Genomic DNA, 57,671 nt, shown 5'->3' on the forward strand with positions numbered 1-57,671 from the left:
GTGATCGAAGGTGGCAAGTTCACTGTCAGCACCGCATTGTTCGACGTCGCATTAGGCGTTGCTAACCCGCTTGCAACTACCCGATAAAGGTAACCGTTCATAGCTCCCGTTGCTCCGGTAATTACCAGGGTCGGCGTGGTCGCTCCGCTGTACGACGCTCCATTAGAAATATTCGAGAAGCCCAATCCTTGATCTACTTGCCACTGATAGCTCGTCGCATTAGACGCTGTCACTGAAAAAGTTGTGTTACCTCCTGCGCTTACTGTAGCATTAACAGGCTGAGCTGTGATCGAAGGTGGCAAGTTCACTGTCAGCACCGCATTGTTCGACGTCGCATTAGGCGTTGCTAACCCGCTTGCAACTACCCGATAAAGGTAACCGCCCATGTCTGCCGTTGCTCCAGTAATCGTCAGAGTCGCCGTTGTTGCTCCACTGTACGGCCCTGCATTGGCTATATTCGTGAAGCCGGCTCCTTGATCCACCTGCCACTGGTAGCCCGTCGCATTAGACGCTGTCACTGAAAAAGTTGTGTTACCTCCTACACTTATTGTCGAACTGCTAGGTTGAGCTGTGATCGAAGGTGGCAAGTTCACTGTCAGCACCGCATTGTTCGACGTCGCAGCAGGCATTGCTGCTCCACTGGCAATTACCCGATAAAGGTAACCGTTCATAGCTCCCGTTGCTCCGGTAATTGTCAGGGTCTGCGTGGTCGCTCCACTGTACGGTGCTCCATTGGAAATATTCGTGAAGCCCGCTCCTTGATTCACCTGCCACTGATAGCCCGTCGCGTTAGACGCAGCTGCCGTAAAGGTTGCGTTCCCTCCCGCGCTTATTGTCGAATTGCTCGGTTGAGCTGTGATCGCAGGTGGCAAGTTCACTGTCAGCGTCGCACTGTTCGACGTCGCAGCAGGCGATGCTGCTCCAGTGGCAATTACCCTATAAGTGTAACCGCTCATAGCTGCCGTTGCTCCGGTAATTGTCAGGGTCTGCGTGGTCGCTCCGCTGTACGGCGCTCCATTGGAAATATTCGAGAAGCCCGCTCCTTGATCCACCTGCCACTGATAGCCTGTCGCATTAGACGCTGTCACCGTAAAGCTTGTGTTCGCTCCTGCGCTTATTGTTGAACTGCTCGGTTGAGCTGTAATCGCAGGCGGCAAGTTCACTGTCAGCGTCGCACTGTTCGACGTCGCAGCAGGCAATGCTGCTCCACTGGCAATTACCCTATAAGCGTAACCGTTCATAGCTGCCGTTGCTCCGGTAATTACCAGAGTTTGCGTGTTCGCTCCGTTGTATGGCGCTCCATTGGCTATATTCGCAAAACCTGATCCTGTATTTACCTGCCACTGATAGCTCGTCGCATTAGTCGCTGTCACTGAAAAAGTTGTGTTCCCTCCTGCGTTTACTACCGCATTAGCAGGTTGAGCTGTGATCGCAGGAGCAGGCACAACTATAGGACTCCCTATTTCAATATCATTGAGAGCAATCCACAATGTATCTGGATTTTGGGGCGTAATGCGCACCTCATCAACGTTTTGGAATATAGAAGCCGTTAATCCGTTGCTTTGAGAAAATGTATTCTCCCAATTATTTTGCTGCGTATCCAAATCTACTGAACCCGTAAAATGACCATTATCAAATCCAGTTACAGTGATCGGATCTTGTCCGCCATAATCAGAAACAAAAAAGGATTGAAAATTAAAATTCACCGCAGGATCGCTGCTTTTTATTATAATCAGATTGGATCCCGCGCTGTCGTCATAAGACGCAGCAATAGCACGCTTTACCGAATTATCTATCTCATAAGGCCATTCAAAGCTCCAGTCAAATCCGTCGCCGCTAATAATTTGTAACGTCATGCCTGGTATCGGAGATGAGCCCCCCTGCCCCGCAGTCACTATCCTCCCGTTGAAACTATCTGCAGAAGTAAAAGTAACCGTCCCCAGTGTTGCTGCCTTCGCAGGAGATACTGGTAAATAGAAGGACAAAATAACGAATACCATGATGGCAGGTATCATACTCCGCCCCTTTAGCCTATTCAATATATGCATTGAATTCACTCCGTTCTCATATGTAGCATCATTAGAAATGGATCTTTCAAATGACGAATCACACAATTATTCGACATTTTTAGGCAAAATCCTTTACGCCCAGCCAAACCCTGGCAAATAATCTTTCCTTTTTTTGTCGAATTTTCTGATAGAAACAGATTCTAGGCAGAAATATTCACATTTAAGGTGAGCTTGGTTGCTATCGAGATCGTGAAATCGATGAGGCTTAACGCATCCCTCATAAAACAGCGCGTTGTCGTTTCCGCTTGCCCGCGCATTGCCGCGCGCATCCTGCACCGCTTCCGGAACTCCATTCCCCGCATTTCCTTAGCATAAGGAGCTAGCCACAAGCCGATCGTATCTAGAAATTACAGGATAGAGAAAAATCATAAATGGACACATGACAAACGGCGAAGGAGAAAGTTTACTGGGGACTACTGTTCGACAAAGAAAAAGGCGAGTTCTGCGCCCCAACGCAAACCCGCCGATGATTATCCTTGGAAAACCGTAATAAAAAAACGCAAATGGCGCATAAAAAGGGCCTGGAAGACCGCCCCTTATTCCTCAGACAGCCTGCTCGCTTCTCCTGGCGATAAGCGCATGATCCTCCTTGCGGGTAACACATTTAAACTCCATGTAACCAGCAGTAATAGAATCGTAATTGGCAGCAATATCTCCCATGAAAAATGGTAAGGAACAGTAAGATCGGTTGGTTTCTTGTCTGCTTCCATCAGCGTATATATGAGATAGCTTCCGCTTGTGCCAAACACGAGTCCGTTTACTATACCTGTCCAGCCAATCATAGTGCCTTCTAACAGCACCATCTGCCTGATCATATTTCTGCCAAGGCCGATACAGCGCAGCATGGCCATTACTTTGGATCTCTCCTGTACGGCACGAAGCTGAACAATAGCCAGCCCAGTAAGTCCTATGCACATCGTTATCACCATAAAGCCGTTAAAAACCCAGAACATCTGTACAAACCCTAGCTGCGAACCTCCTTCAGCGATAGCAGGCGCGTAAAAGGTCGAAATACCTGCCAAGGCTAAACGCTGCTCCAGCTCGCGTAATGCGCCAAGCCCCTTCTCGGGATAGGATACAAACAAATACCCCTTCTCGGAAGCCGTCTCCCAGCGGTAACCATTGGGTGCGAGATGCTGATGCAGCTGCTCGTTAACCCATATACCGTTATAAAAAGCGATTCCCGCATTGCTCTCCACAAATCCCGCAACCGTAACCTCGACTCTCGCAGCCATTTTCGGCTCAACTTCGGAGCCAGGCACATACAGCCCTGCCGCCTTTTCATAAAACTGAAGGGTAAGCTTATCGCCCGGCTGAACAGCTCTAGCCAGCATACTATCTACCCCATATATTTTGGGCCACAGCTCGGGAGCATAGCTGTACTTATGATCCAGCATAATATATTGCGGCGATTGCAGAACGGCCTGCCACGCCTCCTGATCCGTCGCAAATTGCGAAGCTCTCCCCTCTAGCGCTATATCACTCCCTCTTAAAAAAGCGCTGTTCGTCGGAATCATATTGAATTGCTCCGAATCCAGTGTCCATCCTTCTGATGAGGCCTTTATCATATAGGGTTCTAGTGCTGCAGATTCGTCGACGAGTGCAGCCAGCCCCTTATCCGCGTGCAGCAGCTTGGTGATACGTTGCTTGGCAGTGTCATTCTCGTAAGCAATATACCCCGGATAGCCAAGTATCTCATAGCTTGTCTGCTTCATAGTGGCTTGAATATGGGAAGCAAGCTGGAGCACGATAACAAGCAGCATAAAGCAGCAGCTAAAAATAATCATCGTAAAAAATGATCGGCGTGTATGACGGGCCGGGTAACGAAAAGCTAACAATTGAGCCACTTCATCTACTCCTATTCGATGAAGAAGCGGTCTAATCATACGCTGAATGACAGGCAGCAGCCTAGTAACGATATATAAGGAGCAAACGGAAGCCAGCAGCCAAGAGACAAAGAGCAAGCCACTGCCGCCTTGACTAGTTGTGCCCGAAGTTGGCTGGAATGAAGCGTAGCTGTTAACCAGCAGACCGATATGCAGCAAGACGACCGCAATGCAGACTATCATCAGCAATGCACCTGCAAATCGTATCTTTGACGCCGATATAGCCGAATCTGCTGCTGAATGTTCTCTCAATGATGGCACAATACGCATTTTCCGCAGTTTAATGCTAGCCAAAACAGCCGTAATCATAAATAAGCCAAATACGATAGCACCTGCCAGAGCAATTCCTGATGCGGAGACATACGGTGTAATAGTAATAACCTTGCCGCTATAAGCCTGCATCATACTGCCGTTCATAGCTTGAAACAATCCAATCGTTCCATAGCCGATCGGTATGCCGATAGCCAGTCCTACCAATAAGCTTACTCCTTGAATAAGCAGCGCTTCTATTAGAAAAATACGCTGTATATGCGTGCGCTGGTAGCCAATCGCTCGCAGCACGGCAAGCATTTTTTTACGAGAATCAGCTAGCATTAACAATACCTGCAGCATCAGTATGGCTCCCGCTATAACAGCGGTCACGCTGCAAAATACAAACGTAAGGCCAAAGCGCAGCTTCATCTGATTCACCAAATCAGCGTCCTGCCGCTTTTGATCCACAATTCTAACAAGCGGATCAGGAATCGGAAACGGCGTAGGGGCCGTGCTTATCATGACATGCTCACGCCGGCTCAAATATGAAGTATACGTACCCTCGGACAAGCCGGATAGCAACCGAGCCGTGTCCATCGTCACAATCATCGTGCCTTCCGTCTTCATATATCCCCGGTAGCCGATCATACCTTCCTCTGGCAAAATCTTCTTCACCGTAAAATAATGCTTACTGCCAGAAGCGGAAGGCAGCATGACAACATCGCCTTCGTTAAGCATCAGCTGCGAAGCAACCGCCTTGGATGCCACAAGTTCGTCCGGTGCAAGGCTGAATGGCCATGCCGGATTTTCAGGATCAAAGGAAGCAGTTTGCTGCTCATCAAGCCCCATGACCAAAAACCTTGCTCCTGCGCTGACGGTATTTAGAGCACCATCCACCTTTTCTGCCCTGGATTCTAGGCTAATAACAGGAAGAATCCGCACGCCTGCTTGCTGGAGCAGGGCCTCAATCTGCCTGTTCTCCTCTCCCGGCTCGAAATACGGGCCCTCTTGGGGAAGAAGCTCCCACTCAATAGGGCCATAATGCTGCTTCAGCCACTTTTCACCGCTTGCATCAAAGGATTGAAAAAAGATAACCGACGCCATAATCAGCGCCGCTCCTATACAGCTTCCCGCAATAGTCAGGAAGGTTTGCCGCTTCTGTGACTTCAAATGACGCCAAGCCAAATTCCAGTACACCTTTGCAGATAAGAGCGACCTCATAGCGTCACCCTTTGCGCGCCAGAGATGATCCGTCCATTTTCCATGCGTATAATCCGGTCACACTCAGAAGCTACAGCGGCATCGTGAGTGACAACCACAATCGTTGTACCCATTGTGCGGTTAATATGACGCAAAAGCCCTACGATTTGATGGGAGGTATCTGTATCAAGCGCTCCTGTCGGCTCGTCCGCCCATATGACGGATGGCCTCGTAACAATCGCACGGGCAATGGCAACACGCTGATTTTGTCCTCCTGACAGCTCTGAAGGAAATGCGTTCAGCTTCTGTCCCAGACCAACCTGCTCCAGCGCTTGACGCGCCTGCACATTTGCCTTTCGGGAAGAAACACCAAGCCCGATCAATGGTAATGCAACATTTTCTAGCGCCGACAGCACAGGAATTAAATGAAAGGCCTGAAACACAAAGCCAGTATGCTGTAGACGGAAAGCAGAGCGCTCCCGGTCCTTCACCTCATATACCGAAAATCCGTTAATCGTCACGATTCCCGAATCAGGCTCTTCAATCCCTGAAAGAACTTGCAGCAACGTGGTTTTGCCACAGCCAGACGGCCCTACTATACTTACCATTTCCCCTTGATCAATAACCAAATCCACTTCCTTGAGCGCACGAACGATCGACTCACCTGTACCATACGTTTTTACGAGTCTCTCGGCTAAAATCATGAAACTTCCTCCCTAGTAAAACGAATATAAGAGGAATGTAACAGCTGTTTATCCATTTCTAATGAAGAAAATGTGCAGAAGCTGTGCAGTTTACGACGGCTCGTACATAATGGGTAGAACAATAAAAAAGCTTGTTCCTTCACCCCAGTTGCTAGATACAGTAATCGATCCGTTATGTGCTTCCACCAGGCTTTTGACAATAGCCAGCCCCAGTCCAAGCCCCTGCCTCGTTCCGTGATCGCGCCGCTTGGCGCTTCCTTGATAGAACCGCTCAAATACATGCGGCAGCTCGTCCTCCTCCATACCTGGTCCGTCATCGGCAATATGCAGACTACACTGATGCTGCTCCGCCGCCAGCTTAACTGTAACAGTGGATCGTGCATAACGAAGCGCATTGCCAAGCACGTTTAACATGACCTGCTTGATGCGATCCTCATCAGCGTATATATGAACAGCCGCCTTGCTATTCACTTGCATAGAGATCCCCTGTTCCTGGGCCTCTCCCTCAAGCAGCATCACTAACTTGCCTGCCAGTTCGTCCAAGGAAAACCAGCGTGGCGACAGCCGCAAATGCCCCGATTCCGCCAGCGCCAGCTGCTGCAGGTCGCCTAGCAATTGGCTCATACGGTAAACCTCATCCTGCAGCAGCAGTACGTCCTGTACAGCCAACTGCTGCTCATGCTGCAGCGCGGACTCTAGCTTCACTCGCAGTACGCTTAGCGGCGTCCGCAGCTCATGGGCGATATCCGCAACCATAGATTTGCGTACCGTTTCAAGACGTTTAACCCGTTCCTCAACTTGTGTAAGCAATTGCGAGCAATAAGTCAATTCGGACAACTCAGATGCTTCCATCACCGCATAGGGCGGCTTTAGAGCTAAGGTCTCCAATTGCTGGCGAAGCTGGGTGACTTGACGCTGCGCTCCTTTGTCTCTTCTGGACAGCATAATAAATACTATGGCACCAACTGCAGCAGAGCTGACGCCGGCAATGCCTAACGGAGCGGATGCGAGCAGTTTGCCCAGCGAGAAGCCACCGCTAAAGCTGCCTATTACTTCCCCTTGCAGAACGATCGGTCTTCTCTCTAAAGCAGGAATGCTATCTGCCATAGAGAGAGCATGCTTGTCCTGTGGATCAGGCCATACGAGCCGATGCTCCGCTGACCATACATAGAGCTTCCACTGCTTTACAGCCGGCAACTCCGACAATGCTTCACCGGTATTCTCCCAGCCCTCATGCATGGCATATAAGCTGCTCAGCAGATAGGTTGCCTGTACAGCTTGCTGCTGCTCGTACTGACGATTAATCATTCCAAACAGAATGGATGTGCTTGCCATAACCGTTACAAAGGTCAATGCAGCCGCTAAACCGCTTTTAAGCAGTTGATATACCCGCATGCGCTTCATCGCGCTAGCTCCCCTCCTGGTTCAGCTTATAGCCGACCCCATATACGGTGAGCACCATTTGGGGCTGTGCGGGATCATCCTCAATCTTATTGCGCAAATTACGAATATGAGAATCAACTGTCCGCTCGAACCCTCCAAAGCTTTCTCCAAACGTATCATTCATCAGCTGCAATCGGCTGAACACACGCCCCGGCTGCCTTGCCAGCGTCACCAGCAAATCAAATTCAGTAGGCGTTAACGCGAGCAACCGGCCGTCTTTTGTCACTTCATGCCGAGACAAGTGGATAACAAGTGAGTGCCTAGTAAGTACGTCCTCTTCCTGCTGACCGCCAGCCATCGTTCTTCTAAGCACTGCCTTCATACGTGCCAACAGCTCTCGTATGCCAAAGGGTTTGATCAAATAATCATCCGCACCAATTTCCAGCGCGATCACCTTATGCCATTCATCCGACTTTGCCGTCAGCATTATAATTGCAACGTCGCTTTTCCGCCTAATCTCCTTGCAAAGCGCCACTCCATCCATCCCGGGCAGCATCCAATCGATCAGCAGCACATCAAAAGTGTTTGTCTGCAAACGGTTGAGTGCTTGTGAGGCATCCGTCACGTGTGAAACCGTGCAGCCCTCCTGCTCCAAAAACGGTATGACATCCGCTACTATCTTCGGTTCATCCTCTACCCATAAAATGCGCAAACGATCCCTCCTATTTACTCATAGCAGTAGACAAAGCGGCGGAGGCTACCGGTATCGAATTTAGTCTTCGAAAACGGTCAGCCGCCCCACTCCAATGGTTAACCTCTATAAATGGGTACTACCAGTATAGCCTCCCTATTTGGTTTTTGAATGCTTTTTTGAATAATATAGCAAGATTTCGAAACTACCTTTCTTGTTTGATATGGTAAAGCCAACATAACTGCCCGCAGCTCTCATTTCGATTTCACCCCTCACCCCGTATTTCCTCTCATATAATAGAAAAGCCGCCGAACGAATTCGGCGACTTTCTGTCAGCTATTCTTCTTTATAGCGAGGAAAGCAGCACAGCCGCTTCCGCTCTCGTCAATGCGGTGGTCGCGCCAAACGACCGCGCCGATCCCGCTTCTGTTCCCGCCGATTTCTCCGCAGGCTGGAAGAACGGCACTCCCGCATCGCCTAACGCTCTCACGGACGGCTTCGCCCATTCTGGAATTGAAGCATCGTCGGCAAAGCCAGTAGTGATACCGACTTCCCCTAACTCAAGCTTCTTCGCATTCGCGAGCAGAACGGCGGCTTCGCCTCTACTAATGGACTCCGCAGGCCTGAAGCTGCTCGGCGCAGAAGCGTCGCCATACACGCTATCGAGCACACCGACCTGCTCAAGCCGGGAAACCGCCCCTAGCGCCCAAGGCTTAATAGCATCCGCGTCAGAGTACGGCAATTGGGTTGTGCCCGCCCCTTCCAACTTCAATGCTTTATCCAGCGCAACGGCAAATTCCGCACGGCTGATCGCCGCATCCGGCTTGAAAGCGCCGTTCGGGTAACCGTTGAATATCCCTTTCAACAAGCTGTCCACTATCGCTTTTTCAGCTTCATGTCCGGCGATGTCAGCAGAAGCAACTCCCGTCGGCGACCACCAATTGCCGGATACAACAATCATGCTAAGCAGCCGGATTGAATTTCCGTAGTAGTAGCTCCATTCAACTGCCGTAGGATTGGCGGCGTCGGTATGGTAGTCCCACAGATCGTTCAGCCATTGCTGGTTGCTGCTGTCGATCATCGCACTGACCATCATCGGAGCGGTAAAATCAAGTCCTCCGTCCCATTCGCTTAGCTTCGTCTTGCCATCAAGCGAGTAACCGGACCAGATTTGTCCCGGTTCGTCATGCTTGCCTTTTACGAAACCATTTAATGCGGTCAATTGCCCCTGCGCGCTTTTATCGCCAGTCAGCAAATAATCAGTTCCGATGCGCCATGGCGTCCGGCAAGAATTGTAGTTATAGGCGCCGTCAAATTCGGATTCCAGGAAATAGCCGCTTTCCGTATTCCATTTGAATTCCGAGACAGGCTTATATGCTCCGTCCTTGTCCCGATACAGGAAATCGGGCAGCAAACCAATCGCTGGGCTATAAGTCTTGAACACATCGTTCACGATGCCGTACGTCGTCTCGATTACGTTCAACCAACGCTCGTCGCCCGTCGCTTTATAAAACTCCTTCATATGCTGAAGCATAAAATCTGAGGGACGAGTCGCGCCTTTAAAGTCAGGATCGCCTTCCGAGCCTGGCACCCAGTCGCCCAATTGCAAATGGAAATGCTCGGGGTGAACCTCGCTCTCAATAATCGCATTGATCACCTTCAACGCTTCCGCACGATAATTGATCGATCCTCCGCTACCCCACTGCTTATCGGCAAGCAGCAGCGAATACGCGATATCCATATCGCCGTCTATCGCCGAGTCTGTGCCGTTGACGTCGACGATTGCACCGTCCCGGTCGGCCTGCTGCCAGGCCATCAGATCGGGATGCAGCGTGCTCGGATGAGCGCGGAAAAAACGGTACATTCCGTCGTACAGCTTCTTCGCTTCTTTATCGTGGCCGGCCATTAAGGCAGTAATCATCATGCCGTAGCCATGTGCCTCGGATACCGTGATCGCGTCCCCGTTCCAACCCCCGTCGTTATACCAGATGTAATATTGACTCTTATCGTAAGGATTCGCCTTAATGTACTTTTTTTTATATTGATCATAGAGCAGCTTGACCTCTTTATCCATTTGCTTCTGCGAAACGTGGCTCGGTTTGATCGAACCGGCCGCATAGGACATATGCTGCGGAAAAGGCCGCAGCGCTTTGTCTGTGCTGGAACCCGTTGCTGCCGCGCGGGCATGGGCGGGAAACAGACTGACCAGCAGCGCGGCAAGCACGAGCAGTGTTACTCCATAATGATGTTTAGAACCATAACGGAATTCCATAATGACGATCACTGCCTCTCTTAGAATGGGCTATTGTTCTTTGCTGACTAAAAGTTTAAGCGCTTTAACTTTTGGACTAAAAAAAAGCGCTCTCAAAATTCTTCCTCCTTCCTAGCAAGAATAAAAGTCTCGGTGTCTATCCCCTTATTTTCTACTATCCAAACATTTCCTTGTTTACACCTGTATTGTAGTAGGGTCACTACGTTCCTGTCAATATAAATTAAAGCGCTTTAATTTACAGTCAAGAAGAGGTTGCCATAGGAGTCTCTACAGACTGGCTGTGAGCCGAATATGTACGAAATATCATATATAATTTTTCGAAAATCGGAATTTCGGACGATTATATTCGAAAAATCATACATAATCGACGATTTTGAACAAATTTGGCAAAATATATACTAAAAATCATACATATTGAGCACACAAACACCGCACCGATCATTCATGGACAGCTCCCATCCATCGTTTCAATTTCGAGACTCGATGATTATTCCTGCTGTCCTACACTAACTTCTTAACGCTACCCACACGAATCAAAATGACAAGAACTAAACCATCATTATTGTAATCAACGAGAGTTTCTCCACAATTTGAAGAGGCTCCCGAAGGAGCCTCTCACTGCAATTATCCCACGTTGTTATTGCGAATACACTTCAAACTCCCAAAGCGAATAGCCCCACTCCAGCGCTCGAGCTGTTCCATTCATCCGGACGTATCTTGCACTTGCTGGAGTAAACGTAATGTCGTCGATCGCGCCATTACCATTCGTTGTCGTATAGGCATCAGTCCAAGTCGTTCCATTAGTGGAAAGCTGGATCTTATAAGCGGTCGCATAAGCGTCTTCCCAATTCAGCTTGACGCGTCCAACGGTTTGGGCCGTGCCTAGATCGACAGTGATCCAAGATGGATCGATAGCGTACTGGCTCGCCCAGCGCGTTGCGGCGTTTCCGTCAAACGCTTTGTCCGCTTCGTAGCCGGTGCCTTCAATCGAGCTGGCCGTTGCCGTTTTGTTCAACGCCAAGTTCGTCCCGCCAGGCGACGGTGTCGGTGTTGGTGTTGGTGTTGGTGTTGGTGTTGGTGTTGGTGTCGGTGTCGGTGTCGGTGTCGGTGTCGGTGTCGGTGTCGGTGTCGGTGTTGGTGTCGGCGTTGGAGTCGGTGTAGTCGACACCGGCACGTCATCGAGAATCGAGGTGACGGCCAGCATGTACCATGCGGCATGTGGAATCCACTGCTCAATGCTGCGCCACTTGTCGTCCCCGCTCGTAATAAGGCCGATGCCAGAGCCGTCCGCGCTGCCCGAATGGATTCCGTTGCTGATGCCTCCGATAAAATCCTTATGCCCGTATTTCGGAATGTTGTAATCGGGATGAAACTTCGAGCCATGCCCTTTGAGCATCGACACGCCAAACGGATTTTTGCCCAAGATCCAGTCCAACTGGTCTGCATAATACGTTTTGTACGAAGCCGGGATGTTTGCCCCGCCTCCCCAAGCGTAACGGCCGCCGATGATGGAGAGCGAGGAGAGCGAGCTCAACCGTGCGTTCTCGCCTTGCCACCAATAGCCGGATTCGTTGACGCGCGGGATAAAGAAATCTTTTTTGATCGTGCTGTTGTACTTCGTCACTTGTCTGGACAAGCCGAAAGCATTGTTCACTTCACCGGTAATCGTAATCAGATTGCCGACATAATTTTTAATCGAATTGCCTTTGGCTGTCTGGCTGATCCCTGTATCGGCGGCGGCGTAAAGCGCCAGCGCAATACCTGGCAACCCCGCTTCCGCGGCGTGATAATAAGGTCTTGAAGCATTCTGATCCGCATAATACCAGCCCTCCGCATGCTGCCGGTTTACGATGCTGTTGGCCCGGGCGCGTGCATCCGTCAAGTAGGTTGCTTGGTTGGTCGTCTTATAGAGCTCGACCGCGGCAATCAGCGCGCAGTAATCGTCGAGCATATTTTCGATACCGTCGTTGACGTACGTCGTATTGTTGGTCTTCAAATGCGCGTAGGCGGAAGTGGCCGCGTTCAAATAGTCGGTGCTCGTGAACTGCCCCGAAATGCCTTGCCGCGCCGCCGCTGCGAGAGAGGCGATCGCCATGCCTCCGCCTTCGCGGAAAGCGGCTTGGTAGTCCGTCGTTTTCGTTCCTGCGCTGCCTGTGTATGCCGTAATGTAGCGCTGACTCAAATTGCCTGACCAGTTGTCGAAGACAGTAGAATAGAAGTAGGGGTTGTTCGATTTCATCCGCACGAGGAAATCCGCGCCGAAAGCCGCTTCCTCCCGAAGCTTCGTCTTCAAGCCGACTGCATCGAGCTGCGAAGGATATTTCTCGTGAATGTAAGCCATAATCCAGACGACCAACGGCGTCTGCTGTGGAACCATGTAGTTCGTATACTGCAAATGGCTTAAGTATTTGGAAATATCGCCGGATGCGTCATACCAGCCGCCCCGAACGTCCTTCGTAACGGTCGGATTGCTGCCGTAAACGGGCACATTCGCGTCTGCGTTCCATACCGCGCCGGAGTTGCGGCTGAGCGTGAAATAGTTCAGCGCCGAGCCGAACGTATTTTTGAATAAAACAGCGTCGTCGATCTTGAACGCGTACGAGTAATACGCGCTGCTGCCGCTGACAATCTTCACCTTGTAATTGCCCGCCGTTTGAAAGCCGCTGAAATCCAGCTTCGCAAATACGCGGTCGCTGTACCACGAGGACATGGCGACCCAGGCTGAAGCCGGAATCGTTCCCGTATGAACCGTTAAGTTCGAGGAAGCGTCCACGAGCTCGAAGGCGGTCGGCTTCGTGCCGCTGCTTGGCCACTCCGCCACCGCGCTTTTCGGATACGTCCGTTCGTACCCGACCTGATTCACATGAATGTCGTAGTTGGCTGCCGACGTTTCCGAGGGCGGCAATGCGAATAAACCGATCAAAAGAACTGCAGCAAGGCAAATGCAAATGGCTTTTTTCATTTTCTTTAACCTCCCATGCTTGATCTGTTTCCTGCGATTAACGTTTCAAGCTAAACCTGCTCAATCGGCTATTTCGCATCACCTCCCCTGTCACCCCTCCCCTTATTCCTTGACACCGCCCGCTGTCATGCCCCGAACAAGCGCACGCTGAAATACGATAGCGATAAATAACGGCGGAAGGGAAGCGATCACCCCTCCGGTAGCGACCATGCCGACATCGACCGCGTGCTTGCCGCTGAACTCGGAGATCGCCACGGAAATCGTCTTCGCATCCAGCGTCGAAGTAAACAACAGCGAGAAGAAGAACTCGTCCCAAGACAGCAGAAAAGCAAAGATAATCGTCGCCAAAATGCCGGGCCGTATAATCGGAACGACCACTAGCCTCAGCAGTTGCAGCCTGCCGCAGCCATCCAGCAGAGCAGCCTCATAGAAATCTTGCGCTACCTGCCGGAAGAAGCCTTGCATAATCCAAATAACGAACGGAATCGCAAAAGTTAAATGAAGCAGAACAAGCGTCAGCTTCTGATCCAGCATGCCCAGCTTCTGCAGCGTCACGTAAAGCGGAATCACAATGACGATAGACGGAATCATGTAGGTGAACAGAAAGACGTACACCAATTGAGGGCTAAATCTGAACTTGTACTTCACGAACGCATGCGCGGCCAAACCGCCGATCACTAAGGCAAGCACCGTCACGGTCACGGCTACCGCCAAACTATTCATCATCGAGATACGGAACGCGTAGGCAATATCGTTATGCGCATCTTGAAAAATCGCCGCGTACCGCTCAAAGGTAACCCGCTCCGGTATCCAGTGAATCGGCACGCTGAGCAAATCCACTTGATACGAAATGCTCGTAATAAACAGCCACAAGAAGGGACTAACTGTCCACACCAGCAGTCCGGCAGCGAACACATACTGTGTAATAACGAGCCACTTAGGCTTTCTCACGGGCGCTCTCCTCCCTTCCCAGCGCTCTCACGTACAGAACGGTGAGCAATCCAATCAAGCCGGCGATCAGGAAGGACAACGTCGCGCCCGCCGAGAAATCTAGATGCACAAACGACTTCACATAGGTCAAATAATTGATCACCATCGTGCCGTTCATCGGTCCGCCCTGCGTCAGCGCAAAGATCAGATCAAACACTTTGAACGCCTCCATCGTCCGAATGACGATCAGAATGAGCAGCGTCCCCTTCAAATGAGGCAGCGTCAGCGTGAAAAACCGGCGGAACAGCCCTGCTCCGTCAATGCTCGCCGCCTCGTAGATGCCCTTGTTCGTCATCTGCAGCGCGGCCAGCACAAAGATCGCGACAAACGGCGTCATCTTCCACACGTCCGCGAGAATGACCATATTCAGCGCCCGCACCGGACTTCCGAGCCATGACTGGTACGTATCGATCAAGCCGAGCCCGCTGAGCAGCCCGTTAAGCGCGCCGAACTCCGGATGATAAATCCATTTCCACAACACCCCGTTGACGATTGTCGGAATCGCCCAAGGCAGTATAATAACCGAGCGAAGCAGCCCTGCGCCGACGAATTTCTCGTTCAGCAGCAGCGCGATCAGCACGCCGAGTATGATTTCAATGCCGATGGAAAAGACGGTAAAATAAGCGGTCTTGCCGATTGCCGACCAAATTTCGGCGTCGCCCAAAGCGCTCGCGTAATTGCGCAAGCCTACGAATGCGCCCGCGGAAGACGATGTCAGACTCATATTTTTCAAGCTGTAGATAAAGGTTTGAATTAATGGATACAACACGATGCCGAATACGGCGACGATCGCAGGCACCGTGCTCCAAAAGCCGAATTTCCGGTCCGTTATTTTTCTGCCCATGTCCCTTCTCTCCCTTGCTGCAAATAAGAAGGGGGAACCTGACTGCCGCCGCGATTCCCCCTTGCCGCTTTCTTTACTGGACGATTTCCAACATGGCCGCGTTCAGTTCGCCAAGCGCTTCCTGCGGCGATTTCTTATCGAATAACGCCTCATGAATGGAGACTTGCAGCTTCGTCGAGAAATGGCCGTACCAAGGAACCTGAGCCCGGTTGGCAATGCTCTCGTACTGAACCTTCGACACTTCGAGCAGCTCTGGATTGGCGGAGACGGCCTCCTGATCCTCGAACAGCGACTTCCACACCGGCGGCGCATCAGCCGTATGCTTCTTCTGGAACTCCTTCGAGCTCAAATATTGAATGTACTGCCATGCCTCATCGGCATGCTTGCTTTCCTTCGAAATCGCCAGACCCATTCCTCCGTTGACCGTCGCGCCTTTCGCGCCTGCCGTGCCCGGAATCGGTGCGATGCCAACTTTGCCCACGACCTTCGATTCGCGCGGGTCCTCGTTCGCAAGCCCGAGCATATACGCCCAGTTGAGTGCGAACGCCGCTTTGCCGCTTGAAAATATCGCTCTGACATCCTCCTCCAAATATTCAGCGGAGCTCGGATTCGTCAGCCCGTCCTTCATCGTCGCTTTCATAAATTCAAGCGCTTTCACATTGGCCGGATCATCGATCGTTACTTTTTCCCCGTCTACGAACTTGCCGCCAAAGGAAGCGGTCAGCAGCGTAAAGTCGCAGATCAACGCCTCTGCTTGCTTCCACGACCAGACGAGCGGATACTCGACGATGCCTTTTTCCTTCAACGTCTTGGATGCGGCCGCCACTTCTTCCCAAGTGCCCGGCACCTTCGTTATGCCCGCCTGCTCCAGCATTTCTTTGTTGTAGAACAAATACTTCACATCATTCAGCCAAGGCATACCGTACAGCTTGCCGTCGTATTCCATCGCGCTCAGCGCGCCGCCGAAAATATCTTTGCGGTCTTCATCCTTCAGCTTACTCGTCACGTCGTACAGCATGTTGACGTTGGCCAGCTTCGCCGTCCAAGGCGCATCGACGAGCATCACGTCATAATTGCCGTTGCCGACGACGATTTTCTGCTCCAGTACTTCATAAGGCACGAAGGTCGTTTCGACTTTGATATGCGGGTTTTCTTTCGTAAACGCGTCCGTCGCTTCTTTGATGGCGTCCTCGCTGTAGCCTGCCTGCTTCATGAAAATGGCGTTCAGCGTCACATTCGCCTTCTTGTCCGAAGTCGGCGCTTCCTTCCCCGTACATCCCGCGACTAAGGCCATAGCCAATATCGCCAAAAAAAGCACATAACCCTTTTTTCTCAATCCCATTCGCAACCTTCCCCCTTATTCGAATAAAAAAATAAAATCAGCATTAGCTGCTGATTTCATCTTAATTCGACCCGCTTCTTGCGAGAATTGACGATCTTTACTTCGATATGGACGATTCTGACTTTTTGGCCAGCCCGCTGCGAAATGCCGTCGGACTTCTGCCACAGCTCTTCTTGAACAGCCGGTTAAAGTAGAACGGATCGGGAATGCCGACCAGCTCCGATATCTCCTTGATATTGAGGTCCGGGTTCTTCAGCAGCGTCATTGCCCGCTCCATTCGGATTTCATTCATAAACTGCACCACCGTGCTGCCTGTCTCGCTCTTAAACAATCTGCAAAAATAGCTTTCGTTCATATTGACCCGTCCAGCCATTTGCTTGAGCGACAGCTTCGTATCCAGATTGCGGCTTAAAAAATCGATCGTTTCTCGAATCTCCTTCCGGTAAGCTCCTTGCAGCAGCGGATGGACGCTTCTGTTCATCCGCTCCAGCCAGTCGGCGAGCACCGCGCGAAACGAATCGATATCGTCCGCCGCCTCCAGCCGTTCCCGATAACGGCCGTCATCCGTATAATCGTGGATGCCGGAAGCGAGCGCTTCCCGTACCTCGACGGCCTTGCAGACGCAGCCGCAAAGTAAAGAGGGAGCGAGACGGGCATGCTCCGCCTCTCGAACAAACGCATCCAAACCGGCCGATAGCCGTTCCACCTCTCCCGTCCGAGCATGGCGCAGCAGCTCCTCCAACCGCTCGGCAAAATCCAGCGGCAGCTCCGCCTCGCTTTGCCTCCTGCCCTCGCTGGAAACCGCCTCCAGCACGACCGTCTCCCTGCTGTAGAAACGGACCTCCGCCGTCCGCCTGCAAGCTTCAAAAACAGCTTTTGCTCCGGCCATCCCCTTGAACGGCATGCCGACCACAATTGTCACTCGTACGTTCAGGTACAAGGAGAGCAGTTCCGCCAATCGTCTGCCCAGCTGGCTTCTCTTCATTTCCGAATTGTATTTGCCGGAGGACGCCAGCCACAGCACATACTCGCCGTTCGTTACCGCTGCCAGCTCCGACGGTTCGCTCGCCAGCTGATCCTCCAGAATCGGACGCAGCGCGCGAAGCATTTCTCTGCGGCTGCCCGACTGCCCGGCGCCGCCCTCCGGTCGGCCGATGTGAAGATACAGCATGAATCCTTCAGCTTCAGCTTCAGTTTCACCGTTTTCTTCGTTCACGCCTCTATCCAGGCCGAACGCCCGCAACCCATATTCCCGAATTTGCGGTGCAATCTCTTCGCCGCTCAGCCCGTCCTCGATCAGAATATCCCGGAGCAGCTGTGCCTTGGCGATCTCATAGCTTTCCCGCAAGCCCGCTGAACGCTTGCGGTTTTCTTCCTGCTGCGCCCGCTCCTCGGTCAGCTGTCCGGCGGCCTGATGCAGCGCAGCGAGCAGCTCGTCCGGCTTCATCGTCAGCTTCAGCAAATAATCGACGGCGCCAAGCTTCAGCGCTTCGCGCACCATGCCGTAATCGCCGTAATTGCTAAGCGCAATAATTTTGCCGGTGAAGGACGGATCGCTGCGCAGCGCCCCGATTAGTTCAAGCCCGTCCATGCGGGGCATAACCAGATCGGTAATGACAATGTCGGGCTGCACCTTGCCGATCAGCTCCAATGCAGCGATGCCATCCTCCGCCCCACCATGCCATTCGAAGCCATGCTCCTCCCAAGGGATCATCATGTGCAAGCCAATACGCATAATTTTCTCGTCATCGGCCGCTACGACCTTCATCATTCCGCAATCGCCTCCATCCATGGCAATAATAATTCGACCTTCGTGCCTTCCCCGATCTCGCTCGTAACCGTTAACCCGTATCGATCACCGAAGTGCAGCTGCAGCCTTTCCTGAACATTCGTCAGGCCGATGCCGGAAAGTCGCTGATTCGCCCGGTAGGTCGGATCGAACAGCCGCTTCAGCCGCTCGCCGTCCATCCCCCGCCCGTTGTCACGCACCGCTATTCGCAAATCGCCGCCTTCCCTCACGGCGGAAATGACAATAAATCCGTTATCCTGCGATTCCTCTAGCCCATGGATCAGCGCATTCTCTATGATCGGTTGCAGCATAAATTTCAGCACCGACGAGCCGGACAATTCGTCCCCGATTTCGTATATGACCGTGAAGGAAACACCGTAGCGCAGCCTCTGAATAACGACATAGTTCTCAATATTGTCCAGTTCGCGGCGAAGCGGTACGAATTCTTCCTTGTCGACGATCGTATTGCGCAGCAGTTCCGCCAGCGCATTCAAGCCATCCGCTACTGTATCCGCTCGGCTAAGCGTCGCCGTCCACTTGATGCTGTTCAGCGTATTGAAGAGAAAATGCGGATTGATCTGGGCTTGCAGCATTTGCAGCTCCGTTTCCCTTTTCAGCCGCTGTTCGTTTTGCATTTGGCGGATCAATCCGCTGATTTCCTCGATCATGCTGTCGAACTTGACGCTCAAGTAACCGAGCTCGTCCGGGCTGCTGTCGCTGTCCTGTATGCGAAAGTTGCCTAAGGACACCTGCTTCATCCGGTGCACGAGACGATTCAGCGGCTTCGATATGCTGCGGGAAAGCAGAAAGGTAATCAAGATGGAGAAGAACAGGCTTAAGCAGACGACAATAATCAAATACGGCATAATCTGCTGACTCTCCCGAGCGAGATGCTTCCGCGGAATAACGCCGACGAGATACCATCTTGCGTTGGAATCGTAAGAGTAGGCGACAAGCTGCTGCCGATCCTGCAGCTGCGTCTCGAAGGTTCTCTCGCCAAGCTGCTCGTGAAGGGCGATTTTTCGCATTAAGCTGCCATCCGGGTAAGGGCGCCCGACAGCATAACCCGCATTGCGGGACGAAAGCACAACGCCGTTCTGATCGATAAGGAAAACGTCAGCCCCTTCTCCGAGGTCGATCGTCTCGAATATGTCACGGGAATAATGGCTCTCCTTCATAGCAAGAAAAACGGAGCCTAGTTCCTCATTCCAGTTGTTCTGCGAACGGATCGTCCGGGCGAGCACAATGCAATCGACCCCATATTGCGTGACGGTATACGTCCATAGATCGTTGCCGTCCCTTCTGCGCATCATCTCGGTGAACGTGACGATTTCCGTCCGGTCCAGCTTGTCGTACCCAAGATCGTAGATAAGCTCATTGGAGGAATTATAGATTTGAAGAGATTTAATCTGATCCAGCAGCTTTCGTCCGCTGAACGCTTGATTGATATCATAGTAGGTGCTCTTTAACAATTCCGGATCGGAATTGGCGTTCGCGCTGCGGAGGCTTGTCTGAACCAAGTTATGCGTCATAATCTGGTCGCTGAGGTACTCCAGCTTCTTGTTTTCCCGCTGGATTTGAAACTTCAATTGATCGAGCACTTGCAGCGAATAGCCGCTAATGTTGGAACTGACGGCGTCAACCGATTTTGAATAAAAAATCCACGCAGACGCAAATAAGGGGACGATCGATAAGAGGAGCAGCGATACGATCAGCCTGTTTTTTATTTTGGATTTCCGCAAATACGTTTGCAGCGGAAGCTCCCAGCCCGGAAACGGTTTGCTCAAGTGGCATTCCCTCGCTCTGCACCGTAATGTCGCGCTGGATCTAGGCTGATCGAATCGCATTGTTAGTTTAAGCGCTTTAACTTTACAAAAGAATAATATTATTATAAGCAAGCGCCGTTTGAAAATCTATCGTTTTATTTAGGTGAAAAAAAAAGATTAACGCTCCCCCTCCAGCTTCAGCAAGACCGTTTTCATCGGCAAGCCTCCCCGGTAACCGGTAAGCGAGCCGTTCTTGCCGACGACCCGGTGGCAAGGCACCGCGACAAGCACTGGATTGGCGCCGATAGCTGCTCCAACCGCGCGGACGGCGGCAGGCTTGCGAATCGCCTCGGCAATGTCCGAGTAGCTTCTCGTCTCTCCATACGGGATGTCGAGCAGCGCCCGCCAAACGGCAAGCTGAAACGGCGTGCCGGACAGATCGGATGGCATCGCAAACGTCCTCCGTTCACCTCGCGCATACTCGCCAAGCTGCTCGGCGTAAGGCTGCAGCCTTGCCGAATCCTCTATCCACTCGCAGTCAGGAAAGCTGCGCCGCGCCCAGTTCACCATCTCGTCGAACGTCCCGTCCGGCGAGCCTACATAACATAATCCTTTCTCCGTCGCCGCCAAGTACAGCCGCCACTCTCCTAGTTCCCAAGCAGACCAATATAACGTTGTCGCCTTTGTGGTCTTTATAGTCTTTGTCGTTTTCATCGATTCGTCACCTCGTTATCGTTACTTGACCGCTCTGCGGCAAAATTCTTGCGATATTCAGCGGGCGTCACGCCCGTCGCCGATTTGAACAGGGTAATGAAATAAGCAGTGTTCGGCAATCCCGCCTCCTGCCCGATCTCGGCAATCGGCCAGTCCGTCTTCTGCAGCAGCCGTTCGGCCGCTTGAAGCCTCGCCTGCTGCAAGTAAACGGTCGGCGTCACGCCCGTCAGTCGTTTAAACGTGCGCTGAAGATGGTACGGGCTGCCGTGGCACGCATCAGCGATGGTCTGCAATTGAAGCGGCTCCACATAATGAGCGTCAATATACTCGGCGATTAGCCGCACCCATTCTTCATCCGGCAGCCGCTCACCCGCCGGCTTGCATCTTTTGCAGGAGCGGTAGCCCGCTTCTGCCGCCTGTCCGGCATTGTCGAACACCGTGACGTTGGAGCGGTTCGGCAGCCTCGACTTGCAAGAGGGCTTGCAATAGATGCCGGTCGTCCGGATCGCATACAGAAAACGTCCATTTGCTTCTTCGTCATTCGCCGCAATCGCTGCCCATTCCTCGTCCGTCGGCACTCTACCGCTTGCTCTCTCGTTCATCTGCGACCGCCTCGCTTTCGTTTAATCTCTGTTTTCAGTATAGCCCGGCTAAGCCGTTTGCGGTCGCTTTTCCGAATAAAAGAGCAAGATTTTGAAATCGCGATGCCGCCGGTTATGGTAAAACTAATAATAGACAACATTTCAACCGCAAGGAGGCGGCTTTTTAAGATGCAATCCCCTTATCCTTACCCATACACCGCGTCGAATGACGGCAAGGAGATCCGGCTGGAAGCGCCTGTCCCTTTCTCATTCGATCAAAACCTCAGCTACCTGTCCCGCGCCGCGGGAGAGAGCATGCACCGCGTACTAAACGGATGCGTAAGAAAAGCGATACTGGTGCCGAACGAAACGGAGGCGGCGCTTATTGAAGTAGATGGCCAAGAGGATGGGCTGACCATTCGCTTTCTCTCGCCGGATCGGCCGCAGGCGCCCGAAGCGCTGCAGGCGGCAGCCGATTACATCGCGGAATGGTTTGATCTACGCAACGACTTGAAGCCGTTTTACAAACTGGCGGAACATGACCCGCTGCTTCAACCGACCATAGAGTCGTATTGGGGACTGCGAACAATCGGCATTCCCGATCTGTTCGAGGCGCTTTGCTGGGGCATCATCGGCCAGCAGATCAATCTGCCTTTCGCCTACACACTGAAGAGAAGATTTGTGGAGCGGTACGGAGAAGCCGTCGTCTACGACGGGGAATCTTACTGGCTGTTCCCTGAACCAGAGACGGTCGCCACATTGACAGTGGAGCAACTAACCGAGCTGCAATTAACTTCGAGGAAGAGCGAGTATTTGATCGGAGTAGCCGGATTAATAGCGGAAGGAACGCTAACGAAGGAGAAGCTGCTTGCCGCCGGGGGACTGAAAGCGGCGGAGCGCATGCTTGTCGGCATACGAGGCATTGGCCCTTGGACGGCCAACTACGTGCTGATGCGCTGCCTGCGCAGCCCCGATGCCTTTCCGATCGACGATGTCGGGCTGCATAATGCAATTAAGCATGTCGCCGAGATGGACCGGAAGCCGACGAAGGACGAAATCACAGCAATGTCAGCCGAATGGAGCGGCTGGGAGGCCTACGCCACCTTTTATTTATGGAGACTGCTGTATTAGGAAGGCCGAAGGGCGGACAGCGGCTGCAAATAAGAAAGCCACCGCGTCGGTACGTTGTCCGCAGTATCGGCATAAACGACCTGCAAATAGCGGGTTAGATCGGACACCCGCCGCTCAATCAACACTTCTTTAATCTCCGATGTCCGGGTCGGAACTATACTTTCCTTTACCTTTCCGAATTGGTTCAGGGGCAGAAAGATCGCCAGGCTCTTCTTGTAGGAGCAGGCTTTCGGATAGCGGGGAGCGCTGCCCGAATCATATTTGCACAATTTCACCTTTTCGGCGTGTGCGGTTAGAAGCGGTGCGGCATCGAATGCCAGCAGCGCGAACGCCTCGTCCGGCTCTCTTCTCCGGTAGGTATCCAGCATGACCAAAGCGTCTCGCAGCGTGGGCCAGAAGAAGACATGACTATCTAAAAACAACCGAAACTGCTCCTGTGTAATGGAGTCATCCATTACCGATTCGGGGATACGCAGATGGGCGTTAAGGGTCGCCGAATGACCGCCGTGCATCAGCCGCACAGGAGAAGTCCTGCGTTCACCGTTTGTCTGCGGCTGCGGCTGCAAAGAGACGCTTGCCAGCAGTTCGTCGCCAAACGCGATCGCCTGTAAATTGCTTGCTCTGGTGAAATGATAGAGCGTTCCTCGCTTCGCTGTCCTAGTCATTACGGCAATGGGATCTATCTCATTGTTGCGCTTGGGAATGCCCGCCCTTTCTGTCTCTTCCTCCATCGTCCTTCCGCCTTTCGAATCGTTCGCGTTACACATACTTGCTCGGCAGCATGCCGTAATGCTCCTTGAACAGCTTGACGAAATAGCTTTTATTTTCATACCCGAGCTGCTGCGCAACAAGCTCCATCGTCCGGTCGGAGCCGTTCAGCAGCTCACGCGCCTTCTCCATTTTGCTGCGGGTGACGTATTCAATGAAGTTTTGTCCGGTCTCTTTTTTGAACAGCCGGCTGAAGTAGCTCGGATTCAAATGGAGATGGGCGGCCACTTCCTCCAGCGATATTTTGCGGTCGAGATTTTGCCGGACATATTTTTGCGCGTCAACGATTTCGACCTTCTTGCTCTGCTTCGCTATTTCCTCCATCAGGCCGACCGCTTCTCGCACGAAGCCGATCAGCCAGACGCGCAGCTCGCCAATGTTGCCGATCTGTTCCAGCTCTCGCTGCACCTTCTCGTTCGTATAGTGGCGCGTATCCTTCAGCTTCATCATCGTATCCAGTACGAGCTTGAACACGAAGCGCTTGACGCCCTGCGGCTCGAACTTGCGGATCGAAACAAACTGAATGAACGGCTCGACCGCTTCGGGAACGTCGATGCTCGCCTCCACAATTGCCCGGTTGATTCGTTCCGCGTAATCGTAGTAGAAAGCGAGCGGCTCCTCGTCGTTGAACGTCAGCTTATTCGCTTCCTCCATCGTCACAAATTGCGGCTCCCGCAAGTAGAAGAAGCGTTCCGTCGCCTGCAGCATATGGAGCAGCTGCTTCCTCATGCCCGCGCTTTCGACTTCCAGCTCACCGATTAGCATCGAGTAGCGCAGCTTGGCAATCTGCTCCAGTTTTTGCTGAACGAGCCGGGCCAGCGTGCGCGCCTGCTCGTAGGGGCTGTTTTTCAATTCCTTCTTGCAATTGAAGAGCAGGCAAAACTCCCGGGAAGAGACGCTGATGAAGATCACCTGCGATTCCTGGCCAAGCAGCTCTTCCGCTATGTTCTCGACGATAAATTTAACGGTATCCTCATTCTCATAACGTTTCCACGCCGCATTCACCTCATGCAGTCTTCCGATGACTGGAATAAAGGAAGGCAGCATCGACTGCAATCCGAATCCTCTCAGCTGGCAAAGCCAAGCGGCATTGTCCGATATAGGGGAGACGAGCCAATCACGCAGCCACTGCTCCTTGAGCATCGATTTGCTACGGCTAGCCCGGCTGTGGAGCGTCCGCATTTCGTTCTGCAACCGTTCATCCGCGTCGATTTTCGCTTTCACATCCGCCAGCAGCTCCGTTAACGCCTCCAGTTCCATCGTTTCCTTCAGCATATAATCCTGTACGCCAAGCTGAACGGCCTTTTGTGCATAGCGAAAATCGTCATGGCACGATAAAATAACGAATCGCGGACGGTCGCTGATCGCCTTCACTTCCTTGATGAGAGTGACGCCATCCATCGCAGGCATGCCGATATCGGTCACGATCAAATCCGGCGGCCCTTCCATTCTGCATACGTCCAACGCCTCCAGTCCGTTCGTGCAAACGCCGGCTACACGGAAGCCGTATTCATCCCAAGGCAGCATTTTCTCTAAAAACTCAAGCACGGCCACATCATCATCGACCAGCAATACGGTATGCATCCTCTTCCTCCTCCTGTCTTAACGTGATCGGGAGTCGCAGCAGCAGCTTCAAGCCTGCCGTATAAGCAGCATCGATCTCAATGCCATAAGCATCGCCATAAATCATGCGCAGGCGCTCGTGCACATTTTTCAAACCAATGCCGCTCACCTGATCCCGTTCGCCAGTTCCTCCGCCGGCTGCTTCTGCCGGGGCCTCCGCTTCTTCCGTGCGATCGTTCAGTCGCTCCATCACTGCTACCTTCTGCTCCTCGTTCATTCCGATACCGTCGTCCTGAATCGATATCAGCAGCAAGTGGCCTTGCTTCCAGGAGTGCACCTCAATGCTTCCTTCCTTGTGCCGCAAGCCATGTATATAGGCGTTCTCGATCAGCGGCTGCAGCGTGAACCGGGGAACCGCGGCCAGCAGCGTATCCGAAGCAAGGTTAGTCGTGAATCGGATATTTTCCACATGCCGGAAATTCATAAGCCGCATATATTCTTTAACCGTTCCGACCTCTTCATACAGCGAAATGAATTCGTTGTTGCGGTTGATCGTCATGCGCAGCAGCGTCGACAGCGAGCCGACGATTTCGGCGATTTCCTTCTCGCCCTTCATCAACACGCGCAGCCGAATCGAGTTCAGCGTATTGAACAGAAAATGCGGGTTGATTTGCGCCTGCAGTAGTTCCAGCTCGGCCATCCGTTTCCGGTCCTGCTCGCGCTTGATCTGATGAATCATTTCCTTGATCCGATCCAGCATCCGATCAAACGATAGGCCAAGCCTCCCGATCTCGTCCGCGCCGCGAAACTTGGAACGGGCGTCCAGGTTTCCGGCATCGACGCGCTCGGCGATTTTCGCCAGCTGCACGATCGGCAGCGTTAACTGGCGAAGCAGATAGAACAGCACAACCGAGAAGAGGACGAAGAACAGCACTTGCAGCATAATAAGATCGTTCAGGAAGCCGTTAATATTGCCCGCCGCTTCCTTATAAGGCGTTAAGCTGACGATGCTCCAGCTGCCAATCGACAGCGGATGCTCGACGCGAATATAGTCGCTCAAGTTAGCAGAGAACGCTTCCCCTTTCCCCTCCGCCGGAGCGAGCTCCAGCGAAGATATCAGGCTTCCCCCGATCGCGCGCGGGTCGGTATGGGAAATAATCGTCCCTTTCTCATCCAGCAGCAGCATCGTCTGGTCCGACGCGTACTTGCCGAATATCTCGTGGAATTGCTCCTCCGGCTTGCTGAGAACAATGTACGCTTTACCTGTATTGGCGAAAAGCTGAAAGCTGCGGACGACCGTAACCACCTTCGGGTGGTCTGCGGCGTCCGCTTTCACGTAATTCGGCTGCGTGCCGAGCCACAGCGTCGTATTCAGCGGCTCCTTCTCCATCTGATCGACCCAGAGCTCGCTGTACATATATTTGAGATCGTTCCGATACGTCGAATAGTTTGTAAAATAAAGTCCACCCGGCAGCAAAATCGTCACGTAGGTTTTCCCGCCGAAAAACGGCAGCTGATCCAGCTTTTCTGCTACTGGCTTATATGCGAAAAAATCGAGCTTGCCTTCCGGGCTTTTCCGAAAACCGCTCCAGGCGGTGCGCATCGCCGTCATCATCTCGCTGTCATACTGCACTGTATTGGACGCTTTGAGCATGTCGGAGACGAGGTTGGACACGTACAAATCCGCGACCTCCAGCGACTGCTCCGCTTTGGCGACCGCCTTTTCCTTCAGCTCCGCCCTTGTGTTCAAGCCGGTAATAAGCAGCGTCAGCATGGAGGGAATAAACAGGCAAAGCAAGGCGGTCGTAATCAGTTTTTTGCGCCAGCTCATCGACGAGAGACCCATAGCGGCAAGCTCCATTCGTAGAAAAGGTGAAAGGGATGCCCCAGGGGAGCATCCTCTTTTTGATTCATTATAAAGGGACTACTTTTTGTTTGCATCGATAATTTTTTGCAGGTTCACTTTGATGTTCGCAAGCGTCGAATCGATGTCCGCTGTGCCCAAAATGTATTTTTCCGCTTCAGCAATGTATGCTTTCTCGATGTCTGCAGCATAGGAAGGCGCGTTCGCCGGATTCGGCAGTGCAGAAACGTTCAGCGTGTTGAGCAAGGACGCCTTGTCGATCATTTCCGGCGACTTCGTCGCGCCTACGATGGCGTCGACTTCGCTTGCGACGTCTGCCTTCTTCCAAGCACTCAACTGTTTGGTCAACGCCATGCCTTCGGTGGAGAGGAACCGAATGAACTGATAAGCCGCTTCTTTGTTTTTTGACTTCGACGAAATGACGAGCGAGTCCGCGCCGCCGAAGGAATAGTTCGTGTCGCCCTTGTTGTTCGTCGGCCACGGTGCGAATGCGGATACGAACGTTGCCGGAATTTTATCGGTGCCGCCCGCTTCCGAGATCATCCATGGACCGGTCGGCAGCATCGTCGCTTTGCCTTGGAAGTACTCATCGCGGTAAGGAATTTTTTGCGTCACGATATCTTGGTATGGCGTTGCGCTCTTATCCTCTTGCTCCATGGCGTAACGAAGCTCGAGCGAAGCCTTCATGAGCGGATTGTCGGCATTCAGCGTGATGCCGTCGTCCTTCATAATGCCTTGATCTTGTGCGGAGCTGTATTGACGCAGCAGGAGGTAATCCTTCCACGTGTGGAAAAAGACGCCGTACTGCTTGCTCGGGCCTTCGCCCTTCGTCAGCTTTTTCGCAAAATCGCGGAACTCATCCCACGTCCAGCTTTCCGGCACTTGCAGGTTCGCTTCGTCAAGCTGCGTTTTGTTCATCAGAATGAACCATGGACCGAATTTGCCAGGCAGCGAGTAGCGCTTGCCGTCCAGCTTCATTTGCTCCGCTTTGTATTCGTCCTCGAACTTGACGCCTTCTTTAGCCAAGTACTCATCGAGCGGTTCCAGCATGCCGTTAGCCGACCGCTGACTGAAGTTCGGCACCGAGTTCAGCGAGAAAACATCGAACGCCTCGCCGGAAGCGTACATAACATCGATCTTCTTGATCGTTTCATTCGAATCGTTTTCGACGACCGGCACGTATTCGACCTTGATGTTCGGATATTTTTTCTCGAACGCGTCGATTGCCGGCTGGTAGACCTCGGGCTTTTCCCAGTTCAAAAACTTGATCTTCACTTGCGGAGCGTTCGTTGCCGCCGGTGCCTGGTTTTCCGGCTTCGACGCGCCCTCTCCGTTGTTCCCCCCGTTGCTTCCGCCGCTGGAACAGCCTGCGAGCATTGCCGTCGCCAAGACCGCTGATACGGTCATGGACATCCATCTCTTCTTCATCATTAAGCCTCCCTTTTATAAATAAAGCGGTTTCATTGCTTCTTAAACGTACCATTCGGGTTTCGGGCTTCAAAGCGACGATTTTTACCAATTCCAAACTATTTTTACCCTTTCACGCCGCCAAGCGCGATGCCTTCAATGACCTGCTTTTGTCCAATAACGAATATAATAAGCAGCGGTAAAATCGCCGAAACGGTGCCCGCCATAATGAGCGAGTAGAATGCTCCGCTCTCCGCGGCGAACTTCTGAATGCCGATCTGAACGGTCATCAGCCGGTCGCTGCGCAGAAAGATAAGCGGGTTGGCGTAATCGTTCCATGTCCAAATGAAGCGCAATATCGCATAAGTGGCCAGCGCCGGACGGACGAGCGGCAGCGCGATGCGGAAGAAGGTCGTAAATGTGCCCGCACCATCGATTAAAGCCGCATCCATATAATCCTTGTGCAGCCCGAGAAAGAACTGCCGCAGCATAAATGTGCCGAGCGCGCTGAACGAGCCGAGGAACACTAGACCCAGATGGCTGTCGAACAAGTCGAACCAGCGGAAAATCATAAACTGCGGCACCAAAATGGAATAGCTTGGAACCATAAACGTCAGCAACACGACGCCAAACAGCGCTTTTCTGCCAGGAAACTCGACATGCGAGAATGCGAAGGCCGCCATGGCCGACACAAGCACTGAGACTATCGTCGTCACCACACTCACCTTGATCGAGTTCCAATAATAGAGGGCGAAAGGATGCTCGCCAAACCAAACCTCTTTATAGTTTTCAACAAAGCGCCAATCTTGCGGAATCCATTGAATCGGGTATTTGAAAACATCGATTTCCGGCTTCATGGAAGCCGATAGCATCCAGAAGAACGGAAGGAGGAAGCAGACGCCGACAGCCACCATAAGCAGCGTGAGCGCGGCTTTTCCGATCTGTTTCTTCTTGCGAGCGTTCATTGTTGATTGCATAGCCAGGCCTCCGTACTTAATAATGAACCCATTTCTTCTGTCCGTAAAGCTGAACGAGCGTAATCAGCAGCACGCAGCCGAACAGCATCCAAGCGATGGAAGAAGCGTATCCCGTCTTCAGATTCTCGAACGCCGTTGTGTACAAATAATACGTCACGACCGAGGTTGAATAGGACGGGCCGCCCTCCGTCAGCACTTTAATAATGTCGAATGATTTGAATGAGCTGATCAAGCCTGTAACGAGTAGGAAAAAGGTGGTCGGTGTGACAAGCGGCAGTGTGATACGGCGAAAACGAGTCCACGGACCCGCGCCGTCAATGTCGGCCGATTCGTACAAATCGCGAGGAATCGCGTTGAGCGCCGCCATATAGACGACCATGCAAAAGCCGATGCCTACCCAGATCAGAATAATCATGACCGACGGCAGCGCGTAATGAAGATCGGCCAGCCATTTCGGCGGATTCTCCACCCCTATCGATCGCAGCATTTCGTTGATCGGCCCGTAAGACGGATGGAACAGCAGCTGGAACACAATCGCGACCGCTACCATACTCGAAATGTAAGGCATAAAAAACATCACTTTCAGCAAGCTCTTGCCGTATACATACTTCTCGATAATAACCGCAAGCAGGAGCGCCAAAATCAACTGGACCGGCACGACGAGCAGCAAAATTAAATTGTTCTTCATGGATGTCAGAAACACTTGATCATCGAGCAGCAATTTGTAGTTTGTAATACCGGTAAACCTCATGTTCTTCACGTCGGCGATAAAGCTCCAGTCCGTAAAGCTGAGCACAAAACTCATAAGAGTCGGTATAACCGTGAAAATAAATAAACCGAGCAGCATCGGCGCCGCCAGCACATAACCGGCAAAAGCCTCTCTCTGCTTGCGCTTCGGCCTCTTCGGCTTCGGCAGTGCTGCTGCATGATGTTGCTGTGCTTGTTGCGGACGCTGCCCTGCAGCTTGCTCGCGCATGCGAATCACCTCTTCGTTTCTAGCAGTTTCGTTCTTCTTCTATTTAATCGTTTTAGCGGATCTCCCGGAAGAAACGGATTTGACCGATTCGAAAATAAATTGACCTCCTTGCGCGGCCGGTCCGTCCGTCTGTACGTCTGTATGCAAAAAAGGCCATCCGATGGTTTCCGTCGAATGGCCTTTATTACTGGCTTATCTTCTTTTCTTCAAAGCTAGGCGTTAGCTAAAAGTAGCATGACATAGAGCAGCACCATCGCGACGCCAACCAAGCCCCCGGCAACCGCAATGACGGTTCTCGCCTTGTTTCTGTCCGCTGCCCGCAGCAGTATACGGTAGATCAAGATGCCCGCCAGACCGCCAAGCGTGTTCAGAATCAAATCATTAATATCCGTTACGCCAATAGCGAATGTGTATTGTATACCTTCAAACAGCAGGCTGGCCGCAGCGATAATCGCCAGACTTCTTGCCGCGCCTCTCTTGCCTTGCGGAGCGAACGTCTCCAGCAGCAAGCCGAGCGGTACGAACAGGATCACGTTGCCGAACAGACTTGTCCGATTCGAAGCGGCTGTCAGTTCGTCGTCCCACATTCCCTTGAACGGGATGAGATTGACAGAACGCATAAAGGGATGATTGCCAGTAAACAAATCAAGCGGCGACGCCAACGTTTTAAAAACAATGATTTGGAGCAATAGAAACAAGTAGATAATAATCGTGAATACGAGTAAGCCGTTCGTGAAGGCGCGGCCTTTCTCTCTTTTGTCTTCCATCGTCAGAATAAGTCCTCCTCAACCGCTGCGCGGGATATAAGGTATGTCGGTTACTTATTCTAGCGGCCAAACCTTAAGAATAGCGTTGCTATTGCTAAAGAATTTCTTAACTGCTAGCGGAGCGTCTTCGCGTTAATCACTGAACAAACGCAAAAAAAGGGCTCAAACTTAAAATCAGTGCTTAATGAAAAAGGAGAAAAAGTGAAGGGGCAGAGGGATTCTGGAGAAACGATAGTGGTCGCTTTTAAAGCATGATTCCTACCGTAAACATCTATACAATCAAGGAATCAGGCTTTAATGGCGATCGGAAGAACCCTCTCACCCTCCGCTGCTCACTACTTTCGTCAAATACTGATTTTAAGGTTGAAGCTGAATTTAGCCAGTTGGTTATTACACGTGATAGCTCGAATGTCGGTGCCTGAGCGAGCGGTCATATTCACGATGTGTCGCGTTTCACCGACTCATGGCAGGTTTTCACTTCTGTAAGACGGTTTTCCGGCTTACAGAACGCTACAAAACCCATTTTCGCCTCTGTAAGACGGTTTTCCGGCTTACAGAGCGTTACAAGACTCATTTTTCCCTCTGTAAGACGGTTTTCCGGCTTACAGAACGTTACACGATCCATTTTCCCCTCTGTAAGAGGGTTTTCCGGCTTACAGAACGCTACAAGACTCAAAATGAACCTGCGACCGTGCTGTAAGAACCGAAAGAGCCTTACAGCGAAGAAAATGTACCTCTGTCAAAAAAGTAGACACGCTCATTATGCAACCTGGTGCTGCTCGTAGTAGCGTTTTTCACACAAATGTGGGGTCATGTAACCAATAAAAGAATGAATGCGAATCCGGTTGTAGCAAAACTTGTACCTCTGTCACCGCGCTGTAAGGCTCGAAAGAGCCTTACAGCGTAGAAAACGAGCCTGCGACCGCGCTGTAAGGCTCGAAAGAGCCTTACAGCGGAGAAAACGAGCCTGTCATCGTGCTGTAAGGCTCGAAAGAGCCTTACAGCGAAGAAAATGAGCCTGTCACCGCGCTGTAAGGCTCGAAAGAGCCTTACAGCGGAGAAAACGAGCCTGCAACCGTGCTGTAAGGCTCGAAAGAGCCTTACAGTGGAGAAAATGAGCCTGTCACCGTGCTGTAAGGATCTAAAAGCTCCTTACAGAGTAGAAAATGCTTGAGAGTGAGGTGTAACTTACCCGGATATGCATCTGTAAGACGGTTTTCCGGCTTACAGACCAGCGCTAGCGACTGGCAGCTGATCGCCACCAATAGAAAAGAGCCTCAATTCCCCCTTTACAGCGGAAATTGAGGCTCTTTCTTCTCTCAAATGTCTATGCCTTTCTTGGCGCGGTCGATTCGCGCACGATCAGCTCCGGCTCGATCTGCACGGTCACATTTCCCGTGCTGGTATCGTTAATCGCGGCAAGCAGCAGGTCAACGCCCATCGCTGCGATCTTATCGGCCGGCTGCCGGATCGTCGTCAGCATCGGCCTGAACTCCGAAGCCAGCACCTGATCGTCGAAACCGACGATCGATACATCGCGCGGAATGCGGATGCCTTCATTCAGACAGGCGTCCATGACGCCAAGCGCGATATAATCGTCCGCCGCGAAGATGGCCGGCGGCAGCTGTCCCGCCGCGATCCAATCCATCGCAATCCGGTAGCCGGACGGAATTTCGAAGGTGCCGCGCTCGATCCGGTAAGGTTCAAGTCCTGCGTCGGCGAGCGCCGCCATGTAGCCGCGCTCCCGCTCCCGGCTGCTCAAATAGTGCTCCGGTCCGGCAATATGGGCAATCTCCGTATGGCCGAGGTCGATCAAATGCTTCGTAGCCTCGTAGCCGCCCCTGAAATTGTCGACAATAATAGAAGTAACAAAAGGATTACGTTCCGAATTGTCGATCATGACAAACGGAATATTTTTCTTCGATAAATCGATAATATATTCGTCTTCGTCCTTCGGCGAAAGCGACAGCAAAATAACGCCGTCCACGCGGTCTTCCTCGAACAATGGACGATGGACCGTATCCGCGTAGCTCTTCGCAACCGACAAGGCCAAATAATAGCCGTGCTCGGCCAGCTTGCCGTTAATTTCGTTCACGACGGCGTCAAAGAAGGAATCGTGCAGCGTCGTCAGCGTCAGGCCGATAATGCCCGTCTTGCCCCGCGCCAAGCTTCTGGCCGCGGCATTCGGATGATAATCGAGCTCCTTCATCGCTTGCAGCACTTTTTCTTTGTTCTTCTGGCGGACCGAGGACGAGTTATTCAGCACTCTTGAGACGGTTACGACCGACAATCCCGACTTTTTCGCTACATCAAAGATACTGACCTTCATCACATGGCTCCCGAAAAAAAAGTATTTATTAACGAATACCATATTTTCGCCGAAAGTTCAATTGCGGCGGCAAGAGGGAGAGCGACGGTCCAACGAGTTGCCGCCTCTCTCCCTCCGTTTCTTATTTGTTTACTCTCGCAAGCAGCGCCTTCAGCTTCTCTTCAATACCCGGCAGCGCGTCCTCGACCTTCTGGTCGCCGTTCTCGACGCTCGCCAGCTCATTGATGAACAGCTCATTGATCTGCGAATAGTTGGAGATCAAGTGATTATACGATTCAAAGCCGTATTTGTATGCACCGTCGAACACTTGCTTGATTTGCGCCGGATCGATGCCTTCGAAGTTGCTGTAGTATTTCTCTGCCGCAGCCTGGTTGACCGGCGGGTTGCCGCCGCTCAGCTCGATCGATTTCTCTTGCACTTCCTTCGTCACGAGGAACTCGATCCATTCCATCGCTTCCTTCGGATGCTTGGAATCTTTCAGAACAAAGAGCGGATCGACGTACAGCACGCTTCTGACATCCTTGTTCGGTCCTTGCGGAACGGCGGCTACGCCGACGTTGAAGCTGAAATCGCTGGATGCGGCAAGGCTCCACGAGCCGACGACGGACATCGCGATTTTGCCGGAAAGGAACGGATCGCCAAACTGGCCGGAAACCGACTTCGAGAAGGCCGGCGTCGGCGACACTCTCTCGTCATAAATCAAGCCGTACACTTTCTTGTACGCTTCCACTACTTCAGGCTTGGTCAGGTTGATTTCGGAAGGCTTGCCGCCGTTCGTCCACGTATCGTCGGAGTAAACGTTGCCGCCGAAGTATTGCGGACGCTGATCGCGCTCGCCGAAGCCGAAGTCGACGCCGTATTGCGCTTCGTTCAAGTTTTTGGAATCGACGGTCAGCTTTTTCGCATATTCAAGCATTTTGTCGAACGTCCAGCTTTTGTCCTCATAATCGGACGGCGGATATGGAAGCCCCGCTTTATCAAACAGGTCTTTGTTGTAGAGCATGACCGTTACGTAGCTGTTGAGCGGAATGCCATACGTTTTGCCGTCTACTTTATAGATGTCCATAACATCTTCCGGAATGCTGTAATCAGATGCTTTGAAATCGCCGAGATGCGGCGTCAAGTCCATCAGCATCCCCTTATTGTAGTACTCCATGAAACCGCCATAGCCCCAATGGGACGTCACGTCCGGGCCGTTCTTCGCCGCAATTGCGGATTGCAGCTTGGAATCGAACTGCTCGTAAGGCGCTTTCGTCACCTTCACTTTAATGCCTGGATGGCTCGCCTCGAACTCTGGCACAAGCTTCTCCACGAAGGTTCGGTCCGGCGAATCGATCGTGTAGTGCGTAATCGTCACCGTATCTCCCTCTTTGCCTTCTTTGCCACCGCCGTTCGAACAGCCAGCAGCGACGAGCGAGAACGCTACGACGAAAGTGAATAAGAGCTTGCCTTTGTTTTGCACCATACTCAAAATCCCCCTCATTTTTTCGTTATGATGTATGTGAAAAACTACTTGATGCCGGTAAGCACGATGCCCTGCACGAACCGCTTCTGCGCAATGGCGAACAGCGTGACGATCGGAAGCACGGACAGAATCGAAGCGGCCATCATTAAATTCCACGGCGCAATTCTAAACTTCGAGGACAGCATGGCAGCCATCCCGATCGGCAGTGTAAAGTTTTCTTGCGAATCCAGGTACAGTACCGGAGCGAGCAAGTCGTTCCAGCTCCAAATGAACGAGAAGATGGCGATGGTGGAGAGCACCGGACCGGAAACGGGCAGCGTCAGGTTCCAATAAAGCCGGAATTCGGAGCAGCCGTCGATCCGGCCTGCATCGTATATTTCCTCGGGCATGCCCGCGAAAAACTGGCGCATCAGAAAGATCATATACGCCGAGCCGAAGAAGGCCGGCAAAATAAGCGGCAGCAGCGAGTCGTGCAGCCCAAGCTTCGTAAAGAGCAGAAACTGCGGAATCATTATAGCCGGATAAGGCAGCATCAGCGTGCCGAGCACGAACATGAACATAAGTCCGCTGCCCTTCGCCCGGTATCTAGCGAAACCGAAGGCGACAAAGGACGAAGAGAACACGGTGCCGATCACCGTCGCGATAGCGACAATCAAGCTGTTTTTATACTGCATGCCGAACTTGATCTCCTCGTTCACGAACAGCTCCTTAAAGTTCCCCCATGCAAAATGCTCGGGAATAATCGTCGGAGGAAAAAGCAGCATTTCCTTCGTCGTCTTAAGCGAGGTCGACACCATAAAACCGAACGGCAGCAGCATGGCTATTGTGACGATTAAGAGAATGACAAAACCAATCAGCGGGACAACATCGAATTTTTTCGCTTTCGGCGCCTGGCCCGGGTAAATATTGCTCATCGGTCCTTCCCTCCTTCATAGTAAACGTAGCGATTCGACATCTTCATGATGAAGAAGGTAACCAGCATGACGGCAGCGAGCAATATCCAGGACATCGCCGAGGAGTAGCCGTAGCGGAAGTTTTTGAAAGCGTTAATGTAAATGTTGTAGACATAGAACCAGGTCGAGTAATTCGGCCCGCCCTGCGTGATCGTATAAGCCTGCGTAAACACCTGAAACGATTCAATCAAGCCCATAATGAGCTGGAAAAGGAAGACTGGCGAGATAAGCGGCAGCGTTACGTTCCAGAATGTGCGCATGCGGCCCGCTCCGTCCAGCTTCGCCGCTTCGATCAAGCTCGCCGGAACGCCCTGCAAGCCCGCCAGAAAAATAAGCATGCCCGCTCCGACGCCCCAGAAGGACATAATAATGAGCGCCCATATCGCATACTTCTCGTCCAGGAACCAATGGATCGGCTCCACGCCGAATAGCGACAGCACATAATTGAACAGCCCCGCCTGCGGGTTGAACACCCAGAACCAGAGCAGCGCCATCGAGACGCCGGAAATCATGCTCGGAAAATACATCGCCGTCCGGAAAAAGCCGCGAAACGGTATTTTCTGATTAATCAGCATGGCGAATCCGAGCGACATCAGCAGCGTCAGCGGCACGCTGATAAACGTATACTTCAGCGTCACCCGAATCGAATTCCAAAACTGTTCGTCCTGGAATAGCTCCTTGTAGTTACCCAAACCGATAAACTCCGGAGAATGGATAATGTCATACTCCGTAAAGCTGTAATACAGTGAAGCGAGAACCGGGAATAAAGCGAATACGATAAATCCAATTAGCCAAGGGGAAATAAAAAAATAGAACAACCTTCCCTGACGACGGCTTTCTTTTGTTGACCTCACTAAAGGGTCCCCCTTCTTCGAGCGGTAGGCACTTCTTCATAAAGTTTAAGCGCTTTAACTTTCTGAGGAAAAAAATTTGCCTTTTCACTGCATGAAACTCCGGATGTTCATGATCTTTCCGCAATTGATAAAAGTTAAAGCGTTTAAACTTTCGATTCGTTGAACTTATTATAATCGCAAATGCAAGCGTTGACAAGGGTGAAAATTCAGCTTTTTGAGAACGGTTGCAGCAAGCTTGTTGAACCGCTCTAGGCATGGCTGAACGGTCTGGTAACCGATGAAATTTGCCAATCCAGCCAGTCGCCGCTTACATCAAAAAGACCGTCCCTACAGTGGAACGGTCCCCACGGCGGCTGCACCGTTAAGCGACGACTTACTTCTTGTCGACGTGAAGCAGCGACACGCTTTTACTTGCGTACGCATCCTGAATCGCCGCTTCAGGCAGCACGTTCAACCGGATCAAGCTCGCCACTTTTCCAGCATCGGCCTTGGAAACCAGCCTCCACATTTCCGGATCGGGCAGCGCATCGTACAGCCTCTCGTCGATGAATTCCTTTCTTTCCTGCTGGACGATCTTCACTCTGTACGTTCTCGTTTCCAGCTCGGCGACGCCTTGCTCCTCGCAGTGACGGACAATATCGCCGCGCAGTTCACTTAACTCCTTCTCCAAATCCTTTTGTTTTTGTTTTAATTGATAATAGCGCCTGATCTTCTGATCCAATCGTTTCACGCTCCTTTATTAGCCAATGTATGCGGAGCGGGTTGATTTAAGATCGCAAACGGCCATTTAGGAGGCTCCGATCAGATTGAGAATGAGAGAAGCGAAAGAACTTCAGACGGAATAATAATAGAGTTATGTGATTGTATTTTTATTCATATGTTTGTATAATAATTCAAATCATATTGCTAGGAGGAATAAGCTCGTGCACATTCGCATGCTGGAAGAACTGTCCTTGAATCATTGGCCTCCTCTGTCCACCCTATTCTATGACGGCTGGGCTCTTCGTTTTGCTGACGGGTATACGAAACGATCGAATTCGATCAGCCCGATTTTCGGCTCAACGCTGGACATAGAAGATAAAATCGATTACTGCGAGAAGCTGTATGCGGAACATGGGCTGCCGGCCATTTACAAGCTAACCGCTTTGGCCGAGCCGCAAGACCTGGACAGCCTGCTGGAGAAGAAGGGCTATGCCGTAGTCGATCCCACCTGCATTCAGACGATGCCGTTAAGCGGCATCCGTGAGCCTTCGCGCGGTACAGCCGAGATTGAGTCCCGCCCCAATGCAGCTTGGCTGGACCTTTACTGCCGCTTGAATGACGTCAATGCGAAACACCGGGGAGCGCTCGTTAAAATGCTCGATAACTTGGCAACGAAGGCCGGGTTCATTACCTTTTACGACCAGGACCGGGCTGTGGCCTGCGGCTTTGGCGTTATCGAGCGGGAATACGTCGGCTTGTACGGCATTGTGACGGATAGCGCGTACCGTAATCAAGGCTTCGGCGAGCAGATGATATTGCATCTGCTGCAATGGGCAAAGGCGAACGGCGCTTCCCGCAGTTATCTCGCCGTCGTATTGCGCAATGCCCCCGCTATTCGTTTATATGATAAAATCGGATATAAAGAATGTTATCGATATTGGTACCGGGTGCAGCCGCAATCGGTTGAATAAAAGGATAGGAGGGCGACGCCATGTTGTCCGCCGAGCATTATCTCCAGTTGAATCACCGACTGAACGGATCGAACCGGCTTGGCGTTCCGCAGGAGACGACGCTTGCGCAAATTGCAGACGCGCTTCATTGCACAACTCGAAACGCCAAGCTTGTATTGCGCAAGCTGCAGAACGAAGGCTTGATCGATTGGCAGCCAGGCCTCGGCCGCGGCAATCGCTCGCGCTTGTCCTTCCTGTCCGACAAAGAGCAGGCTCTGCTCGAGCTGTCCCGTCTACATGCTGAAAGAGAAGAGTATAAGCAAGCTTTCGAGTTGCTGGGTCTGTATGGAGACGGCACATCGGCCACTGCCCGCTTCACCGAATGGCTGAACGGGCGTTTCGGCTTTGCGCAAATTCGCGGCGACGGAGACCGCGTGACAGATACGCTGCGCTTGCCGACCGCCGAGCCAATCGTCGGGCTCGACCCGGCGGAATGCTTTTATACTCGAACGGCCCATATGATCAAGCAGCTTTTCGATCCTCTCCTGCGGCGCGACGATACAACGCTCGATACCCTCCCCGGCATAGCGCACGCTTGGGAAAGCAGCAGCGATGCGACCGTCTGGACGCTTCATCTGCGGAAAGGCGTCCTGTTTCATAACGGCCTGGAATTGACGGCGGAAGACGTGGTTTTTTCATTGGAGAGGCTGCGATACGGCAGAAGGAACAGTTGGATGCTTCGTTCGCTTCTATCGATAGAAGCGCCTTCTTTGCGCAAGGTCGTTATCCGGCTGACGCGGCCAAATCGCATCTTTCTCCATTATCTAAGCTCTATTCCGCTATCTGTGCTGCCGAAGGGCTTTGCGGGACAAACGGAAAACGATTTTTGGAAACGTCCAATCGGAACCGGTCCCTTCCGGGTGACGGAATGGACCGAAAAACGATTCGTGATGCAAGCGAACGCCGCTTACTATCTAGGCCGCCCGCATTTGGATCAGGTCGTTATCGTGACGGTTCCTGCACCTCATACTAGCGATTCGCTATGGCAGCGCATTTTGGGTGAAGCCGAAACGAAAGTCAATTCTATCGATCCATTGCAAGCGGCTGTATCCCGTCATTATACGACGCATCTGATCGTCTGGAATCGGAACAAGGACGGTCCTCAGCGCTCAAAATTGCTCCGCCAAGCGATCGACAACCTCCTTGACCGCCGGCAAATGGTGCGCGAGCTGAACAGCCGCGTCACTCATGACGTGAGCGAAGATACGGTTATCCCGGCGGTTGGTTTTTTTCCTCGCAAGGTCGAGGAGGAGGCTGTACCTGACACTGACTGCGGCTGGAGCAGCGGCCGTGAGCAGGCGCAAGCGCTGCTTGCCCAATCCGGCATGAGTCCGCCGAGCGCATTCAAGATCCAGCCGTTATGCGGCAGATGGACGGTCTGCTGCACGCCATTCTTTTCCCCGAGGATGAGATCGATCTGATCGAAACATTCGAAATGAACGGGAGCTTTATCCATGAAAGCTTAACCCCCGAGCAGGAGCAGTGGGTTCAGCAATTCACCGATCGGGCGCTGGCATGCGAGGATGCGGAAGAACGTCGTCAGACGCTGCTTGATATGGAGAAGCGGATGTTGGAGGAGGCACAGCTGCTGTTTCTGTTCCACGGCCGCTTCCAGCTCGCCGCTCCTCCAGCTTATCGCGGCGTCGGCATTAGCCCGCACGGCTGGATCGAATTTAAGGAGGTTTGGCGCGATTAAACGGACGGCAAGCGGGTACCGGAAGGATAATCCTGCCCCGCTTGCGTTAGTCGTCTTTTATCGCACCTCGCCTGAGCAGCTTGCGAACAACGCTTGCAGCCTGCCGCAGCCAGCCTGCCTGGCTCTCTTCTTGCGGCGCGGTTGCGGCGCGAAGCATCCCTTCCCGTCTCGCCCGCACGGCTATTTCTTTTTGCCTCTGTTTCATCAGCTGCTCCATCGCGTAATAGTGATCCCTCATCGTTTTCCCACTCCCCTTACCTCATCTTGTTTTCATTATGAAACAGGAAAAGAACGCTAAAAAGTGTAGGAAGCCGAACCTGAATTTCCCCTTTTATTCCTTACCGCCATTTCCGTGGAAACGCGCCTCATTCCCTTGAAGCCGCACCTCGCTCGTCCTGACGTTTGCGTTTAAAATGGAACCGTTCATCGACGAAAATAGGGGAGGCACCTATGTACAAAGACGAGCAAGTGACGATCCGGCCTATAGCGGAGAGCGATTTGAGCAAGCTCTGGGCTTTGATTTACGAAGAACCCACGCCCGAGTGGAAAAGATGGGACGCACCTTACTACGAGCTGACGCCCGTTACCTTGGAGCAATTTCTCGAGGATAAAGCCTATTTGGTGGATACCGAGCGCCGTTGGGTGATTGAGGCGGACGGCGAGCTGATCGGAACAGTCAATTACTACTGGGAGCATCAGCCCAGCCTATGGATGGAAATCGGCATCGTCATTTACGATCCTTCGTTCTGGAACGGCGGAGTTGGGACAAAAGCGATGCGGCTGTGGATCAACCACTTGTTCCGGCAATATTCGCTTGTGCGCATCGGTTTCATCACTTGGTCGGAGAACAACTCTATGATCCGTCTTGGAGAGAAGCTAGGGATGACGATAGAGGCGCGCATTCGAAAATGCCGCCTTCACAAGGAGAAATGGTACGATTCAATTCGAATGGGCATTCTGCGAGAGGAATGGGATGCACTGTCGTTATAAATGAAATAAGAAAGCGCCAGAATTATGCGTGGTTGTTGAACCCGTGATTCTGGCGCTTTTTGTGACTTCATGGGCATTAATTACTTTTAGGTTTATTTGTTTAACCTCATTTATTTAACCACATCTTTTTATCTAGTTAATAAAATTAATAACAATAGACAAAAAACTTTATATTGTTAATCCCAAAACGTTCTGCTATACTCAACCTCACAGATATGTTAGATAATCTAACATTAACAAAAAGAAAGAGGAGATTTGAGTATGGGGAAACAAAGGTTATGGAAGGTCACTCTTGCTGCATCGGCATTATTCGTATTTAATTCATCGTTTTATGTTGCAAATGCTGACACGAAAATTCTCACAGCTGTGCCGAAGACGCATGTTCTGGCAGCTAACGCGGACAACGTCCGGTGGGGAAATATCGGAAAAGGCGATCCGGTGCTAACGGTTGATTCCGGAGATATTGTGACGGTAGAAGCGATCACCCATCACTCCGGCGATGACTACGAGCGGATGATTCAAGGAGATGCGGGCGTGGAGGATATCTTCCACTGGAACAACCAGGAGAAGAATGAATCGCTGCGCGGACCGGGCGTCCACATTATGACTGGTCCGATTGCCGTTAAAGGAGCGGAGCCTGGAGACGTGCTGGAGGTCAAAATTTTGGATATGAAACTCCGGCCGAACGGCAACGAAAAATTCGCAGGCAAAACCTACGGCGTCAACGTCGCCGCCAATTGGGGCTATTTGTACGGGGAAATGATCGAAGAGCCGAAGAAGCGGGAAGTTGTCACCATTTACGAGATGGACTCGGACGGCGTAACGGATTATGCCACCGCGGTGTACAACTTCAGATGGACCGCACAGACCGACCCCGACGGCAAGGTCCATCCAACGATCGATTATCCCGGCGTAGTCGTCGATCATAGTACGATCGAGAAAAACTTCAACGTGCTGAACGGCGTTAAAGTTCCGGTCCGGCTGCATTTCGGCACGATGGGCGTCGCCCCGAAGGAAGCGGATGTCGTCGACTCCGTCCCGCCTTCCTACTTCGGAGGCAATATCGATGATTGGCGCGTAACCGAAGGCGCAACCATGTATTACCCCGTCTCGGTGCCGGGCGCGCTGCTGTCGGTCGGCGATCCGCATGCAGGCCAAGGCGATTCGGAGCTCAATGGAACCGCGATTGAAACGTCGGTAACGGGAGATATTCAAGTCATTCTTCATAAAAAAGCGAATCTGAACAAAAAGCTGAGCAATCTTAGTTTCCCGTTGCTCGAGAACGAGAATGAGTGGGTTATTCACGGATTCAGCTATGCGAACTATTTGGCCGAACTCGGCGAGAACGCGCAGAAGGAGATCTTTAACAAATCCTCAATCGATAAAGCGATGAAGGATGCCGCACATAAAACGAAAGCATTTCTTATGAACGGCATGAATTTGACCGAAGACGAAGCCTACTCCCTCATGTCGGTATCTTCCGATTTCGGCATCACGCAAGTCGTCGACGGCAACTGGGGCGTCCATGCGGTCGTCGGCAAAGAGCAATTTGGCGAGGCCGAACGGCAGAGTTCAGCACTTCGAACCAGGTTCGAGAGCTTCGGGGCGGAGGTAGGATGGCAGAACGCAACGCAAACGATTACGATCAGCTATAACGGCAATACGCTGATTATGAAAGTCGGAGAGCCTACCGCTACCTTCAATGGAGAAAAGCTGAAGCTCATCGCCCCTGTCCGGCTGGCGGACGGAAAAGCGGTAGTCAGCGAGTATACCGCTACATTTTATCAAGCCAAATTATCAAAAACGAATTAATTGGAACTAGTCGTAACGGCTGTTCGTGATAGAAAAAAGAGCAATGCTAGGCTTCGATAAGCCTGGCATTGCTCTTTTGCGCATAAAGACAGCTTTACGTTTAAATGTTCAGACCGTCTTGATTTTTGTGGCGTTTCAATAGGATTTGATTCTCTACTCGAACAAGACCCCGCAAGGAGTAAATCGACTCATGCATGAATTGTTCCATTTCGTCCATGCTCTCCACCAGAATATGGACGTGGAGCAGGCACGGCCCCGTCATTTCGTACAAGACGGCTACACGTTCGTTCGCTTTCAGCGCTTCCACCGTTTCGTCCAAGCTGGCTGGCTCTACCTCCAGCTCCAGGTAGGCGGATATTTTCTTCCCCAGCTTCTCAGCACTAATGACGATTGAGAACTGCTCGATAATGCCTTGATTGACCAGTCTATCAATGCGTTCCTTTACCGCAACGCCGGATAAGCCGACTTCCTTCGCGAGATTGGTATAGGAAGTTCTGCTATTTTGAGCCAGCCGCTGCAAAATATGATTATCGATCGAATCCAGCATTGCCTCACCTCTTCTGTCGTTATTGTACCAGATATCGAAAGGAAATGGACAACCGGGCGAGGCCATGTATGACTTCAAGGGAGAGAGAAGCGCTGCGGGTCAGAGGGTTCTTCCGATCGCCATTAAAGCCTGATTCCTTTATTAGATAGATGGTAGCGGTAGGAATCATGCTTTAAAAGCGACCACTATCGTTTCTCCAGAATCCCTCTGCCCCTCCGCTTTTTCTCCATTTTCGTCATGCAATGATTTAAAGTTTGAGCCAAAGAAAGGAGAAGAGGCTCTCCATCTAGTCACACGTTATAGCTTGTCCAGTTCTTCCAAAAGAGCCGGTCTCCTGGGGTACTGACTGCGCAGCGTTTGAATAACTTCCGTCTGCGCTTCCAGGCCCGCAACCTTCTTAAAGCTCTTCAATTTAGCGCATACCTTCTTGTAGTCCTTCCTGCCCATAGAAGCTCCCGCCGTATCCAAAATATAAGAAGCGTAAATGGCCGTAACCTCTTCTTTAAACTGCTGACTCAGCAAGGCCGCGTAGCGTTCAACTTCAATTGGGTTTCGCTTGACGTAACCGAGCAGTTCCGGATAATCACGCTCTTCCTCAATTAATTTCAAATATACGCTTCGTGCCCCCCAGCCAGCATTCCTCAATTCCAGCTTTATTTCTTCATATAGAGCAGCCGCATCTCCTGTGTGCAGCTGCTTCAGTTCCTCGTAATAGTCGTAGTCTCCGTCCAGCAGAAGCTCCCTTGCCAATATCCGCTGTTCTTCTTTCATAGACAACCCTTTATACGCGATATATCTAAAAGCTTTCCAATCATCAACGAGTCCGTGGAACTTTCGATCCTGCTGCTCCCCTTCAGTGGCGAGCTCGATTACTTGGTCAAATTGTTTCAGGTCAGCATACTTCGTCAACATTCTTTTCCTGATAGAGGAGACGCTTCGGTTTTCCGCCATAAAACGTTCCGCTTCCTCTTCCGTTCCATATTGGACGATCAGCTCAAGCAGCAGTTCCAGCGGTTTCTCCCTGTTATATTTCGAGTCTTTTCCGCTATAATCATCAACCCATTGCTGAAGCTTTGAGACGAGCTTGTTCCGGAGAGGCTCAGCATCGGCGAAAAGGGCGCATAGGCTAATAAGATCGAATCGAAATTCCTCCCACCCGTCAAACGTCGAACTCTCGCTCTGTTTCAGCAGCAGGAGGAATAACTGCTCTCTTGCTTGAGGCTCAGCGCCGACGATTGCCTCCGCAATATCCCGGATCCGCTGAACGGCATTTCTCGCTAACCACCCGATATGCCCGCCGGAATCATCTGCGTACTGGAAGGAATCGACCGCTTTTTTCAACAGCTCCACAGCGATATTGGCCGACAGCAGAGCGTCCCCTTCATTGCTGATGGATAAGATTTCTTCCAACTCATCTGCAAAAGAGGAAACTGAATAATAGTTGATAAATCCGCCTCTGCCTTTGTACTTGCGGACGATGGCGGTCATCATCTTTTTATATTTGTTCAGCTCATCCGAATGATTTCCTGGAGCGTATTTGAAATAAAGGCTCTTGCCCAACACTTCGTCCTTCTCGGCGGCATTTACAATAATATCGATCAATTGTTGTTTGGAGAGCGGCTTCAGCAGCTCCGAGAGCTCTGGGCGCTTGTCTGTTTCTTTTTCCGCCGAACTGTCATTTCCCCCACCCAGCATCTCTCGAAGCTTATAAAGCGCCGCCGCCTGATGCTTGCAGACCGGCCCCAGTTCGTAGGGACAATCGCATGAAACGGATTCGACATTGCGGTCATCGTCCAGACGCACGAAAATCTCATACCGCTCGCTGCCTTCGATATAAAAAATGTATTCGTTCGCTCCCTGTTTTTTCGTTTCAGCAATATAGCCTTCCGCAAAATAATGGCTTCCTCTTTTCAAAATCAAATCATCGACAGAGCTTTCAAAGTCATTAATATTCACGTCCAGAACATCCCCTTTCTCGAAATCGCAATCTGTTTCTAGTCCAGTGACTTGCAGTTTTCTAGCATCATACGGGTGAATATGCGGGCTGTCAATAACATACTGAACTGGCGCAAAAAAAGCCTGAGTCTCTAGCGTCGAAGGACGCTGGACTCAGGCGCTTATTCATTTTAAACCTATTTATTGTTCATACCACTCAAGCAGCTTGGCAACAGCCTCGCGCTGCACATCTTCGCTGCGCTGGAACGAGCTGAGCGGCAATGCCCAATAACGAGCTTCCGCCACTTCGTCCTCATAAGCAAACACTGTACCGTCGTCGTAAAACGGTTGATCGGAATCAAACACGCAGGACTGCAGCCAACCGTATTCAAGCGGCGTATTGGCATTTTTCCGGTTGCAGCCGGCGGCGATTATGCTAGGCACAACGCGATCATACGCATAATGGTACAGTTGAACGTTAACGGCCAGCAGCTTGCCAGTAACATCGGCGGGGCGGCTGTAATAACGGCACATATATTGCGGAAGAAACGTTACGGGCTGGCCCGCCGTTTGACGAATGTCGTCGCTCGATTCGCTGCCGATTTTAGATCCATTAACGGGAACGAAACCCGCTTGCGCAAGCTGTGCATCCACGTCCTTCAGCAGCAAAAGACCATTGCTGATTAATTGGCGAACATTTTCAACCGATACCCGCAAAATTTCGTTTTGATCCATAAAAGTTCCTCCTGCTTCTGTTAGTTATCTGTGTTGATGAGGGCGCGCTTCGATGAACGGTTATTCTTGGCGCAGCTCAAGCGTTACTCTTCGGTTTCCCAATTGATGGCCGACAAACGAAAAAACAAGCACCGCGGCTATCGTCAAAGCCGTTCCCATAATCGATATGAGCTTATAATCGAAAACCAATCCGCTCGAATCAATTAAGCTTAAAATATACGTTAGCAGCATGCCGATCGCTATGCCCTGTATGATTCCGATCAGCACATAAAGAACGGCTTGGGTGACAATAATTTTACGGATTCCCGCCCGATCGACCGCAATCGCCCTCAGTATCGCATACTCTTTTCTTTTCGAATAAACATGATTGACGAGCATCGTAAAGACGCCCACGATGACGCTGACAAGCACGACGACGAGAGCCGCTACAAAGAAATACCAGCGTTGATAAAACATTTGCTCGGACCTTTTCATCGCCTGGTCGTAACTTTCCATGTTAAGTTCGGGGTAAGCATGCCGAATTCCTTCCAGTTGACGCAAAGCGCTGTCCACATCGTTGGCGCTGACATAAGCTTTTTCGAATGAAAGAAACGACTGGCCCGCAAGCTCGTTGCTCCAGTCCATATAAGCATCAACATAACTGCCGGGTATTTCGTTCAAAATATCGGCGATCTCAACCGTATAGCTGCGATATTGATCCATCTCCACTGTTAATCGAAGCTCGATCGTTTCTCCGATTTTCAAGTTATTGGATAGAGCTGTCTCTTTCGACACGAAAATCGCGCGTTCCGGCTGATCGGGCACGCGATGCAGCAATCCTTGCCGTTCCATTCCCTTCAAATCGGCCAATTGATAATCGATATACCGGCCGTTTTTCGCTAATCGAATTGCGGCCGCCGTACTTGTCGTGCTTGCCTCTTGAACTGATGGCAAACGGCTAATCGCAGCAAGTAGCTCGGCAGGATCAATATCGGACTTCTCGCCGGCCTGAATCCCAATCACGATCGGCGCGGGATACAGGCGGTTTATGTAGTACTGCTCGTTCGTTCGAACCGTTTTAAAAAACGCAGAGCCAAACACCGCAATAACCAGCATCGTACTGACCGTAACGATGACAAACGTATTCCGTCTCACCTGCGGGATCACATTCCTCACCGCAACGTAAGATTCCCGGCCAAATACCAGCTTGAGAAGCGGAGCAAGCTTCGCAAGCAATACAGAAAGGTATAGCGGCAGCACGGCGAGCAAACCGATCACCGTTAGCAGGCCCGATAGCAAAATAAACAGTGGAGAACGCAGCCAGAAGTGTCCGGCAACGAGCAGCGCTGCTCCGGCTGCCAAGCTAAAGGCAGGCAAACCGTAGGATGCTTTAATACGGGTAAAATCGTTCTCTTCATTCCGCTGCCAGATTTGGACCGGCAGCTCCTTCAAGCTTCGGAAGGACGGGAGCAGCATAGCTAGCCAAATGGCGACCGCGCAAATGGCGGCAGTTATGAATGCGGCGGCATACGGAAAAGCTGAAAGATCGCTTGTCAGGTTAAAAAGAGCGCCCATTTTCCGATACACGAACTGATGCGTGAGCCAAGCGATGAAATAGCCAAGCCCGGCTCCGACCAGGCTGATCAGCCCGCATTGAAACGAGGCTAGTCTCACCATTTGCCCAGTCGAAGCGCCTATGGACCGAAGAATGGCGAGCTCGTTTTTATTTTTATATAAAAACTGCTGGAAATTGGCAATCAGCAGAAGCGCCGTCACCACAATGACTAGAATAGAGAGAACGATCGTATAAACCTGATACGACTGCAAATTCCTTGCCGCCTCTGCATGACCGGCGCTGCCGCCTGCAGCCGACTGCCGGACATAGATAGAGAAGGACATCATTGTAACGATTAGCGAAACCGCCAGCGATACGGTCGTCACGCACGCCGCAGCTATGAACTTATTAGCACCGAAAAAGCGCAGCGCCAGCCCGCTTAACGAAAGAATCATTGGATCTCTCCATTGATACGTCTGAATTTGTTTAATAATCGATTCATATTTTCTTCGTGCCGGTATCTGCCGAAATTCTCAAGCTCATCGACAATTGTGCCGTCGTGAAAAAAAACCGTACGATCCGCATAGGCGGCAACGGTTGGATCATGGGTGACGAGAACGATGCTTTGGCCCAGCTCTCGCTTCATCCCGATCAGCAAATTCAAAATGTCGAGTGAGGTGTTAAAGTCCAAATTGCCCGTCGGTTCATCTGCCAGCAAAATCGGTGGAGACGTAATTAAGGCCCGCCCGATGCCGACGCGCTGCTGCTGCCCTCCGGATAATTCAACGGGGCGATGCGCGCGCCAGTCGGTTAGACCGACCAATTGCAGCATCTGATCAACCTTACGCCGAATCTCTTTGTTGGACAGCCCTTTCAGTACGAGCGGTAATGCTATATTTTCCTCCACACTTAAATCCTTCAGTAAATGAAAGGATTGAAAAACAAATCCGATATGTTCGCGCCGGAAATGGGTCGCGTGCGGTTCCGTAAACATCTTATCCGGCTTGAGGCCTTGAAGCGTCACCTCGCCGCCGGTCGGCTCGTCGAGCGTTCCCAAAATGTTTAGCAGCGTACTTTTCCCCGAACCGCTCGTCCCCATGACGGCAAGCATCTCGCCCTTATGAAGCCGGAAAGAAACCTGATTAAGTGCCCGAACCGCATGACCGTTTCGGTGATAAATTTTGCTTACATTTCTGACCGACAAAATCGCTTCTCCACGGCTCATGCCGTATTCCGCCTTTCTGTCTGTATGAAACTCGCCCCCAATGAACCATGTTCTGCCTGACCGGTGGGTTTGCTGACGAATGGATAGAAGGGGGATTTCGTTTCATGAACCGCTTTCCAAGCTGCATCGTGGCTGAATGGAACGGAGGCTTCCTTTTTTGTATGGTTAATGAGGGGGCTACCTTTATCATACCTGCGATTTCGCGCCGCGTCCGTGTCTAATACCATCGGCAATATGTCAGATTTCACGATATTGATGGCAAGCGGCACCTGATGAGCATTTTTTATAAACATGTGATAACATGTGCCTATCGAATTCATTACGGGTACATCAAGATTGAAGGTGAAACCATGTCCATTCGCATTAAGCTGCTATTATCTTTTACAAGCATGCTAGTTATAAGCCTTTTGTTTATTTTGTTGACAGCGAGCCTCTATACGATTGCCTCGACCGGCGATCTGCAAAGCTTTCGCGATATTTATAAAGTGCATTACCGGGTAAATCCGCTCACCGAGCAAGGAGACGCCATTTTTCAGGAGCTAAAATTTATCGCTAAAAACGATCCCGACCAGTTGTTGGACAAACCGCTGCTGAAAGAATACGACATGAAGCTGCGAGCGGAGAAATCAGGATTATTCGTCCGAAGCGGGGATGAACAAATTTTCGAGTCGCATACGTTCGGCCAGCCGGAGCTGAAGCAGGGACTGCCTCCGTACGATCTCGAGAACAATCAAATTCGCGGCACTTTTAATATCGGCGAACGTTTCTATGCTTATGCTAAATTTGATTACCGCTATTCGGACGGCACAATGGGCGGCGTGTTCGTCATTCGCGAGCGCAGTCCGTTCGCAGAGCTTACTCGCAAGCTGCTGCCCGTACTCTCCCTCGTCTTGATCGGCGTGCTCGTAGTCGCCAATCTGCTGTTGTACCGCTGGATGACGCGCAGCTTTATTAAACCGCTGTTCCAGCTCCGCAACTCGGCCGAGCGAATTAAGGAAGGCAATTTGCAATTCAAGCTTGAGCTCGGTTCGAACGACGAGGTCGGACAGTTGAATGAATCGTTCGAGAGCATGCGGCGGCAGCTGCAGCAATCGAATGAGCTTCGGCAGCAAGACGAACGAAACCGCAAGGAGCTGATCGCGAGCATTTCCCACGATCTGCGCACACCTCTCACCGATATTAAAGGATATATCGAAGGCATTCGGGACGGAGTAGCCAACACGCCGGACAAAATGGAAACGTACGTTAACATCATTCATTCAAAGGCGGCCAGTATGGATAAGCTTGTGGATGAGCTGTTCCTCTATTCCAAGCTGGATCTTAATCAAGAGCCGTTTCTGTTCAAACGAATCGATCTGGTCGATTTTCTTGAAGACAGCATCGAGGAGTTGCACTACGACTTGCAAGGCAAGAATGTAGAATTGGAATGGCGAAATGAAGCGAGCCGGCCGGTTATGGTCGACGTCGACTTGGATAAGCTGAAGCGAGCCGTCGTCAATATTTCGGACAACGCGCTGAAATACATGAAGGAAGGAAGCAAACGCTTCTCCATCGTGCTGCGAGCCGATGCCGAATGGGCGACTGTCGAGTTCCGCGATAACGGAGTGGGAATTCCGGAGGACGCGCTGCCGTTTGTATTCGAACGGTTCTATAGAGCGGAGCCATCTCGCAATTCCACGACGGGAGGAAGCGGGCTTGGACTAGCGATCGCGCGGCAAATTGCGGAAGGTCATGGCGGAACAATAAGAGTGGAAAGCCGCTTAGGCGAAGGCACAAGCCTGTTTATTCAGTTGAAGCGAGCATCGGACAACGGACTATAACGAAGGGGTACGGGACGGTCATGACAAAAATATTGATCATTGAAGACGAGCAGACAATCGCAAGCCTCGAGCGGGATTACTTCGAGCTGCACGGCTTTTCCGTGGATGTATGCCACGACGGAATCGAAGGGCTAGCGCTCGCACTCGGTGATGATTACAACCTGATCATCGTCGATTTGATGCTGCCGGGCTTGGACGGCTTTGAGCTGTGCCGGCGGATTCGGGAGGCCAAGGAAGTTCCGATTCTCGTCGTATCCGCACGGAAAGAAGAGATCGACAAAATCCGAACCTTCAATCTCGGCGCTGACGACTACGTGACGAAGCCATTTAGCCCAAGCGAGCTGGTCGCAAGAGCCAAAGCACATCTGACCCGCTACGAGCGGCTGCTTGGCAAGGGCAGACCTGAGGAACATGATGAGATTCGCGTACGAGGACTTCATATCGATAAAACTTCGCGACGGGTCTACGTTGGCGGAGACGAAGTTCCGATTACGACCAAAGAGTTCGACCTGCTCGTCTTTCTTGCCAGCCACCCAAACCGCGTGTTCAGCAAAACCGAGCTGTTCGAACGAATTTGGGGAATGGACTCGAACGGCGACATCGCGACGGTTACCGTCCATATTCGCAAGCTTCGCAGCAAGCTGGAAACCGATCCAGCTCAACCGGAGTACATCGAGACGGTGTGGGGCGCCGGTTACCGTTTCAACGGTTAACCTCGCTGTTGTCGGTTAAGGCTCAAACTTCAAATCAGTGCTTGACGGAAAAGGTGAGAAAAGCGAAGGGTCAGAGGGATTCTGGAGAAACGATAGTGGTCGCTTTTAAAGCATGATTCCTACCGCAAACCTCTATCAAATAAAGGAATCAGGCTTTAAAGGCGATCGGAAGAACCCTCTGACCCGCAGCGTCTCCTCTCACTTGAAGTCAGGCACTGATTTCTGTTTTGAGCCAAAAAATAAATCGAAGTTTATACTTTTTTAATCTTCTCTTTTCCGGCAGTTTCTTTTCAGCCGTTATGCTTGGTGTACGGGAAACCGACTACCGATCAGGGAGGAATAGAAGATGAACACGATGAATAAAAAGATTGCTGCCATTCTGGCGGCTACTGTTATAGGGGGCGCTTCGCTGTCATCCATTCTGCCGGCCGCTCAAGCTTTCGCAGCCGCGCCGACCGAGGCGAACGCAGTCGCCGTATTGTCTTCGTTAACCGATAAGCAAATCCAAGCCGCAGTGCAAGAGCTGGCGAAGCTGGGCATTATGGAAGGCTACGCCGATAATACGATGGGTGAAGCTAGACAGGTTACACGGGCTGAGCTTGCGAAGCTGCTCGTCAAAACGTTCGACCTGAAAAGCGCTGGCACAACATCATTCAGCGATGTTCGCCCGGAAGCCTGGTATGCAGACTACGTTACAACGGCCGCAGAGCTTGGCGTTCTGCAGGCGAACGGCAGCGCATTCGATCCGCGCGGCACAGTAACTGATTCGGAGCTTACCGCAGCCGTAGCCAAAGCGCTTGGACGCGATTTGAAATCGGTCGAGCATTGGATGAGTTCGTTCTATTCGTTCGCAAGCCATGCTACTCGAGGCGAGGCTGCTTATTTGCTGCAAACGGCGCATCGCGCTATTCCTTCTGAGCAAGCGTCTATTACGGACGTCCGGTCGCTGAACGCGATTACGCTCATCGTCACTTTCGACAAGCCGCTGACAGCTGCCGACGAGGTGTTCGCCAAAGCGAAAACCGACTTCTCCTTTAACGGAGACTTGACACTGACGAACATGCCGCGGCTGAAAACGGGCTCCGTATCGACGTATATCGTACCGACCTCCGTGCAGCAAGCGGGTACGGAATACAGCCTGACCTATAAAGGACAAAACGCTGGATCTTTCCAAGGAAGCGGAACGAAACTCGCGATCACATCCGCAAGCCAAGTAACAAACGATACGTTCGAGCTTGCGTCGCTGCAAGCGAATGGCGTAGTAGATTACGGCTATATCATTTCCGCTTACAGCGGAGGACGCGGAGCCAACGCTTTCGTATTGGATGACAACGAACAAGCGAACGGAAAGACCTTCCAGATCATTTCTTCGATGCAAGCTCGCCAAGTGACGATCACACCGGAAGGCGGAGCACCGATTGTAGCCAAATATGTGCCGTTCACGCAATCCACGGACGGTAAACAAGAGCCGAAGTTCCGCTTGCCGGAAGGTCAGCAGCTTGAGCCTGGCGTCAAGTATACGGTCACGTCGGACTGGGCGGATATCGCGGAGGCGTCGTTTACGGCAGGCTCGTTCGAACCGCTGCAAATCACTTCTGCCAAAGCAACCGGCGAGACGTCGATCGAAGTTACGCTGGCGCAAGATCCAGGCGACGAATTGTTCTCCGGCCGCAGTGTAACGCTAACTGCGCCTAACGGCGACAAACTGACAGCAACGTACAAATATTCGAGCCGAAAAGGCGCAACGGGCGTATTTGATCTTGCGAACAACGGAAAACTAGCCGCCGATACGGTATATACAATCGAGCCAGCAGGCGATTGGGCCGTCGCGTCGGACGTGACTCTCGGTCAGAAATAATCGACCTCAAAGCGAAAGGAGCGTCGGGTGAATGACAATGCGAAGGCTGGCCGCCGCAATTGGCTGGATGCTGATCTTTGCCCTGCTCCAGGGCTGCGGCAGTCAGGAATCAGGAGCTAACGATAATCGCAACGGACAAGGAGGCTTGCCGATGAAGTACGAAGAAGACTTGCTTCAAGCGGTGGAACGGCGCGATACAACCGCCGTGAAAAAGCTGCTCGCAGAAGGAGCGCAGGTTGACGCGAAGGATAATAAAGAACGCACCGCGCTGATGATCGCGACTTACAATAACGATGTCGCGACGGCCCATGTGCTAATTGCTGAGGGAGCGGATGTGAACGCACAGGACGATATGCTGAACAGCCCGTTTCTGTATGCCGGCGCCGAAGGCTATCTTGACGTCTTGAAGCTGACGATTGCAGCAGGAGCGGACCCTGCCGTGACGAACCGCTATGGCGGAACGGCGTTAATCCCCGCTTCTGAGCACGGCTACGTCGAAGTCGTCCGATTACTTCTGACCGAGACGACAGTCGACGTTAACCACGTCAACCGTCTCGGCTGGACCGCCTTGCTTGAAGCGATTCTCCTGAACGACGGCGGCGAGAAGCAGCAGCAAACGATCAGCCTCTTGATCGAGCACGGCGCGGACGTCAACTTGCCCGACGCCGACGGCGTTTCCCCGCTTTCTCATGCGCGAAGCCGCGGATTCGACGCCATCGTACGTCAACTGGAGCAGGCCGGAGCGAAGTAAGCCCGCGCCTACGCCCATCGCTGTGAACCGTCCTGTATGATATGATAGGCGTATCGGAAACAATACGCTTATGCCATAAGGAGCGGACCATGGACAAGAAGTCATATGAGTCAATCGATCACTATATTGCCGACGCTTCATCCGAAGCGCAGCCAATCCTTCGTAAGCTGCGTGAAGTCATTCGGGAAGCGGCGCCGGATGCGGTTGAGACGATCAGCTATCAGATGCCAACCTTCGCGCTGAACGGTCCGGTCGTGCACTTCGCCGCATTCAAGAATCATATCGGACTGTATCCGGCCCCGAGCGGCATCGATCGTTTCGAAGAAGAGCTGAAGCCGTACCGAACGGGTAAAGGCACGCTGCAATTCCCATTCGATCAACCGCTTCCTTACCCGCTTATTAGCCGAATCGTCGCTTACCGAGTTGCCGCTAATCGCGAGAAAGCGGCCGCGAAGCGAAAGAAAAAAGTTTAAAGAAGCTGCAAAGCTAGGAATGGCTTTACACTCAATAGCCTACTGAAAAAACCAAGCTCATGTGCATCAGGGCTTGGTTTTTTGCAGCTTTCCTATGCTTTGCCGCATACGAATATAAATTCATTTCCTTCGTGAACAGGAGTACCGTCATACCACCCATACTCTTCCTTTATCGTGAAGCCCGAGGCAGCAAGGAGCTGCCTAATATCGTCCTCGTAAAAATACCTTAACCGAATGCTGTCGCGGAATTGTTCCACTTGTCCTCCGCTCTTGTATACGCGATAAGTGTAATCGGTGTACAGCAGACGTTTTTCGAGATCATAAGCCCTTTGAATCGAATGCCGCGTTACCCTGTCTCCGTTCTCCAGAAAGGATTCGAAATCGAGCCTTTCGCTAGAGCTCAGCCACCATTCCCCGATTTCTTTCCTGGGCTTGAACACATTTATAATAAACTGTCCCTCATCCTCCAAGTGGCGATATACGCAGGAGAGGCATTGCAACGCCTGCTCATCCGACTCTATAGCTTGGAAGCTGCGAAACGGAATGAAAATCAGCTTAAACCTTTCGGACAGCGAAAAACTCGTCAAATCGCCTAGCATCGGATGGATACGCCGCTGCGCATCGGCAGACAGCCTGTCAATCTTCTCATTCATCACGTCCAGCATGCTGCTCGAATAATCGAGCCCCCATACAGGGATGCCTTTCTCCACGAGAGGGATAGCAATTCTTCCCGTACCGCATGCCAGTTCAAGCGTTTTACCACCAAGCCTGCCTGCTCTTTTCAAGTAAAAATCAATGTCGGCGGAGAATACCGCCCGATTATCGGCATCATACAGCTTGGCAATATTCGAATATTCGTTGTCCACACGGTTACCTCCCGGAGGTTTTCCACTCCTCAGCCAAAATCGCATAAACGCAATCATCGTACCATTGGTCATTCATCCGGTAGCTTTTAATAAAATGGGCTTCTTTTCTGAATCCCACTTTTTCAAGCAGCTTTATCGACTTATGGTTGTCCGGATCGACTGAACCTGTAATTCGATGCTTGCCCAGCCCGCCAAACAAATAATCGATCACTGCTCTAACCGCTTCGGAAGCATACCCTACCCCTTGATTTTCAGGGGAAAAAGAATAGCCGATCTCCATCTGAAAATCATCATCCATAAAATGAATGCCGATATCGCCGACCAGCTCTCCATCCTTCAAGCAAACAGCTAATTGCAGCCATGAGTCTCTTGTATTCGGTACGACAGCCATATTCGCAGAGATAAACTTCTCCGCATCGCTTACGTCCTCTGGTTTCCATGACTGATACTTATATACCTCAGGCATAGAGCGATAGTTGAAAAACCGGTCTCTGTCCTTCATTTCAAGCGTTCGAACAAACAATCGATCCGTTTCAATTCTAGTAAATCTATTCATACACAATCTCCATTTCTGCTAAAAAACTGCAAACACCGTATTGCTTACATACACCTAGGCGCAAAGTTTACCTCCGAATATTATATCACTCCTATTCATTCAAAACCTGTCCATTGAGCGCTCGCATTGGCGCCGGCAACAATAAAAAAACTCAAGCGATAAACTCGCTTGAGTTCGCTTGAGTTTAACCATAATTTTTATCCGGTAACGCTGCTGCTAATCTCTGCTTTTGCATTTGGATTAACGGGAGTCTTCAATCCTAAGTGACTGCGCAGCGTATCGCCCTCGTATTCTTCTCGGAACAAACCGCGTCTTTGCAGCTCCGGTATGACGTAATCCACAATATTATTCAAGTCTTCCGGGAAGGTTGGCGGAATAATATTGAACCCATCGGCTGCTCCTTCCACAAACCATTGCTCCAATTGATCGGCAATTTGCTCCGGCGTTCCAATTACTTCGAGATGCCCGCGAGCTGAAGAGATACGCTCGTAGATGTCGCGAAGCGTTTTTAATCCTTCCTTATTAGCGATATCGCAAATGATCTTATACCGAATGCGAGGGTTAGTCGCATCTGCGTAAGTATCATAATCGGGGAAAGGATCGTCGGGATGAAAGCCTCTAAAATCGATTTGCGTAAACTCCGACAAAAACAGAAGTCCAGCGCCCGGCATAATCAATTTGTTCAGCTCCTGGCGCTTTTGCCGCGCTTCTTCTTCCGTCTTCGCGACCGTAATATAAGCCCCTGGCATAATCTTCACATCTTCTCGACCGCGATTATATTTTGCCAGCCGGCCCTTCAAGTCTTCATAGAATGCCTTCCCGATCGGCAATATCGGCGCCGCCGTGAACACGACCTCCGCTGTTCTCGCAGCGAGCTCTTTCCCAGCCTCCGATGACCCGGCTTGCACGATAACCGGGTGTCCTTGCGGCGGCTCCGGCGCGTCCAGCAATCCACTGACGCGGAACCATTTGCCGTCATGCCGGATCGGATGAACCTTCGAGGTATCAAGAAATTGTCCGTTTTCTTTATCCACAATAAGAGCGTCTCTTTCGATCGAGAACCAGAATTTCTTCGCAACATCGATAAACTCTTCGGCGCGCTCATACCTTGCGGCATGAGACAAATGCTCTTCTTTGCCGTAAACGGTCGCTTCCAGATCGTTAGCCGATGTGACGACGTTCCAGCCAGCCCTCCCTTTGGATAAATGGTCCAAGGAACCGAATTTTCTTGCGATATGAAACGGCTCATTGTACGTCGTGGAAGCCGTAACCGTAAGTCCGATCTTCTTAGTAGAGCTTGCGATGGCTGCCAGAATCATCAGCGGGTCCAGCTTTAATTCCGAATAGGAGCTTGCTTCAATGGGACGCGCAACCGAGTCGGCGATAAACAACATATCGAACTTGCCGCGTTCCGCTGCTTGCGCAATTTCAATCAAATAATCGATATCGTAATTACGATGCGATTGCGAGGAAGGATGCCGCCAGCTTGCTAGATGCTGTCCAGGCAACTGAATGAACAGTCCTAAGCTCATTTTCTTTTTACTCATTCGATCATGCTCCTCCGTGTTAATAATGGCTATTAGGAATGGTACGTGGTTTTCGCTGAGTCAGCCGTCTTACTCACTGCCTTCTTCCCTGTCTCAGGAAGGAAGAATAGAATGAGCAACAGCGAGAGAAGGGGCAGGCTCACCGCCAACGCGGCAGCATTCCCCAATCCGAGCGAAAGGGCAAGCATCGTTACCGTTACCGGAACCAAAATTTGACCTAAACGGCCAACAATATTGTTGGACCAGGCCATTGCTCCCGCACGAATCTCTGTAGGAAACAGCTCATTAGTAATCGTCGAACCGACAATGAGGAACGAATTCACGAAGCCAGCCGCGACAATGCTGCTGAACAGTACGGCGTAAAAGTTGTGAAGGGTGAACATCAACACGCTGGACACACAT

Annotated in this window: 48 protein-coding genes (1 of these 48 cut by a window edge); 11 read left to right on the forward strand and 37 right to left on the reverse strand. The window is 51.6% G+C overall.

Translation table 11 applies throughout. From position 1 onward, the window contains the following. The 14 genes from ACFVTB_RS03260 to ACFVTB_RS03325 all read right to left on the reverse strand — a co-directional run. Positions 1-2,015 (reverse strand): beta strand repeat-containing protein (locus ACFVTB_RS03260; protein ID WP_387745104.1); only part of this gene is annotated, 2,015 nt, incomplete at its 3' end. A 590-nt stretch (positions 2,016-2,605) separates the two neighbouring features. Continuing rightward, positions 2,606-5,428 (reverse strand): ABC transporter permease, encoded by a 2,823-nt coding sequence (locus ACFVTB_RS03265; protein ID WP_387745107.1) that lies wholly within the window; start codon positions 5,426-5,428, stop codon positions 2,606-2,608. Next, entirely contained in the window at positions 5,425-6,111 is a 687-nt protein-coding gene (locus tag ACFVTB_RS03270; protein ID WP_387745110.1) for an ABC transporter ATP-binding protein, read from the reverse strand. Before ACFVTB_RS03270 ends, ACFVTB_RS03265 begins: the two co-directional genes overlap by 4 nt. Before the next feature lie 90 nt (positions 6,112-6,201). Next, positions 6,202-7,515, reverse strand: coding sequence for a sensor histidine kinase (locus ACFVTB_RS03275; RefSeq protein WP_387745112.1), 1,314 nt, complete (start codon positions 7,513-7,515; stop codon positions 6,202-6,204). 4 nt (positions 7,516-7,519) lie between these two features. Then, positions 7,520-8,206: a response regulator gene (locus ACFVTB_RS03280; RefSeq protein ID WP_387745115.1), complete on the reverse strand. Its 687-nt coding sequence runs from the start codon at positions 8,204-8,206 to the stop codon at positions 7,520-7,522. Between the two features lie 325 nt (positions 8,207-8,531). Then, positions 8,532-10,457 carry a glycosyl hydrolase family 8 gene (locus tag ACFVTB_RS03285; protein ID WP_387745118.1) on the reverse strand — a complete coding sequence of 642 codons (1,926 nt, stop codon included), beginning with the start codon at positions 10,455-10,457 and terminating at the stop codon, positions 8,532-8,534. A gap of 637 nt (positions 10,458-11,094) precedes the next feature. Then, positions 11,095-13,419, reverse strand: a complete 2,325-nt coding sequence (locus ACFVTB_RS03290) for a discoidin domain-containing protein (RefSeq protein ID WP_387745121.1) — start codon at positions 13,417-13,419, stop codon at positions 11,095-11,097. 102 nt (positions 13,420-13,521) lie between these two features. Next, entirely contained in the window at positions 13,522-14,370 is an 849-nt protein-coding gene (locus ACFVTB_RS03295; protein WP_387745124.1) for a carbohydrate ABC transporter permease, read from the reverse strand. Next, positions 14,357-15,253, reverse strand: a complete 897-nt coding sequence (locus ACFVTB_RS03300) for a carbohydrate ABC transporter permease (protein ID WP_387745127.1) — start codon at positions 15,251-15,253, stop codon at positions 14,357-14,359. The genes ACFVTB_RS03295 and ACFVTB_RS03300 overlap by 14 nt, the downstream gene beginning before the upstream one ends. Positions 15,254-15,326: 73 nt before the next feature. Then, on the reverse strand, positions 15,327-16,595 hold the full coding sequence (locus ACFVTB_RS03305) for an extracellular solute-binding protein (RefSeq protein ID WP_387745130.1): 1,269 nt from the start codon (positions 16,593-16,595) through the stop codon (positions 15,327-15,329). A gap of 97 nt (positions 16,596-16,692) precedes the next feature. Then, positions 16,693-18,366 carry a response regulator gene (locus ACFVTB_RS03310; protein WP_387745132.1) on the reverse strand — a complete coding sequence of 558 codons (1,674 nt, stop codon included), beginning with the start codon at positions 18,364-18,366 and terminating at the stop codon, positions 16,693-16,695. Then, the gene (locus ACFVTB_RS03315) at positions 18,363-20,171 is read right to left on the reverse strand and encodes a cache domain-containing sensor histidine kinase (protein WP_387745135.1); all 1,809 of its coding nucleotides are present in this window, start codon (positions 20,169-20,171) and stop codon (positions 18,363-18,365) included. Before ACFVTB_RS03315 ends, ACFVTB_RS03310 begins: the two co-directional genes overlap by 4 nt. A 156-nt stretch (positions 20,172-20,327) precedes the next feature. Further along, complete coding sequence (locus tag ACFVTB_RS03320; protein WP_387745138.1) at positions 20,328-20,864, reverse strand: methylated-DNA--[protein]-cysteine S-methyltransferase; 537 nt, start codon at positions 20,862-20,864, stop codon at positions 20,328-20,330. Further along, positions 20,861-21,466 (reverse strand): bifunctional transcriptional activator/DNA repair enzyme AdaA, encoded by a 606-nt coding sequence (locus ACFVTB_RS03325; RefSeq protein ID WP_387745141.1) that lies wholly within the window; start codon positions 21,464-21,466, stop codon positions 20,861-20,863. The genes ACFVTB_RS03320 and ACFVTB_RS03325 overlap by 4 nt, the downstream gene beginning before the upstream one ends. Before the next feature lie 168 nt (positions 21,467-21,634). Between ACFVTB_RS03325 and ACFVTB_RS03330 the strand changes: the two genes are divergently transcribed. Next, positions 21,635-22,576 (forward strand): DNA-3-methyladenine glycosylase family protein, encoded by a 942-nt coding sequence (locus ACFVTB_RS03330; protein WP_387745144.1) that lies wholly within the window; start codon positions 21,635-21,637, stop codon positions 22,574-22,576. On the opposite strand, the gene ACFVTB_RS03335 is transcribed toward ACFVTB_RS03330, so the two are convergent. The 13 genes from ACFVTB_RS03335 to ACFVTB_RS03395 form a co-directional block, all read right to left on the reverse strand. Then, on the reverse strand, positions 22,573-23,307 hold the full coding sequence (locus ACFVTB_RS03335; RefSeq protein WP_387745147.1) for a DUF7002 family protein: 735 nt from the start codon (positions 23,305-23,307) through the stop codon (positions 22,573-22,575). The genes ACFVTB_RS03330 and ACFVTB_RS03335 overlap by 4 nt on opposite strands. Positions 23,308-23,335: 28 nt before the next feature. Beyond that, positions 23,336-24,928 (reverse strand): response regulator transcription factor, encoded by a 1,593-nt coding sequence (locus ACFVTB_RS03340; RefSeq protein WP_387745150.1) that lies wholly within the window; start codon positions 24,926-24,928, stop codon positions 23,336-23,338. After that, the gene (locus tag ACFVTB_RS03345) at positions 24,903-26,753 is read right to left on the reverse strand and encodes a sensor histidine kinase (protein WP_387745153.1); all 1,851 of its coding nucleotides are present in this window, start codon (positions 26,751-26,753) and stop codon (positions 24,903-24,905) included. Before ACFVTB_RS03345 ends, ACFVTB_RS03340 begins: the two co-directional genes overlap by 26 nt. A gap of 78 nt (positions 26,754-26,831) precedes the next feature. Continuing rightward, positions 26,832-28,199 carry an ABC transporter substrate-binding protein gene (locus ACFVTB_RS03350; protein WP_387745156.1) on the reverse strand — a complete coding sequence of 456 codons (1,368 nt, stop codon included), beginning with the start codon at positions 28,197-28,199 and terminating at the stop codon, positions 26,832-26,834. 104 nt (positions 28,200-28,303) lie between these two features. Then, the gene (locus ACFVTB_RS03355) at positions 28,304-29,155 is read right to left on the reverse strand and encodes a carbohydrate ABC transporter permease (RefSeq protein ID WP_387745159.1); all 852 of its coding nucleotides are present in this window, start codon (positions 29,153-29,155) and stop codon (positions 28,304-28,306) included. Positions 29,156-29,171: 16 nt separating this feature from the next. Continuing rightward, a complete protein-coding gene (locus ACFVTB_RS03360; RefSeq protein WP_387745162.1) occupies positions 29,172-30,131 on the reverse strand; it encodes a carbohydrate ABC transporter permease in 960 nt (319 codons plus the stop codon). A 212-nt stretch (positions 30,132-30,343) separates the two neighbouring features. After that, a complete protein-coding gene (locus ACFVTB_RS03365; protein ID WP_387745165.1) occupies positions 30,344-30,898 on the reverse strand; it encodes a VanZ family protein in 555 nt (184 codons plus the stop codon). A 436-nt stretch (positions 30,899-31,334) separates the two neighbouring features. After that, a complete protein-coding gene (locus tag ACFVTB_RS03370; RefSeq protein ID WP_387745168.1) occupies positions 31,335-31,523 on the reverse strand; it encodes a hypothetical protein in 189 nt (62 codons plus the stop codon). A gap of 702 nt (positions 31,524-32,225) precedes the next feature. Beyond that, a complete protein-coding gene (locus tag ACFVTB_RS03375) occupies positions 32,226-33,227 on the reverse strand; it encodes a LacI family DNA-binding transcriptional regulator (protein WP_387745171.1) in 1,002 nt (333 codons plus the stop codon). Between the two features lie 121 nt (positions 33,228-33,348). Next, on the reverse strand, positions 33,349-34,692 hold the full coding sequence (locus ACFVTB_RS03380; RefSeq protein WP_387745174.1) for an ABC transporter substrate-binding protein: 1,344 nt from the start codon (positions 34,690-34,692) through the stop codon (positions 33,349-33,351). 44 nt (positions 34,693-34,736) lie between these two features. Next, entirely contained in the window at positions 34,737-35,606 is an 870-nt protein-coding gene (locus tag ACFVTB_RS03385) for a carbohydrate ABC transporter permease (protein WP_387745177.1), read from the reverse strand. Further along, a complete protein-coding gene (locus ACFVTB_RS03390) occupies positions 35,603-36,499 on the reverse strand; it encodes a carbohydrate ABC transporter permease (protein WP_387745180.1) in 897 nt (298 codons plus the stop codon). Before ACFVTB_RS03390 ends, ACFVTB_RS03385 begins: the two co-directional genes overlap by 4 nt. A gap of 373 nt (positions 36,500-36,872) precedes the next feature. Then, positions 36,873-37,220, reverse strand: coding sequence for a hypothetical protein (locus tag ACFVTB_RS03395; RefSeq protein ID WP_387745183.1), 348 nt, complete (start codon positions 37,218-37,220; stop codon positions 36,873-36,875). A gap of 202 nt (positions 37,221-37,422) precedes the next feature. Here ACFVTB_RS03395 and ACFVTB_RS03400 point away from each other — a divergent pair, with 202 nt between their 5' ends. Genes ACFVTB_RS03400 through ACFVTB_RS03410 form a run of 3 tightly spaced genes read left to right on the forward strand, consistent with a single transcriptional unit; the run spans position 37,423 to position 39,907 of the window. Beyond that, on the forward strand, positions 37,423-38,172 hold the full coding sequence (locus ACFVTB_RS03400; protein WP_387745186.1) for a GNAT family N-acetyltransferase: 750 nt from the start codon (positions 37,423-37,425) through the stop codon (positions 38,170-38,172). Positions 38,173-38,192: 20 nt separating this feature from the next. Further along, complete coding sequence (locus ACFVTB_RS03405; RefSeq protein ID WP_387745189.1) at positions 38,193-39,632, forward strand: ABC transporter substrate-binding protein; 1,440 nt, start codon at positions 38,193-38,195, stop codon at positions 39,630-39,632. Then, entirely contained in the window at positions 39,572-39,907 is a 336-nt protein-coding gene (locus ACFVTB_RS03410) for a periplasmic substrate-binding domain-containing protein (protein ID WP_387745192.1), read from the forward strand. Before ACFVTB_RS03405 ends, ACFVTB_RS03410 begins: the two co-directional genes overlap by 61 nt. A 46-nt stretch (positions 39,908-39,953) precedes the next feature. Here ACFVTB_RS03410 and ACFVTB_RS03415 read toward each other — a convergent pair whose 3' ends face one another. Beyond that, the gene (locus ACFVTB_RS03415) at positions 39,954-40,145 is read right to left on the reverse strand and encodes a hypothetical protein (RefSeq protein ID WP_387745195.1); all 192 of its coding nucleotides are present in this window, start codon (positions 40,143-40,145) and stop codon (positions 39,954-39,956) included. Positions 40,146-40,357: 212 nt separating this feature from the next. Here ACFVTB_RS03415 and ACFVTB_RS03420 point away from each other — a divergent pair, with 212 nt between their 5' ends. Both ACFVTB_RS03420 and ACFVTB_RS03425 read left to right on the forward strand, forming a co-directional pair. Next, positions 40,358-40,897: a GNAT family N-acetyltransferase gene (locus tag ACFVTB_RS03420; protein WP_387745198.1), complete on the forward strand. Its 540-nt coding sequence runs from the start codon at positions 40,358-40,360 to the stop codon at positions 40,895-40,897. Positions 40,898-41,158: 261 nt separating this feature from the next. Then, on the forward strand, positions 41,159-42,709 hold the full coding sequence (locus tag ACFVTB_RS03425) for an acetamidase/formamidase family protein (RefSeq protein WP_387745201.1): 1,551 nt from the start codon (positions 41,159-41,161) through the stop codon (positions 42,707-42,709). A gap of 100 nt (positions 42,710-42,809) precedes the next feature. Here ACFVTB_RS03425 and ACFVTB_RS03430 read toward each other — a convergent pair whose 3' ends face one another. The 5 genes from ACFVTB_RS03430 to ACFVTB_RS03450 form a co-directional block, all read right to left on the reverse strand. Further along, on the reverse strand, positions 42,810-43,256 hold the full coding sequence (locus ACFVTB_RS03430; protein WP_387745204.1) for an Lrp/AsnC family transcriptional regulator: 447 nt from the start codon (positions 43,254-43,256) through the stop codon (positions 42,810-42,812). 297 nt (positions 43,257-43,553) lie between these two features. Beyond that, positions 43,554-45,212, reverse strand: coding sequence for an SWIM zinc finger family protein (locus tag ACFVTB_RS03435; protein WP_387745207.1), 1,659 nt, complete (start codon positions 45,210-45,212; stop codon positions 43,554-43,556). Positions 45,213-45,392: 180 nt separating this feature from the next. Beyond that, entirely contained in the window at positions 45,393-45,926 is a 534-nt protein-coding gene (locus ACFVTB_RS03440; protein ID WP_387745210.1) for a hypothetical protein, read from the reverse strand. A gap of 60 nt (positions 45,927-45,986) precedes the next feature. Then, the gene (locus tag ACFVTB_RS03445) at positions 45,987-47,915 is read right to left on the reverse strand and encodes an FtsX-like permease family protein (RefSeq protein WP_387745213.1); all 1,929 of its coding nucleotides are present in this window, start codon (positions 47,913-47,915) and stop codon (positions 45,987-45,989) included. Next, on the reverse strand, positions 47,912-48,685 hold the full coding sequence (locus ACFVTB_RS03450) for an ABC transporter ATP-binding protein (protein WP_387745216.1): 774 nt from the start codon (positions 48,683-48,685) through the stop codon (positions 47,912-47,914). The genes ACFVTB_RS03445 and ACFVTB_RS03450 overlap by 4 nt, the downstream gene beginning before the upstream one ends. A 350-nt stretch (positions 48,686-49,035) precedes the next feature. On the opposite strand from ACFVTB_RS03450, the gene ACFVTB_RS03455 reads away from it, so the two are divergent. The 5 genes from ACFVTB_RS03455 (at position 49,036) to ACFVTB_RS03475 (ending at position 54,300) form a co-directional block, all read left to right on the forward strand. Next, positions 49,036-50,505 (forward strand): sensor histidine kinase, encoded by a 1,470-nt coding sequence (locus ACFVTB_RS03455; RefSeq protein ID WP_387745219.1) that lies wholly within the window; start codon positions 49,036-49,038, stop codon positions 50,503-50,505. Positions 50,506-50,525: 20 nt separating this feature from the next. After that, positions 50,526-51,218, forward strand: a complete 693-nt coding sequence (locus ACFVTB_RS03460; RefSeq protein WP_387745222.1) for a response regulator transcription factor — start codon at positions 50,526-50,528, stop codon at positions 51,216-51,218. Between the two features lie 346 nt (positions 51,219-51,564). Further along, entirely contained in the window at positions 51,565-53,076 is a 1,512-nt protein-coding gene (locus ACFVTB_RS03465; protein WP_387745225.1) for an S-layer homology domain-containing protein, read from the forward strand. Positions 53,077-53,113: 37 nt separating this feature from the next. Then, complete coding sequence (locus ACFVTB_RS03470; protein ID WP_387746174.1) at positions 53,114-53,827, forward strand: ankyrin repeat domain-containing protein; 714 nt, start codon at positions 53,114-53,116, stop codon at positions 53,825-53,827. A gap of 89 nt (positions 53,828-53,916) precedes the next feature. Further along, positions 53,917-54,300 carry an iron chaperone gene (locus ACFVTB_RS03475; protein WP_387745228.1) on the forward strand — a complete coding sequence of 128 codons (384 nt, stop codon included), beginning with the start codon at positions 53,917-53,919 and terminating at the stop codon, positions 54,298-54,300. A gap of 92 nt (positions 54,301-54,392) precedes the next feature. Here the strand turns inward: ACFVTB_RS03475 and ACFVTB_RS03480 are convergent, their stop codons facing one another. From ACFVTB_RS03480 to ACFVTB_RS03495, 4 genes are all read right to left on the reverse strand, one after another. After that, positions 54,393-55,166, reverse strand: a complete 774-nt coding sequence (locus tag ACFVTB_RS03480) for a class I SAM-dependent methyltransferase (RefSeq protein ID WP_387745231.1) — start codon at positions 55,164-55,166, stop codon at positions 54,393-54,395. A gap of 4 nt (positions 55,167-55,170) precedes the next feature. Continuing rightward, positions 55,171-55,722, reverse strand: a complete 552-nt coding sequence (locus tag ACFVTB_RS03485; RefSeq protein ID WP_387745234.1) for a GNAT family N-acetyltransferase — start codon at positions 55,720-55,722, stop codon at positions 55,171-55,173. A gap of 197 nt (positions 55,723-55,919) precedes the next feature. Next, positions 55,920-57,269 (reverse strand): LLM class flavin-dependent oxidoreductase, encoded by a 1,350-nt coding sequence (locus ACFVTB_RS03490; protein WP_387745237.1) that lies wholly within the window; start codon positions 57,267-57,269, stop codon positions 55,920-55,922. 32 nt (positions 57,270-57,301) lie between these two features. Further along, positions 57,302-57,671, reverse strand: partial view of an MFS transporter gene (locus ACFVTB_RS03495; protein ID WP_387745240.1) — the 3' portion only. It continues 908 nt past the right edge of the window; the window shows 370 of its 1,278 coding nt (coding positions 909-1,278); its start codon lies off the right edge, out of view; its stop codon occupies positions 57,302-57,304.

Source organism: Paenibacillus sp. NPDC058071, assembly GCF_042885235.1.
Classification (GTDB): domain Bacteria; phylum Bacillota; class Bacilli; order Paenibacillales; family Paenibacillaceae; genus Pristimantibacillus.

Coding starts and splice junctions, on each gene's coding strand:
- ACFVTB_RS03265 (WP_387745107.1), bottom strand. CDS start 5,428: ATGAGGTCGCTCTTATCTGCAAAGGTGTACTGGAATTTGGCTTGGCGT.
- ACFVTB_RS03270 (WP_387745110.1), bottom strand. CDS start 6,111: ATGATTTTAGCCGAGAGACTCGTAAAAACGTATGGTACAGGTGAGTCG.
- ACFVTB_RS03275 (WP_387745112.1), bottom strand. CDS start 7,515: ATGAAGCGCATGCGGGTATATCAACTGCTTAAAAGCGGTTTAGCGGCT.
- ACFVTB_RS03285 (WP_387745118.1), bottom strand. CDS start 10,457: ATGGAATTCCGTTATGGTTCTAAACATCATTATGGAGTAACACTGCTC.
- ACFVTB_RS03290 (WP_387745121.1), bottom strand. CDS start 13,419: ATGAAAAAAGCCATTTGCATTTGCCTTGCTGCAGTTCTTTTGATCGGT.
- ACFVTB_RS03300 (WP_387745127.1), bottom strand. CDS start 15,253: ATGGGCAGAAAAATAACGGACCGGAAATTCGGCTTTTGGAGCACGGTG.
- ACFVTB_RS03305 (WP_387745130.1), bottom strand. CDS start 16,595: ATGGGATTGAGAAAAAAGGGTTATGTGCTTTTTTTGGCGATATTGGCT.
- ACFVTB_RS03310 (WP_387745132.1), bottom strand. CDS start 18,366: ATGATGAAGGTCGTAGCGGCCGATGACGAGAAAATTATGCGTATTGGC.
- ACFVTB_RS03320 (WP_387745138.1), bottom strand. CDS start 20,864: ATGAAAACGACAAAGACTATAAAGACCACAAAGGCGACAACGTTATAT.
- ACFVTB_RS03325 (WP_387745141.1), bottom strand. CDS start 21,466: ATGAACGAGAGAGCAAGCGGTAGAGTGCCGACGGACGAGGAATGGGCA.
- ACFVTB_RS03330 (WP_387745144.1), top strand. CDS start 21,635: ATGCAATCCCCTTATCCTTACCCATACACCGCGTCGAATGACGGCAAG.
- ACFVTB_RS03335 (WP_387745147.1), bottom strand. CDS start 23,307: ATGGAGGAAGAGACAGAAAGGGCGGGCATTCCCAAGCGCAACAATGAG.
- ACFVTB_RS03340 (WP_387745150.1), bottom strand. CDS start 24,928: ATGCATACCGTATTGCTGGTCGATGATGATGTGGCCGTGCTTGAGTTT.
- ACFVTB_RS03345 (WP_387745153.1), bottom strand. CDS start 26,753: ATGGGTCTCTCGTCGATGAGCTGGCGCAAAAAACTGATTACGACCGCC.
- ACFVTB_RS03350 (WP_387745156.1), bottom strand. CDS start 28,199: ATGAAGAAGAGATGGATGTCCATGACCGTATCAGCGGTCTTGGCGACG.
- ACFVTB_RS03355 (WP_387745159.1), bottom strand. CDS start 29,155: ATGCAATCAACAATGAACGCTCGCAAGAAGAAACAGATCGGAAAAGCC.
- ACFVTB_RS03360 (WP_387745162.1), bottom strand. CDS start 30,131: ATGCGCGAGCAAGCTGCAGGGCAGCGTCCGCAACAAGCACAGCAACAT.
- ACFVTB_RS03365 (WP_387745165.1), bottom strand. CDS start 30,898: ATGGAAGACAAAAGAGAGAAAGGCCGCGCCTTCACGAACGGCTTACTC.
- ACFVTB_RS03370 (WP_387745168.1), bottom strand. CDS start 31,523: ATGGATCGTGTAACGTTCTGTAAGCCGGAAAACCGTCTTACAGAGGGA.
- ACFVTB_RS03375 (WP_387745171.1), bottom strand. CDS start 33,227: ATGAAGGTCAGTATCTTTGATGTAGCGAAAAAGTCGGGATTGTCGGTC.
- ACFVTB_RS03380 (WP_387745174.1), bottom strand. CDS start 34,692: ATGGTGCAAAACAAAGGCAAGCTCTTATTCACTTTCGTCGTAGCGTTC.
- ACFVTB_RS03385 (WP_387745177.1), bottom strand. CDS start 35,606: ATGAGCAATATTTACCCGGGCCAGGCGCCGAAAGCGAAAAAATTCGAT.
- ACFVTB_RS03405 (WP_387745189.1), top strand. CDS start 38,193: ATGTTGTCCGCCGAGCATTATCTCCAGTTGAATCACCGACTGAACGGA.
- ACFVTB_RS03410 (WP_387745192.1), top strand. CDS start 39,572: ATGCGGCAGATGGACGGTCTGCTGCACGCCATTCTTTTCCCCGAGGAT.
- ACFVTB_RS03415 (WP_387745195.1), bottom strand. CDS start 40,145: ATGAGGGATCACTATTACGCGATGGAGCAGCTGATGAAACAGAGGCAA.
- ACFVTB_RS03420 (WP_387745198.1), top strand. CDS start 40,358: ATGTACAAAGACGAGCAAGTGACGATCCGGCCTATAGCGGAGAGCGAT.
- ACFVTB_RS03425 (WP_387745201.1), top strand. CDS start 41,159: ATGGGGAAACAAAGGTTATGGAAGGTCACTCTTGCTGCATCGGCATTA.
- ACFVTB_RS03430 (WP_387745204.1), bottom strand. CDS start 43,256: ATGCTGGATTCGATCGATAATCATATTTTGCAGCGGCTGGCTCAAAAT.
- ACFVTB_RS03440 (WP_387745210.1), bottom strand. CDS start 45,926: ATGGATCAAAACGAAATTTTGCGGGTATCGGTTGAAAATGTTCGCCAA.
- ACFVTB_RS03445 (WP_387745213.1), bottom strand. CDS start 47,915: ATGATTCTTTCGTTAAGCGGGCTGGCGCTGCGCTTTTTCGGTGCTAAT.
- ACFVTB_RS03450 (WP_387745216.1), bottom strand. CDS start 48,685: ATGAGCCGTGGAGAAGCGATTTTGTCGGTCAGAAATGTAAGCAAAATT.
- ACFVTB_RS03455 (WP_387745219.1), top strand. CDS start 49,036: ATGTCCATTCGCATTAAGCTGCTATTATCTTTTACAAGCATGCTAGTT.
- ACFVTB_RS03460 (WP_387745222.1), top strand. CDS start 50,526: ATGACAAAAATATTGATCATTGAAGACGAGCAGACAATCGCAAGCCTC.
- ACFVTB_RS03465 (WP_387745225.1), top strand. CDS start 51,565: ATGAACACGATGAATAAAAAGATTGCTGCCATTCTGGCGGCTACTGTT.
- ACFVTB_RS03470 (WP_387746174.1), top strand. CDS start 53,114: ATGCGAAGGCTGGCCGCCGCAATTGGCTGGATGCTGATCTTTGCCCTG.
- ACFVTB_RS03475 (WP_387745228.1), top strand. CDS start 53,917: ATGGACAAGAAGTCATATGAGTCAATCGATCACTATATTGCCGACGCT.
- ACFVTB_RS03485 (WP_387745234.1), bottom strand. CDS start 55,722: ATGAATAGATTTACTAGAATTGAAACGGATCGATTGTTTGTTCGAACG.
- ACFVTB_RS03490 (WP_387745237.1), bottom strand. CDS start 57,269: ATGAGTAAAAAGAAAATGAGCTTAGGACTGTTCATTCAGTTGCCTGGA.